The following is a 53293-nucleotide window of genomic DNA, read 5'->3' as shown; positions in this document are numbered from 1 at the left end:
GGCGCGGGCGTCGGCAAGCGGGCCGGCGCCTGCGCCGAGTTGCGCTTCTGCGCGCGGCGTTCGGCTGCCAAGAAGATGCGTTCCATCTCGTCCAGGCTTTCGCGGGCGGCGGGGCTCAAGGGTTCGGCCGCTTCCAGCACGCGCTTCATCGTCTCCAGCGCGTCGCGGATCGCCGGCGCCGGCGAGTTTTCCAGCAGATGCGGCATCGCCAGCAGCGCGGCGTCCGAATCCAGCGTCAGGATCAGGGCTTGATCGCGGGTCAGGTCCTTGAATTCCTGCAAGGTCAACGCGTTGTCGGATTCGGCGCGCATCTTGCGTATCAGCGCAAAGCTGCGTTCGTCCAGGCCGCCTTCGGCGCCGGACACATACAGCAGCATGCGGATGGCGGCGACGCGCAGGCCGCCTTCCTGCACCATCGAACGCAGTTCGGCGGCGCGGTCTTCCATGAAGCGGCGGTGTTCGGGCGAGACGCCCGGGTGCTTGCGCGGCGGGCCGGATTTTGCGCCCAGGCCGGCCAGGTCTTGCACCAGCGGCGAACCATAGACGCCCATGAAGGTGCGTTCGTCGGCCGAATCGCGCAGTTCCTGCCAGATGTTCAGGCTGGTCTCGACCCAGTTCGAGAACATTTCCTGCGCCATCAGGAAAGGATTGGAGGCCGGGGCCACCTGGCGCTGTTCGCGCACCTGCTCGGCGATCTTGGCGATGGGCGCGATGGCCGGGTTGCGATCCGAAATCAGTTCATAAGGCAGGCGCAGCGGGTGCAGGCGCTGGCTCCATTCCGCGAATTGCGGCGTGACCACCGCGCGCAGCCAAGGCTGCATGAAGCTGCGGTACATACCGAGGTTGATGTCGGAGATGCGCGCGACGGCGGCGAAGCGGCGGTCGTCCTCTTCCTTGCGGTCGACGATGGCGCGCACGTCGTCCAGCTTGCGCTGTTCAAACGACAGCACGTAGTTGCCGGACGCCAGATCCGCGTTTGGGGTGTCGGGCGTCTTGTCCGCGATCTCGGCCTGGTAGATGCCTGGGGGCAGCACGTCGATCATGTCGATGTTCGACGTGAACTCCTGGTGCTCTTTGCGCGCCACGCTGCCGGACACAAAGATGCCCAGGTGGCCGATGCTCTCGTGCACTGCGTAGACGATCGTCTGGCCGTGGGCCAGCACTTCGGCTTCGTTCTGGTACAGGTCGGGGATCCAGCCCAGCGCCTGCGGCGGGGGCGTGATGTTGTCGCCCTTGGAGCAGAACACCACGATCGGCGACCGGATGTTGCGCAGGTCGATACGGATGCCGTCGGACGTCACCAGACCGGCCGTGGCCAGGCGGTTGCCCACGAACAGGTTATCCACGATGTACTGGATTTCGGGGCCGTTCAGGAAAACGTGGCCACCCCACCATTTCTCGAAGCTCAGGTACCGATCCGCTTCGGTGTCCACCTTGGAGTACAGGTTGTACTGCTTGGACCACAGGGTATTGGCGGGATTCAGGTTTTCGAAGTTCTGCACCAGCCAGGCGCCGTCGAACTTGCCGTGGCCCAGGTCGCTGGTCATCGCCGTGAGCCAGCTGCCGCCCAGCAGGCCGCCGGAATAGCGCATCGGATTCATGCCGCGCCAGCCCGCCCAATACGACAGCGGGGCGCCGGCCACGATGATGGGGCCGAACAATTCAGGGCGGATGGCCGCGGTCATCATGATCTGCCAGCCCGCCTGGCAATTGGCCACCACGACCGGCTTGCCTTCCGCGTCGGGGTGCAGGGCGATGATCTCTTCCAGGAACCGCGCTTCCGCCATCATCACGTCTTCGACGGTCTGCTCGGGCATGGGCTGGGGCAGGAAGGTCGCGAAGTAGCAGGGATGGCCTGCGCGCACCGCCACGCCGATCTCGCTTTCCGGCTTGAAGCCGCCGATCCCGGGGCCATGGCCCGCGCGCGGGTCCACCACCAGGAAGGGGCGCTTGATCGGATCGGTTTCCACGTCGGCCGGCGGCTTGATGCGCAACAGCCCGTAGTTGACGGGGCGCGGGAGTTCGCGGCCGTCCAGCACCAGCTCGAACTCCATGCTCAGCACGTTGGGCGCGCGCTTGGCCATGTGTTCGTGGTACTGGTTGCCGCGCTGGCGCAGCACGTCTGCGTAGAGCACGCCTCGCTGCCAGGCATCCACGGCATATTCGTAGGCGGCCGTCCAGGGGTTGAAGGACGGGGTGGGGACGCGATCGTTGCCGGATCCGGCCATGGCGATCTCCTGTTAGTTGCTCCCGACGGCGGAAGGCCGCCGGGCCGATCCCGAGTGGAACCGGCCGAGTTGACCTCCCCATTACACCGCATCGAATGCTGCGCCGCAACATGGAAGGGCTTGATGTCGGTCAAATTCGGGACTCCCCGTCCCTTCTTTCGGCTTTATTGCAGATATTGCAGGAAACGTTGCGTGCCGGGCGGCATGCCTGTCATGGCGCGTAGGCCATCGGGCCCGTCATGCACCGTGCATCACGGCCCCGGCTGGTTGTCAGGCCCGCGCGGCGGCGTTGTGTTCCAGCCATTTCTGGACGGAAGGCCGTTGCCATTGGGCATCGGCATAGGCGCGCAACGGATCGGGCAGGTCGTCCAGGGCCAGCCGCTTGAGCATGACCGCCAAGTCCAGGTCCGCAATGCACCATTCGTCAAGCACGGACGTCTGATCGACACCGATGAGGTAGCTGGCCACCTGAATCAGCTTGGCCGAGGCCGCGTGGGCGGCGTCGGACAGGGGTTGGCCGGCGGCGCCGTAGAACACCGTTTCGGTGGGCCGTTCCTGGCGCAGCGCGGCCAGATCGCTGCGCAGCCAGGCCTGCAATTGGCGGGCGCGTGCGCGTGCGCGGGGGGCCTGCGGATACAGCGCGGTGTGTCCGGGCGGGGGGAACACGTCTTCCAGGTATTCGGCAATGACGCTGGATTCGGTCAGGTTGAAGCCGTCGTGCGTCAGCGCGGGCACGCGCGCCGTCAGCGCACGGCACTGGTACGGCTGCATGCGCTGCTCGCCCGCTTCCAGGTCGATCGGGCGAACCTCGAAAGCCAGGTTTTTTTCAGTCAGCGCCACATAGGCCGACATGGCGTAAGGGCTGAGAAACAGGGAATCGACATATAGCGTAATCGGGGCGCCCAAAGCTAGTCTCCGGTCAGGCGGGGTCGTGGTTGTCGGTGCGGAACCGGCGGATGGCGCGGCGCCGCATGAATTGCAAAGCGTAACGCAATTGCAATTTCGCGTGTCGCGCCGGCGCGTCAGTCGACGATGAAGAGCTTGGCGCCCGTGGTCGTGGACGAGCGGTGGGGCTCGGCCTGGTCGGCCACCTGATAGCTCATGCCCGGGGTCAGGACGAACTGCCGGCCGTCTTCCAGCTCGGTGTGCAGTTCGCCCTCGAGACAGAACAGGATGTGGCCCTTGCTGCACCAGTGGTCGGCCAGGTAGCCGGCGGTGTATTCCACCATGCGGACCCGCAGGTCGCCGAACTGGCGGGTGCGCCAATAGGCCATGCCGGTGTCGCCGGCGTGTTCGGTGCGTTCCACCTCGGACCAGTCCGTGGTGCCGAAGGGGATGTTGCTCATCTTCATCATGAATCCTGCGGTGGAGGCCGGCGGCGGGTTCAGAGAGGGCCGCTCGGCAAAAATCAGATACTACGCCAGTCAGGCTACCAGTTTCTTTTGCCAGAACATCGCGCGGCCGGTGGTGTCGTCCAGCGCGTAGCCTTCAAAGCCCGATTTGCGATACAGCCCCTGGGCCACGGCGTTGCCTTCCAGCACTTCCAGCGTGATCTTGCAGCAGCCCATCTGGCGGGCGCGCTCTTCCAGCGCGTTCAGCAACTGCTTTCCGACCCCCTGGCCCTGGAAACGGGGCGACACGCCAAGGTCATGCAAGTTGATCAGCGGCCGGCATGCAAAGGTGGAGAACCCTTCCAGGTAGATCGCCACGCCAGCGGGCTGCCCGTCGACGCGGGCCAGCAGGGCATGGGCGGTCGGGCGGCGGGCCAGTTCAGCGATCAGGTTCTGCTGCGCGTAGGCAGGCAGGGGCGAATTGCCGCCCATGGGGCCGCTGGCGTATTCGTTCAGCATGGCCAGCGTCTGGCGGCCGTGTTCCGGGTTGGAGAAGTCGACGTCAATGATTTCCAGCACGATCGGTTTCCTGTGGATGGGTCTCGGCCGGCGCGGCGTCCAGCCACGCCGCCGGATGGGGCAACCAATCATTATGCACGCTTGCCGGCGCCTGATTTTGCGCATTGAAAAATCGGTCCGCAACCCCTATCTTCTTCATATTCAAGGCCGAATGCGGCACCGCCCGACGCGGCCAAAACCTTTAAGGTGAGCTGGAATATGGAGTTCAAGGACTACTACAGCACGCTTGGCGTGGCGCGCGGCGCCTCTGAAGACGAGATCCGGCGCGCTTACCGCAAACTTGCCCGCAAATACCATCCCGACGTCAGCAAGGAAAGTGACGCCGAGGCCCGCATGCGCGACGTCAACGAGGCCTATGACGTGCTGCGCGACCAGGAAAAACGCCAGGCCTATGACAACCTTGCGGCGGGCGTGTCGTCCGACGGAGGCTTCCAGCCGCCACCCGGATGGGACGAGGGCTTCGAATTCCACCGCGGCGCGGCCCCTGGCGACGAAGCGCAGTTCAGCGAGTTCTTTTCGTCGCTGTTCGGCGGCCGGGGCCAGCGTAGCGGCGCGCGCCAGCAGGATTTCCGCGCGCGCGGCGACGACCACCACGCCGCCATCGAGGTGGACCTGGAAGACGCGCTCAAGGGCGCGACGCGCGACATCAGCCTGAGGGCCATGGAGATGGACGGCCAGGGCCATCCCCACATGAAGACCCGCACGCTCAGCGTGCGTATTCCGGCGGGCGTGCGTGAAGGCCAATTCATCCGTCTGGCGGGGCAGGGCATGCCCGGCTACGGCGGGGGCGAAAACGGCGATCTGTACCTGGAAGTGCGCTTCAAGCCGCACCCGCGCTACCGGGCGGAAGGCCGCGACCTCTACATGACGCTGCCGGTCGCCCCCTGGGAGGCCGCGCTGGGGGCGCAGGTGGATGCGCCCACCCCTGGCGGCACGGTCGAGGTATCGATTCCGGCGGGCTCGGGCAACGGACGCAAGCTACGGCTGCGCGGCCGGGGCATCCCAGGCGATCCCCCGGGAGATCTTTACCTGGTGCTGGACCTGGTGCTGCCGCCGGCCGATAGCGAGGCCGCGCGCGCCGCCTACCGCAAGCTGCAGCAAGACGTGCCTTTCAACCCGCGGCGCCACTTGGGGGTCTGACCATGAAGAAGCTTGTCATCACCAGCGCCACCGTCGTGGGCAAAGCGCAGCCGCTTAGCGCGGACGACCTGGCCCGCGCCTGCGGGGCGGAAGTGGAGTGGGTCGCCCAACTGGTCGAAGTCGGCATCGTCAACGCCCGCGGCGGACAGCCCGACGACTGGTGCTTCTACAGCGCTGATCTGCAGCGCGCGCTGCACGCGCGGCGGCTGGAGCACGATTTCGGCGCCAGCCTGGACGCCGCGGCGCTGATCCTGGACCTGAGCCAGGAAGTGCGGCGCCTGAAAGCGCACCTGCGGACGCTGGGCGTGCCGGAGCCTTGAAAGCGAAAAGCACCTTGGAGACGTCTTCCACCCCTGTGCACGCCCCGGCGGGCAGTGCACGCATCGATGGCCTGAAATCCTGCCTGCCGGTCATGATCGGCTACTTCCCGGTGGCGGTGACGTTCGGGATCGCGGGCATCGCGGCCGGCTTGACGCCGCTGCAGGTCATCCTGATCTCCGTATTCGTCTATGCCGGCGCCAGCCAGTTCCTGCTGCTGGCCTCGATCAAGGCCGGCACGCCATGGCTGTGGGTGGTGGCGCTGTGTTCGCTATTGAACGCCCGCCACCTGCTGTACGGCCCCTTGCTGTCCCGCTTCCTGCCGACGGCCCTGCGTGACCGCTTGAAGGTCGCCTTTCTGTTGACCGATGAGGTCTTCGCCACTGCCTTCAACCGGCTGCAAACGGTGCCGCCCGCACACCGCCGGGGCTGGATGATCGCGTTGGGGCTGGGCGCGTGGCTGACCTGGATCGCCGGAACCGCCGTGGGCGTCTATGCCGGCGACGGGCTGGAGCGCCATTACCCGATGCTGTCCCAGGTGATGCGGTTTGCGTTGCCGGCGCTGTTCATGGCGCTGGTGTGCCAGAGCGCCAAGCGCGGCATGGGCCTGCCGGTCATCGCCGCGGTGGCGGGCGCGGGCGTGGCGGCCGCGATGGGGCATGTCACCATGGCCATCCTGATCGGCGCCGTCATCGGCTGCGCCGCCTATCGCCTGAAGAGGTCCGCATGAACGCCGAAGGCCTGGGTTTCTGGGGCGCGGTGATCGCGATGGCCGTAATCACCTATCTGACGCGCGCGCTGCCCTTCATGCTGTCCGAACGCAGCCGTCTGTTGCGGCGGCTGTCGCGCGAGGGCTCGGCGCTGGCGGCGCTGGGCCCCAGCTTGCTGGCGGGTATCGCGGCCGCGGTCATCGTGCCGGACGTGCTGGACGCCGGCGCCCAGGCCGCCCGCATCGCCCCCTATGTGGGCGGGCTGGTCGTCACGGGCGTCGCCGCGCGGATGGTCAGCAATACCGGCGTGGCCGTGCTGCTGGGGATGGCAGGATACGGCGTGTTGCTGGCCTTGGCGGGTTGAGCCGCCGCAGGCAAAATAATCGGACTCCAAGGAGGCCGACCATGCTTACGCTCTATCATGCGCCGCGCTCGCGGTCGTTCAGGATCCTGTGGTTGCTTGAGGAACTGGGCGTGCCGTACGACACCGAAATGGTGTCCATCCGCGGCAACGACAGCGCGGGCCACATGCCCGCGGACTACATCGATATCCATCCGCACCGCAAGGTGCCGGCGCTGGTGCACGACGGCGTGCCGGTGTTTGAAACCCCGGCCATCGCGCTGTATCTCACGGACCTGTTCCCCGACAAGGGGCTGGGCCCGCAGGTAGGCGACGCCGACCGCGGGCCCTATCTGACGTGGCTATCGTATTCCACGGGCGTGTTCGAACCCGCCATGGTCGAACGCGCGTTCAAGCGTCCGCACCAGGAAGGCGCGCCCGGCTGGGGATCGGCCGACGAGGTCGAGCAGGTGCTGACCCGGGTACTGCAGGCACGGCCCTTTTTCCTGGGCAGCCGTTTTTCGGCGGTGGACATCGTGCTGGGCGGAACGCTGCAGTACATGATGCAGGTGAAGGTGGTGCCGGAGTCGCCGGTGTTCAGCGCCTATGTCGAGCGGCTGGGCAACCGCCCGGCAATGCACCGGGCATTGCAGCGGGACGGAGACATCGAAGAGGGCTGATGCCTCCGCGGGCGCCTAGCCCTGGATGCGTTCGCTCAGGCTCGCCTGCCATTGGGCCGGGCGGCCCAGATAGCGGCTGGGCTCCAGCAGCGTATGCACGCCGTTGTGCTCCAGCGCCAGCGTCGGAAAGCCCGTGCCCCCGACCTGGGCCAGCAACTGGCGGCTGGCGGCGATGTGCGCGGCCGTATCGGCGCCCGTGGCTGCCGCGTAGGCGGCGTCGAAGCCGTCACCGTCCAGGCCGATCTCTCGGGCCAGCGTCTTCAGCACGTCCGGGTTGGCGATACGAAGGCCCTGCACATAGTGCGCGTGCTGCAGGCGTTTAAGCAGGTCCAGCCCCCGGCCGGCCAAGGCGTCGGCCGCCACGATGGCGGTGGTGGGCGGTTCGGAATCGAACACCGCGCCTGCGTCGCGGAGCAGGCCGTCGAAATAGTCCTTGCCGAAGACCTGGCCCGTCATGCCGGCGATCCGTTCGTCGTGCGGCATGACGTAGCGGCGCAGCGCGTCGGTGACGGGTTGGCGGTTGCTGCCGGTCATCATGCCGCCGCCATGGGCGACCACCGTCAGGCCGGCGACGGCGCGGGCCGCGTCAACCAGCGGCGCGGCGCCATAGCACCAGCCGCAAAGCGGGTCGAAAATGTAATGCAGGGTAGGGGTTTGAGTAGCCATGGCGTCATCGTAGACGCGGGCCGCGGCGGAAAACAGCCTGGCGCGGTAGCCAGAGTGTTGCGCGGGCCGGGCAGATTGCCTGCACGGCCCGCAAGGCGGATACGGATCAGCCGGTGATCTGCACGCCGATCCAGAACAGGCCGGCCGCCAGCGCCATCGAGGCGGGCAGGGTCAGCACCCAGGCCAGCAAAATGTTGCGCACCGTGTTGCCCTGCAAGCCGGTCTTGTTGGCGATCATCGTGCCGGCCACGCCGGAGGACAACACGTGGGTGGTGGATACCGGCAGGCTGAACACATTGGCCAGGCCGATGGCGGCCACCGCCGTCACCTGCGCCGACATGCCCTGGGCATACGTCATGCCCTGTTTGCCGATCTTTTCGCCCACGGTCAGCACCACGCGGCGCCAGCCCACCATGGTGCCCGCGCCCAGCGCCAGCGCCACGGCCACAATGACCCAGAACGGCGCATATTCGGTGGTGGCGGTCAGGTCTGCGCGCAGGCGTTGCAAGTCGGCGCGTTCGCGCGCGGGCAGCCCCTCGATACGCGACACCTTCTTGGCCGTATCGTCCAGGCACAACAGGTAGCGGCGCACGTTGATGCGCTTGTCGGCGGACAGGTCGGCGTAGTTGTTGACACCGGCCAGGTCGGCTTGCAGCGCCGCGATGGTCGGCATGGTCAGTTCCGGATCGCAGCGGAAATTGCGCGGCAGTTCGGTGGTCGCGTCCGTGTGCTTGAGGGCCAGGAAATCGCCCAGCATGGCTTCGTTGCGCTGGTAGAACACGCTCAGGTGGTTCGCTGCGTCGCGGGTGCGTTCGATCTGGTAGGTGGTGCTGGTCGTGTCCAGCACGAAATTGGCGGGCACGATGCCGATCAGCACCAGCATGATCAGGCCGATGCCTTTTTGCCCGTCATTGGAGCCGTGCACGAAGCTCACGCCCATGGCCGACAGCACCAGCACCAGGCGGTTCCAGAACGGCGGATGCTTTTTGTTGTCGATCGCGCGGCGCTGGTCCGGCGTCTTGTGCATCTTGGACAGCGGCAACCAGCGTTTGAGCAGCAGCAGCAAGCCGCCGGCCACCAGGAATCCCGCCACGGGCGAGGCCACGAGCGACAGGCCGATATCGATGGCCTTGCCCCAGTTGACGCCATCGGCCAGGGGCAGGTCGGTGATCAGCGCATTGGCCAGGCCCACGCCCAGGATCGAGCCGATCAGGGTGTGCGAGCTGGAAGCCGGGATGCCGAAGTACCAGGTGCCCAGGTTCCATGCGATGGCGGCCGCCAGCATGGCGAACACCATGGCCAGCCCGCGGCCGGTGTCCACGTTGATCAGCAGTTCCACCGGCAGCAGGTGGACGATCGCGTAGGCCACGCCCACGCCGCCCAGCAGCACCCCGAGGAAGTTGAAGATGCCCGACAGCACCACCGCCAGATGCGGCGGCATGGCTTTGGTGTAGATGACTGTCGCCACGGCGTTTGCCGTGTCGTGAAAGCCGTTGATGAATTCGAAGGCCAGGACGAATGTCAGGGCCAGCACAAGACTGAGGCCAACCCAGAGATCTAGGCCGTGGAATAGGTCGAACATGGAGGCGGGGGCGAGGTTCCGGCGAGAGGAGCCGATTATTGCAGATTTGTGACCTGACCCTGGTTGCGTCGAAAAACCACTGCCGCCTTTTCCCGTAACGCCGGGGGCGTCAGAATTTCGAGTACTGGAATTCAATTTCCATCGGTTTGCCCAGATTGGCCGCGGTATCGGCCTGGATCAGCATCACCGCCACGACGCCCAGGTACAGCAGGCAGAGCCAAAGGGTTCTTTTCATTTCGGGATGCCTCTCAGGGTCTGAAGACTTCGGCAATTTTCTGGTTGACGCGCAGCCACCCGAGTTCCCCCAGGTGCTGCACATCGCGCAGCATGCCGACTTCGAAGGGCGCGCCGTACATGTCCATGCAGGTCATGGCGTAGCGCTGGCACAGGCGGGCGACGTCCTGCTGGATGGGCTCGAAGCGGGCCAGGTCCTTGAATACCATCGGATGCAGGGGCTGCATCACGAACAGCGCGTTCACCCCGCGTTGGTGCAGCAAGGCCATCAGGGCGGTCAGTTCCCGCAGTTCATCGCGGCCGGTCAGCGGCTGTGGCTGGTAGGCGGTTTTGCCGCCTTCGGGAATCGTGCGCAGGTACTTATTGAAGAATTCGTCCCGCACCGCATAGCGGTTGCCGCCCATCTGGCTCTGCTCGGCGTCCTGCGCCTGACTGGCCAGCGCATCCCAGTCCACCACGCGCGCGGCGGCGGCCGGACCTTCGCGTTCCCGTTCAGGAGCCGGCGCGGCATAGGCAGGGGCCCACAGGTCGACCAGGCGCTGGCGGAACACGTAGGCCTGTTCGGCCGCCATGGACCAGACCACGCCGGCATCGCCCTTGTCGCGCAGCCAGCGCGCCAGCTCTGCCCGGCCCTCGGGTTGCTTCAGCAGGCGGGGCAGCAGCGGGTTGGCGTGTTCCTTGAATTCGTCCACGCCCAATCCGCCGTCTCCGTCGAACCATCCGGGCGACAGCATCACCACCACCCGCGAGGCGGGCGACAGATCGTCGGCCAGCGCGGCCAGCACCAATTGCATTCCCAACGACTGGAATCCCGAATGGCCGTAGGCCAGCACCGGCATCTGCAACTCGTCGGCCAGATAGCGGTAGGGCACGAAACGCAGGTCGTTGCTGGTGAGCTCGGACGATCCCAGGATCACCAGGCGGTCGCCCGTGCGCAGCGCCTGGCTCATCGTCGACAGGTTGCGCGTCTGTTCCTGCAGGGTGTTGCCCAGGTTCGGGATGTAGAGGCCGGGGGCCGCGATGGGCGCGGGCCCGGTCTTCAGCGCCAGCGAATGCCAGGCCCACGCGCCGCAAGCGGCGGCGGCGGACAAGGCCAGCGCCGCGGCCAGCGCGTGCTGCCGTAGAGTGCGTGTGAACATGGATGGGGCGGACGGGCGTCGCGGCGGAATACCGAAATTGATTTTGTTAGCGGATGTTATCCAGCGCGTATGACGGGAACAAGCGCGGGAAACGGGGGCCAGGGCCGATTCGCTTTTTTGCCACAGCGCTCGGCGGCGCCGGCGCGGCGGCTGGCGCGCTTCCTCCTGGGAAAGAATGCGATAGCATCGACATCGCGCGGTTCTTCTGGATTTCCATGATTGACCGCGCCGGGCGCCGCTTTTCGGCGCCGATTCCGCTTTTTTCCACTTTCCACGACGCTGCCGCCCATGACCGCCACGACCCGAATCGCCCGCCGCCATCCCGACGATCTGATCATCGGCCTGGTGTCCGTTTCCGACCGCGCCTCTTCCGGCACGTACCAGGACCAGGGCCTGCCCGCGCTGCGGGAATGGCTGGGATCCGCGCTGGCTTCGCCCTGGCAGGCGGTGGACCGGCTGATTCCGGACGAAACCGCCCGCATTTCCGAAACGCTGATCGAGCTGGTGGACATCTGCGGATGCGATCTGGTGCTGACCACCGGCGGCACCGGCCCCGCCCGGCGCGATGTCACCCCCGAGGCCACGCAGGCCGTCGCCACCAAGGAAATGCCCGGCTTCGGCGAACAGATGCGCCAGATCAGCCTGCGCTTCGTTCCCACCGCGATCCTGTCGCGCCAGGTCGCCGTCATCCGCGAAACCCCGTCCCACGCGGCCTTGATCGTGAACCTTCCCGGTCAGCCGAAGTCCATACGCGAGACGCTGGAAGGTTTGAGGGGCGAAGACGGCGCCGTGCTGGTGCCGGGCATCTTCGCCGCCATTCCTTATTGCATCGACCTGATCGGCGGCCCGTACGCGCAAACGCGGGTGGACGTCATCGACGCGTTCCGCCCCAAGTCGGCGCGCCGCGCGGTGCCGTCCTGAGCCTCGGCCGCGCCATGGCGCGGCTGATCGCTGCGTTATAGTTTCTGCCGCCCCTTTCCACCCCTCCTGCTTGAGAGTCTTACCGTCATGAAGGTTCGTTTTGCCCTGTCCCTTACCGTCCTGGCCGCGTTGACGGCCTGCGCCAATGTCAAAGACGTGCGTCAGCGCGATCCGGTCTTCTATGGCGCGACCCAGCGCACGGCAGAGGACTACACCCGGTGCGTGGCCGACGCCTGGAAGAACCAGGGCGTCAACTTCAAGCAAAACACCGTGCGCAACGGCTTTGAGCTGGTGCAGGAAGACAGCCTGGGCGTTGAAGCCGTGCTGACCACTACGACCTGGAAGGGCAAGACCGAAACCCGCCTGTCGACGCGCATCGCCCGCCGCGACCAAAGCATCATCGAACCCGCGAACCTGTGCCTGTAAGCGCCATGTTCAATCGCCGCGAGGTACTGCGCGCGGGGCTGGCCGCGGCCGCCATCGGTTTCGGGCTGCCGACGCGCGCGCAAGCGCAGCAGGGGTTCATTTCGCGCAAACTCAACGCGCCGGTGCCCGGCGGCGTGGCCGTGTTGGCGCTGGGCGATGCCGACCGCGCGCCCGAGGTGAGCTTCCTGGACCGGCGTGTGCTGGTCGTGCGCGAAGAGGGCAAGCAGTGGATCGCCGTGGTCGGCATTCCGCTCAGCGTGAAGCCCGGCGAGCAGCAGGTGGTGGTCAGCGATGCGCGCGGCCAGCGCAAGCTGCCATTCAAGGTGGGCGCCAAGGAATACGTCGCGCAGCACATCACCCTGAAGAATCCGCGGCAGGTGGATCCCAATCCGGACGACATGAAACGCATCGAGCGCGAGATGGCCGAGCAAAGCGCGGCCAACCGGACGTATCGCGCCGGGGTCACGCCCAGCAACCTGCTGCTAGACCGCCCGGTGAACGGCGGTCGCCTGTCCAGCCCGTTCGGCCTGCGGCGCTTTTTCAACGGCAAGGAACGCAACCCGCATTCGGGGCTGGACTTCGCCGTGCCCGCCGGAACGCCGATCAAGTCGCCCGCCGCAGGCGTGGTCGTGCTGGTGGGGGATTATTTCTTCAACGGCAAGACGGTCTTCGTCGACCACGGGCAGGGCTTTGTCAGCATGTTCTGCCACATGTCGGCCATCGATGTGAAGATCGGCGACGAGGTGCCGCGCGGCGGCGTGGTGGGCAAGGTAGGCGCGACGGGCCGGGCGACGGGGCCGCATTTGCACTGGAACGTCAGTCTGAACGATGCGCGGGTCGACCCCGCGATCTTCATCGGGGCGTTCAAGCCCTGATTTTTCAGGCCGTGGCGGTCTGCTGCGCGATCTTGTTCAGGACGAACTGGTGCATGCGCTCGGCATATTCCATCTGCTGGCGCACATGGCGTTGCTGGGCTTCCTGCTCGTCCAGGCAGTTGTCGTACTTGATCTTGGCTTCGGCGTAGGTCAGGCCGGTGTTGCGCAGGCTGTTGATGAATGCCTCGCGCGACTGGTTAAGCAGGCGCAGGCCTTCCTCCCCTTTCACGAATTTTCTTCGCGCCAGGGAAAGCTGGTCGGCGGCGGCTTGCAACTCTTCTTTAAGTTCCATCTTGCTTCATGCGTATCCCGCCAGACATTGCGCCTGGCAAGCGCGCCATTCTTTCACGAATGGACGTCCCACGCATTACGGCATGTCGCGGTTCGGGCTTAAGCCCGCGCGAATAGGGGCAGCAGGGAGCCGGCCTGGGGCCGGCCCTGGAGCCCTGGCTTAACGGCGGTACTGCTGGGGACGATGCGGAGCGGGAGCGCGCTCGTCCTTGTGACGGAAGTTGATGCGGCCCTTGGTCAGGTCGTAGGGCGACATTTCCAGGGTGACGCGATCGCCTGCCAGGATGCGGATACGGTGCTTGCGGATGCGGCCGGAGGCATAGGCGCCAACTTCGATGCCGTTGTCCAGTTTGACGCGGTAGCGGCTATCGGGCAGCACTTCGTCAACGATGCCATCCAATTCGATGAGTTCTTCTTTAGCCATTCTCTACTCCTTGATCAATACGCGCAGCCAGGCCGGCGGCATGACGCGCCGCGCGAGGCGGCAAGCGCGTTGGACTCAAATAACCAGGTCCAGCGGTTTGAACGTGAAACGTTCGGGCAAGCGCGGGTAAGAGTCATGGCATCCCTGGTGGATGTCTGAAATGACGAATACTCGCGCAGCGTGGGCAATATGCGCGCAGTGCGCGGCTTGGTCGCGACACCGTGCAAGCGCACAGCGCCGGAAGAAGCGGGGTGGGGCGGTTGTTGCAACGCCGGTCGGCAAAACAATGTTGCGGCGTCGTTCGCGGTCTTGGCGTGCGTGCGTTTCGTGTCTTGCGTGCGTTTCGTGTCGTGCGTGTCTTTCGCAACTATCCGTTCGAGATAAATCTCAACCAAACCGGGGGCAGCCTGGGTATCTTGGGGGTCGCCCGAAGGGATACAGGTTGGCACGCAGAGTGACCGAAGCCCGGTTTTTTGCGGAAAAATCACGGACTTATGTTACTGCAAAGCGCAGCGATTAGCCAGTATTTATCTGCCGCTGCGCCGTGATAGTTGCTACTGAACGACTCTAGGCCCCGGGGATGCGCGTCTTGTAGTCGGCTTCCCAGCGGTGGTGCGCGGACCAGAACGGGCCGGGCTCGCGCCCTTCCAGCCTGGCCGACAGCACGCCCAGGTGGGTGTGCCAGCCGCCCGCCACATCGACCATGTCGCCGCGCGAGTTCAGCTTGCGGTGCGTCAGCACCAGCAGCGTGCCTTCGCCTTCGGGCGACAGTTCGAACATCACTTCGGAAGGTTCGCCCTTGGACCCGCCCCAGGTGAAGGCCAGCAGCCGGGGCGGCTCGCAGCGGGTGATGACGCCGTGGGTGGTGACCCCGTTTTCGTACGCCTGATAGGGCGCCGGCGTGGGTTCGGCCACGGAGGACAGATCGGCGTGCACGAAACGCAGGGTCACGCCGCCGCCTTCGCGCAATTCCATGTCGCCGGTGGCCAGCCAGCGGCCACGTTTTTCGGATTCGGTCAGGAACGCCCATACGGTTTCCACGCTGGCGGGAAGCTGGCGGGTAAAGCGCAGGGTCGTGGGATCCAGGACGACGCCGTGATCACTCATGTTGCTCTCCTAGGGACGGGGGCGGGGGGGAATGAGCGGTCAGCGCCGAAGTCAGCGCATCCAGCTTGCCCGCCCAGAACTGTTCATAGAAACGCAGCCATTCCATGGCTTCGGCCATGGGTTCCGGATTCAGGCTGCACACATGGGTGCGGCCGTGGACGGTGCGCCGGATCAGACCGGCGCGTTCCAGGGCCTGCACATGTTTGGACGCGCCGGCGAAACTCATGCGCAGGGGCGCGGCCAGCTCTCCGATGGTTCTATCCCCCTGCGTCAGGCTGCGCAGCATGTCGCGGCGCGTGGGGTCGGCCAGCGCGCGAAAGACGGCATCCAGGGCGGGGGCGGGAATAAGTTCAACCATAAGGTTGAATATAAATCGATGCGTTCCAACATTCAACCAACAGGTTGAATTTTTATGTAACGGTCTGGGCCCGCGATTCGTCCACGCCGTGGAATTCGCCCGGGTATTGCGGCAGGCCATCCGTGATGTCGAACCATGGCGCCTTGGCCGCTACGTGGCAATGCGCCGCGGGCCGCACGCCGGGATCGTCGTCCAGGGCGCCCAACGGCAAGCCGTAGGTATCGGGCGTCTGATCGAAGCGGCTAAGCAGCGGCGTGCCGCAGGCCTCGCAAAAGCCCCGGTAGTTGCCCGGCGACGAGGCATACCAGGTCACGTGATTCTCGCCCTTCGTCCACTGGAAGTCCGTGGCCTGGACCGATGCGCGGCTGCGAAAGGCCGCGCCGTGCGACTTGCGGCACATGACGCAATGGCAGTTCAGGGCGTTGGTTAGGGGGCCGTTGATTTCGTAAGCAATGCGGCCGCACAGGCAGGAACCTTTGATCATGATGAGCGCCAGGCAAGTGAGGGAACCATTCAAATATACCCGCGCCGCAAGGCGACGCAACCCGCGCGCCGGGCCGTTTATGACGGAGGTCTTTCAGCGGGTTGCTGACCCCTTATTTTCCGCGAAATGAATCGATCCCCGGGTCATCGCGCTGTCATGCGGCGAAAACAGAATGCCGCAATGACCACACAAAAGGGGATCAGGCGATGACGTACGCCATCGAAGTGCAGAACTTGAGCAAGACCTTCCATGCCGGTGCCAAGGCGTTGGACGACGTCAGCCTCCAGGTGGCGGACGGCGAAATGGTGGCGTTGCTGGGCGCGTCGGGATCCGGCAAGTCCACGCTGCTGCGCCATCTTGCGGGCTTTGTCGCCGGTGATGCGGGGCAAGGCAGCGTCAAGGTCAATGGCCAGCAGATTCAGCGGAATGGCCGCCTGAGCCGCAATGTGCGTGCGGCGCGCGCCGGCATCGGCTTTGTGTTCCAGCAATTCAATCTGGTCGGCCGCCTGCCGGTCATCACCAATGTCCTGACCGGCATGCTGCCGCGGGTGCCGCTGTGGCGCAGCCTGACCCGCTGCTTCCTGCGGGATGAAGTGCGCCAGGGGCTGGAAGCGCTTGCCCAGGTTGGTATAGACGACTATGCATTTCAGCGCGCCTCCACCCTGTCCGGCGGCCAGCAGCAACGCGCCGCGATCGCGCGCACGCTGGTGCAAAACGCGCGCGTCATCCTGGCCGACGAACCCATCGCGTCGCTGGATCCCGAGTCGTCGCGCCGCGTGATGGACACGCTGGCCCAGATCAACCGCAGCCGCAAAGTGGCCGTGGTGGTGTCGCTGCACCAGGTCGACGTGGCGTTGCGCTATTGCCCCCGCGTGGTCGCGCTGCGTCACGGCAAGGTGGTCTACGACGGCCGCGCGGCCGACCTGACGCCGGAAATGCTGCGTGACCTGTACGGCTCCGAGCTGAGCGAGCTGCTTCCCGAATATTCGTCCCGCGCGCCGGCCATGCCCGGTCTGGCGCCGTTGTCCCAACTGGCGCAAGCGGCCTGAAGCCCGCGTCGCCGCGCTTTTGCCCTCTCTGCCCTTACATACCCCGGAGTCACCCATGCTACGCAGAACCTTCGTCACCCTGATCGCCGCCGCCGCGCTGTCCACGCAGGCCTACGCGCAAGACGCCAAGACGTTGAATTTCGGCATCATCTCGACCGAGTCGTCGACCAACCTGAAGTCCGTGTGGCAACCCGTCATCGACGATCTCAGCCGCGCCGTCGGCGTGCCGGTCAAACCCTTCTTCGCGTCGGACTACGCCGGCATTATCGAGGGCATGCGTTTTAACAAGGTGCAGTTGGGCTGGTTCGGCAACAAGTCGGCCATCGAAGCCGTGGACCGCGCCAAGGGCGAAGTGTTCGCCTCGGTCATCGACAAGGACGGCAACCCCGGCTACTGGTCGCTGCTGATCGTCAACAAGGACAGCAACCTGAAGACGCTGGACGACGTATTGAAGAACGGCGCCAAGCTGAGCTACGGCGCGGGCGACCCCAACTCCACGTCCGGCACCGCCGTGCCCGGTTACTACTTGTGGGCGGCCAACAAGATCGAGCCCAAGACCTTCTTCAAGACGGTACGCGCCAGCAACCATGAAACCAATCTGCTGTCGGTCATCAACAAGCAGGTGGACGTGGCGGTCAACAATACCGAAGCGCTGGAGCGCTATCGCCTGAGCACCGGTAAGGACGCCAACGACAGCGTGCGCGTGCTGTGGAAGTCGCCGTTGATCCCGGCCGACCCGCTCGTCATGCGCTCGGACCTGCCCGCGGATCTCAAGGCCCGCGTTCGCGACTTCTTCGTCAACTACGGCAAGGGCAAGGACGCCGAACGTGAATTGGCGAACCTGAAGGCGCTGACCTACCAGGGCTTCCGCCCGTCCGACAACCAGCAGCTGGTGCCGATCCGCCAGATCGAACTGGCCCGCGAAAAGGCCAAGATCGAAGCCGACACCACGCTGGGCCAAGCCGAAAAGCAGAAGCAGCTGACCGAGCTGGACGGCAAGCTGGCCAGCCTGGGCCAGCCCGCCTCCGCCAAGCAATAAGCCTTGCCGCAAGTCGCCGGCGCGCAGTGACGCGCGTCGGCGACTCTCTTTCCGAATGCTCCAAGCGGACCGTCTTTCTCCATGAACCTCGCTACCCATCCCTCTCGCCTGCCTGCCGCGCCGCGTTCGTCGCTGCCGGTCCTTATTGTCTGGGCCGTCGTGCTGGCGCTGCTTGTCATGTCGTGGCGCGGCGCGGACATGCGGCCGCTGGACCTGCTGCGCGACTCTGGCAATATGGCCCAGTTCGCCGCCGATTTCTTTCCGCCCAATTTCCGCGATTGGCGCATGTACCTGGACGAGATGATCGTGACGGTGCAGATCGCCGTGTGGGGCACCTTTCTTGCCATCGTGGTGGCCGTGCCGCTGGGGTTGCTGTGTTCGTCGAACATGGTGCCGGCGTGGGTCTACCAGCCGATGCGCCGCTTGATGGACGCGTGCCGCGCCATCAATGAAATGGTGTTCGCGATGCTGTTCATCGTGGCCGTGGGGCTGGGGCCCTTCGCGGGGGTGCTGGCCCTGTGGGTGCACACGACCGGCGTGCTGGCCAAACTGTTTTCGGAAGCCGTCGAAGCCATCGACCCGCGTCCGGTCGAAGGCGTGCGGGCCACCGGCGCGAACGCGTTGGAAGAGATCGTCTACGGCGTGATCCCGCAGGTGCTGCCGCTGTGGATCTCTTATTCGCTGTACCGCTTCGAGTCGAACGTGCGTTCGGCGTCGGTGGTCGGCATCGTGGGCGCCGGCGGCATCGGCACGGTGCTGTGGGAAATCATCCGCAGCTTCCGTTACGCCGAAACCTGCGCGGTGATGATCATTATCGTGGCCTTCGTGATCGTGATCGACATGTTGTCGTCGAGAATCCGGCGGGCGTTGATCTAAGCGGCAAGTGGCCCGCCAGGCGCGGGCCACTTGCCAAGGCGTTGTCAGCCCGCGGCGCGTAGCGCCAGGAACGCCGGCAACGCCAGCAAGCCGGCCAGCCGGGCGTGGTCGACATCCGCTTCCGACACCTTCGCGCGCGGCATCAGGAAGTTCACGGTGCCCAGGCATGCGCCGGCGTAGACCACCGGAATGTTGATCACCGATTGCAGGCCCAGGTCGCGGATCGCGTCGTGGTCGTTGAAGAACTCGCGGATCGCGGCTTCGCCTTCGCCCACGAACACCCGTTGCTCAAGCAGGACGTGGCGGCCCCAGGACGTGCCGCGCTTGTCCTTGCTGCCGCCCGGGGGATAGGCCTGCGGGTTGGAGCTGTACAGGCGCACGACGCGCATGGCGTCGGCGTCGTAGCGGTTGACGGTGCACAGGGCGTGTCCCAGCGCGGCGCGGGCGTAGGCATCGACGGCTTGCAGCGCGGCGGCCGCGTCCGAGGAGGCGTAAGCCAGGACAACGGCCTGCACGCTGCCCGGCACGGGATGATGCGCGATAGCGTGTCCGGTCATTCCGCGGTGATCCCCAATTCCTTGATCAGCTTGCCGTACTTGTCGGCGTCGCGCACGAGGATCTGGCCGAATTGCTCTGGCGTCGTCTCGGTCAGCAGCACGCCCATGTCGCCCATTTTCTTGATGACGTCGGGGCGCTTCAGGATCAGGTTGATCTCGCGGTTCAGGCGTGCGGTCAGTTCGGGCGGCATGCCCGCCGGGCCGAAGGCGCCGTACCAGACCGACAGCTCGTAGCCGGGCAGGGTTTCGGCGACGGTAGGCACCTCGGGCAAGAGCGGCGAGCGCTGTTCCTCGGTAACGGCCAGCAGTTTCAGCTTGCCGGTCTGCACGTGGGGCAGTGTCTGCGTGCCCGCGCTGAACAGCACCTGGGTGCGGCCGGCCACCGTGTCCAGCACGGCGGGGGCGCCGCCGCGGTAGGGGATGTGCATCATCTTCACACCGGCGGCTTTCTCGAACAGCGCCGCGCTCAGGTGGTTGGTCGAGCCTTGGCCGGCCGACGCGTAGGCGACGGTGTCGGGGCGCGCTTTCACGTAGGCGATGAACTCCTTCAGGTTCGTCGCGGGCACGGACGGATGGACCACCATCGTGTTCGTCACCAGCGCCAGTTCGGCGATGGGCGTGAAGTCCTTCACGCCATCGAACGGCATGTTGGAATACAGCGCCTGGTTCATGGTGTGGGTGCTCATCGAACCGACCAGCAGGGTGTAGCCGTCAGGCTTGGCGCGGGCCACGAAGGTGGTGCCGATATTGCCGGACGCGCCGGAGCGGTTCTCGACGATGACGGACTGGCCCAGTGATTTCGTCAACCCTTCCGACAGCACGCGCGCCAGGATGTCGGTGGAGCCGCCCGCCGCCCAGGGCACGATCAGCGTGATGGGTTTTTCCGGCCAGGCGGCCTGGGACAGCGCGGGCGCGGTCAGCGCCAGTCCGAACGCGCAGGCGCGCAACAATCGTTTGAATCGCAACGTCATGGTGATTACCCCTTGTGCAAGTGCCGGTCTGGACGCCGGCTGGAATGGAAATGGTTGATCAGGATCATCGGCCGACCGCATAGCCCTGCATGCCGCGCGGGTTGGCGCCGGCGCGTAGCAGCAAGCCGCCACCCGCCGCGGGTTCGCGCGTGCAGGCGCTGATCCGGCCTTCGGACCAGGCGGGGCCCACCTTGACCTCGTGGCCGGCATCGCGCAGCGCCTGGACGGTGGCCTCGGGCAGGCGCGACTCCACCGTCAGGCGGTTCAGTGTCTGGCTGCGTGGCCAGAACGAGCCCGGGAAATGGTCAATGTGCCAGGACGGCGCGTCGATGGCTTCCTGCAGGTTCAGGCCCATCGCGTGGCGCAGGAAGAACGCCACGGTCCATTGGTCCTGTTGGTCGCCGCCCGGCGTGCCGAACGCCATATAGGGTTGCCCGTCGCGCAGCACCAGGCCGGGCGACAAGGTGGTGCAAGGGCGCTTGCCCGGCTGCAACTGGCCCGCCACGCCCTCGTCCAGCCACGTCATCTGCAGCCGGGTCGTCAACGGGAAACCCAGGCCCGGCACCACCGGGCTGGACGACAGCCAGCCGCCCGAAGGCGTGGCGGCCACCATGTTGCCGTGGCGGTCGATCACGTCGATCTGGCAGGTGTCGCCCACGAAGATCTCGCGCGCGGCCCATTCGGCCACGGGCGGCAGCGCCGCGAACGTGGGCTCGCCCACGCCGAACCGGATGTCGGAGGCGGCCAGCGTGCGGCCTGCGGCAGCCAGGTCGGGCAGGCGGGGGGCCATGCCGTCGGGGCTGCCGGGTTGCAAAACGGTGGACGCTTGTGTGCCGATGCCCGCGGCTCGCTGCCGCGCATACGCGTCGCTCAGCAGCGCGGCCAGCGGCACTTGCACGAAGTCGGGGTCGCCATACCAGGCGGCACGGTCGGCGAACGCCAGTTTGGCGGCTTCCGCGATGCGATGCACGAATTGCGGCGAGGTCGGGTCCAGGCCATCCAGCCCCAAGTGCCGCAGCATCGCCAACTGCTGCAAATGCACGGGGCCTTGCGACCAGACGCCGCATTTGGCCACGGTGTAGCGGCCGTATTGCGTGGTGGCCGGTTCATCGTAGGTGGCGCGCCAGTCGGCCATGTCCGCTTTGCGCAGCAGCCCGCGGTTGCGTTGCCCGGTGGTGTCGCGCACGGCCTCATGGGTGTAGTAGGCGTCGATCGCATCGGCAACGAAACCGCGGTACCAGCTCTCCAGCGCGGCGTCGATCCGGCCGCGCCGGTCGCCGCTGGCGGCATGCGCGTCGTTCAGGATGCGCGTGTAGGTCGCGGCGATGGCGGGCGTGCGGAACAGGGCGTCGGGCGCCGGTACGCGGCCGTCCGGCATCCAGACATCGCGCGAAGTCGTCCATTCATCGCGGAACAGCGCTTGCACGGCCAGGATGGCCTGCGACACGCGGGGCACCAGCGGAAAGCCGTTGCGCGCATAGTCGATAGCCGGTTGCAGCACGTCGGCCAGCTCCCAGGTTCCGTAGTCGCGCAGCAAGGTCAGCCAGGCGCCGAATGCGCCGGGCACGGTAGCTGGCAGCAGGCCGATGCCGGGCACCAGTTCCACCCCCAGTTCCCGGAAATACGCAGGCGTGGCCAAGGCGGGCGCGGGCCCCTGGCCGCAGAGCGCGCGCATGCGCTGTTCGCTTTCGCTCCAGAGCAGGATGGGCACTTCGCCGCCCGGCCCGTTCAGGTGGGGTTCGACGATCTGCAAGGTGAAGCCGCCTGCGACGGCGGCGTCATAGGCGTTGCCGCCGCGTTCCAGCACGCCCATCGCCACCTGCGTGGCGAGCCAATGCGTGGATGACACAACGCCGAAGGTGCCGCGTATTTCGGGACGGGTGGTGAAGGAATCGCGCATGGTGACGGAAAGGGCAGCGGGGAAAGTGAACGGAAGTATAGGAGTGTGAAATAACTCGATTCAGCTTTGTTGGCATAATTGAATAACCATTTGGTTATAGAGAAACCCATGAGCTGGGATGCCGCCCGTCTGGCCAACCGCCTGAAGCACCGCCATCTGGCGCTGCTGACCAACATCGCCAAGCATGGCTCCTTGACCCGGGTGGCGGCGGCCACCGGCATCAGCCAGCCCGCCGTCACCAAGGCCCTGGCCGAACTCGAGGACATTTTCGGCGCGCCGCTGTTCCTGCGCAGCGGTCGCGGCCTGCAGGCCACGCCACTGGGCGAACTGGCCTTGCTGCGCGCGCGCCACATGCAGAGCGATCTGGATCTGTGGGCGCGCGAGGTCGAGGCCCTGCATGCCGGCCGTTCCGCGCACCTGAACGTCGGTGTGGTGCCGTATGTGTCCAGCGCCTTGCTGACGGCGGCCATCAGCCGGCTGCATCAGCGCCACGGGGTGACGCTGACGCTGCATCGGGCCACCACGGACCATCTGGTGCCGATGTTGCGTCGGCACGAGCTGGACTGCATCGTCAGCCGCGCAACGTCGACCGTGGCGCTGGACGACCTGATGCACCGGGTGCTGTACCGGCAGCGTCCACGCCTGATCGCGCACAGCCGGCTGGCGCAGCGCCTGGCCCGGCGGGCGCCGGACTGGCCAGCCGTGGCCGCCATGGACTGGGTCTTGCCGGCGGCCAATACGCCTACGCGGCAACTGATCATGGAGCACTTCATCCGAGCCGGGCTGCGCCCGCCGTCGCCGGTGCTGGAAGCCTATTCCACCGACGTGATCGAAGGCATGCTGACAATGAACGAGGCGCTGATCTCGGTCGTGCCCGAGGACATCGCGCGCGAACTCTGCCAGCGGGGCAAGCTGGGCATGGTGCCTTGGGATTTCGGTTGGGAGCTGCCGCCCATCAACCTGATCCGCCGCAGGCGAGAGCAGCCGCTGGCGGCGGAAGAGCGCTTTTCGGACATATTGTTGGACCTGTGCGCCGACCCGCCCGCCGCCTGACACCTCCCCCGCCAGCACCCATTACCGGGCGAGTTGTTCCCGGGCAATCGTCAGCAGGGCCGCGGCCGCCGATTCGGGCGCGCCGTCATTATTGACCTGCGCAAGGCGGCACGCCTGCGGCACGGCAAAGGCCTGCGTGGCGCGCGATAGCCGTTGCGCGATCTGTTCGGTGCTTTCCCGCCCGCGGCCGGCCAGGCGATGCGCGAGCCGGGCGGGGTCAACGGTGATTTCCACCGCCGTCAGCGCGGGATAGCGGGCGTGGGCCGCCGGCAGGTGCGCGCGCGACCCGTTGACGATGACGGCCGCGCCGCAGGCCAGCCAGGTGTCGATTTCGATACCGATGCCGTAGTGCAACCCGTGGCTGGCCCAACGCAGCGCGAAGCAACCCAGCGCCGCGCGGCGCACGAACTCTTCCGTCGATAGAGGTAGCGCGTCTTCGGTGCCGCCGCTGTCGCGGGTGATGTAGCGGTGCGCGACCAGAACGGGTTCATCGTGTTGCAGGTGGGCGCGCAGCAGCCGCAGCAGCGTGTCCTTGCCGCTGCCCGAGGCGCCCATCAGGTAGATCAGCCGCCTGCCATCGGCGGGCGGCGAGGCCGTGGCTGCCTGGATCATGGCGCGGGCGGCCCTTGCAGGTAGTCGGCGCCGATGGCGTCGGTATGCGTGCCATCGAAGCCATAGTGGCGCGCTGCGATGAAGTCGGCGCCGGGCTGGGGCTGCACGAAGATGCTGATGGCGGGCACCGCCATGGTCTGGCCGCGTAACGGATCGGCGAAAGCCGCGATGCCGCGTTGCGCCTGTTCCAGCGCGTCGCCCATCAGTTTTCCGGTCAGCGTGATGTGGAACGTATAGGTATCGAAGACATAGGGATAGCCCCAGTGCGCCAGCATGGCCTGCTGTTCGGGGGACAGCGATTGCGGCTGGCGGCGCGCGATTTCTTCCGGGGTGGGCGGGGCGCGCAAGTCGTCCAGCCCGCGCACGGCGGCGTTGGCCAGGGCCTGGATGCGGGCCCGGCCCTGCGTATCGGATTCAGCGATGCGCCACGCCAGAAAACCGCGCAGCATTTCGCATTCCAGTTCCACCTCGAAAGGAAAGATGGCGCGCGCCACCGCCTGGGCCGCCGCGTCCACCGCTTGTGGCGTGGCGCCGGCGCGCAGCCGGAAGGGAGGCTTCAAGGTGGCGTGCAAGCCGTAATGGCGGGGCGCTTCCGTCCAGGCGCGGCAAGGTTCCGGCATGCCGGGCGGGGGGGGCAGCGCCACGCCGGTGTCGGCGCAGCGGCCCAACCAGCGGCTGCCGTAGTCGCGCCACGGGCCGGTGGGCGCCAGGTACAGGGCATAGCGATAGGCAAGCGGCATGGTCAGGCCGCCATGCGCAGGCTGTTGTCGTGACCGAATACGCGTGTCGCGTAGCGCAGTTCGCCACCCACGATCGCGGCGACCACGCGCGGCAATCCGGCCACGTGGTCGTCCACCACGATGGCGTCGGCGATCAGCCCCGGCGCCAGCGCGCCGCGGTCTTTCAGCCCGGCGGCGCGCGCCGGGTTCAGCGACACCAGATTCCAGGCCTGCTCAAGGGGCAACACGCCGTCTTGCGCCAACCGCATGACGGCGGCCAGCGGGGCAGGGTAGTAGTAGTCAGACGTCAGAATGTCGCACAACCCTTCGCGCACCATCTCGGTGGCGCTGGGCGCGCCGGTGTGGCTGCCGCCGCGCACGACGTTGGGCGCGCCGAAGACGACCGAGTTGCCCAGGTCGCGGGCGACGCCGGCGGCTTCCCGGGTCAACGGAAACTCCGCCACGCCGCAGCCCAGCTGGTGGTAATAGCGGCGCGTGGCGGCATCGGGATCGTCGTGTGAGGCGACTTTCAAGCCGGCCGCCTGCGCGCACGCTGTGAGCTCTCGCATGGCGTCGGCAACCGAATCGGCAGCGGACATCGCGGCGCGGATGCGCGCCTGGAACGTGTCCAGGTCGCACTCGGCGCGGTTGGCGTATTGCATCAGCTTGCGGTCGTCGCCCAGGCGGCGCGCCATGCTGGGCAGGTGGTCATTCAGGGCCAGGAAACGCACGCGGCCGTCGCGGATCCACTGTTGGGCCAGGTCGACACCGCCCACGTGATGGGTTTCGAATCGCAGATGCACGTAATGCCGGGCGCCCATCATGTGCTGCATGCGCGCTAGCGCGTCGAACATGCGCTCGGCATAGGCCTCGCCGCGCAACCCTCCCTCCCAGGACAAGGTCACGCCGTGAAATTCGGTGGTGATGCCGTTGGCCAGCAATTGGCGGTCTACGTCGAACAGCGCGCTGTCATAGGGAAAGGTGACACTGGGCCGGGGCATGACGGCGCGTTCGAAGGCGTCGCCGTGCAGGTCGACGATGCCGGGCAGCACCAGCAGATCGCCGGCGTCGAACCAGGGCGCGCCGCGGGCGGGCGTGGCGCCGCAGTCGTCGATCAACCCCCCATGAAAGCGCAGGCTGATCGGTTCGACGCCACGCGGCGTCAGGATGCGTTGGCCTGTGACACCGGCCAGGGGCGAGGGGGCATTTGAGTTCATGGCATGACGTTATCGATATTGCATGACAACCAGATGTCTAGATGTGTGTTGTTGCTTTCCGGGTGTTTTGCGCCGTTGCCGCGGGCGTGCCCGGCGGCAACGGCGCCGTGTTCTAGCTGTCGTCTGACACCATCAGCTGCACCAGGTCGCCCACGAAGCGGGTGACGCTGTATTGCAGCGGTGCGCCGTCCTGGTCCACGTTCAGCGCTTCCACCTGAAGGATCGGCCGCGTCTTGGGCTGGCCCAGCATGCGGGCGACTTCCGGCGTGGGCAGCGCGGCGGTGATGCGCGACCATTTGCGCGTGTAGTCATCAATGCCGTAATGCGCATAGACCTTCGACACCGACCGCAAGGCGGTCAGCCGGTCGGCGAATTCCGGAAAGCGCTTTTCGTCGAAGAAGTGTTCAGACGCGCTGATGGGCCGGTTTTCGGCTTTGCCGACGATCTGCACCCGCAACAGCGGCGCGGTGCGCGGCAGCCCCAGGTGCTTGGCGATATCGGCCGCGCGCAAGGTCTGGCTGCCCACGGCTTCCACGTGGCCCAGCACGCCCTGGCTGCGCAGGTTTTCGGAAAAGCGCGTGCGCTTGCCGATGGCGTAATCGATGGCGTGTTCTTGCACGAAGGTGCCGCGCCCTTGTTCGATCCGGACCAGCCCGCTTTGCTCCAATTCGCCCATGGCGCGCCGGATGGTATGGCGGTTGACCGAGAATTTGGCGGCCAGCTCCGGCTCGGACGGCAGTTGTTCGCCCGCCATATAGAGCTTGTTGCGGATGTCGTCCGCCAGGGACTCGCCGATTTGCCGCCAGACGGCGATGCCGGAACCTCTTTCGACCATAGGGTGTGCTCGTGCTGTCACATCAGCTTCATGAAGAATGGCTGTGATTGTGCCTGATGCGGCGGCGGCCGGATAGGCGGTGCACACTCGTCGCGACTGTCATCAAAAATTCACGCCAGACTGTTGAACTTGGAATTCAGAGCGATCATACTTCATCCAGTCGTCTAGACGTGTAGAGGAAATAATGGATCACTCATTAGCAGGACAGGACGCCGCCAATGCCCTGCGCGCCGCCTGGATGCGCGTCCTGTCATTGGCCAGTCCGGCCGCGCTGGAAGGGGCGTTCACCGCCTTGGGCAACTTGCCCGCGCACCAGATGCTGCGGCCCGCCCAAACGGGCATGACCATGGTGCGGGCACGCAGTGGCGGCACCGGGGCGCGCTTCAACCTGGGCGAAATGACCGTGACACGTTGCGCCGTCACGCTGGGCGATGGCGTGGTTGGCGTGGCCTATGTGCAGGGCCGTTCGCTGCGGCACGCCGAACAGGCGGCCGTGGCCGACGCGCTGCTGCAATTGCCGGATTGGCACGACACCGTGCAAGTCCAGTTGATCCAGCCGCTGGCACGCGCGCATGCCGACCGGGCCCAGCGCCAGGCACAGGTGGCGGCGCAGACCAAGGTGGAGTTCTTCACGATGGTGCGAGGCGAAGACTGACATGCAACCACAGACACTGAATGCCCCGGTGGCCAGCCGCGGCTTGCTGCCGGGCTTTACCGATCCGGTCAACGACGCGCAAACGACCTTCCGCGTGGCCTTGCAGGCCCTGGCGCACCCCGGCCGTGTCCACCAGATTGTCGCGGAAAGCGGCGTGCCGGCCGGGCTGTCGCCCGCGATGGCGGCGATGCTGCTGACCCTGGTGGACGTGGATACGCCGCTGTGGCTGCCCCGCGAGGTGGGCGCCGACGTGCTGGCATTCCTGCGTTTCCATTGCGCCTGCCCCATCGTGCCGTCGCCCGCGCTGGCGCGCTTTGCCGCGGTGCCGGCGGGCTTCGAGGCGCCGGCGTTGTCCGTCTGCCATCAGGGCGACCCCGCCTATCCCGATTTGTCCACCACGCTGCTGATGGACGTTGCCTCGCTGACCGAGGGCGCCACCGTCCATTTGTCCGGCCCGGGCATCCAGACGCGCCAGGACTTGTCGGTAGAGGGCTTGCCAGACGGCTTCTGGCGCGAATGGCGGCTGAATCATCAACGGTTTCCGCTGGGCGTCGACGTGTTCCTGACGCATGGCCGGCGGATGTGTGGATTGCCGCGCACGACGCGCGTGGAGAACTGACATGTATGTCGCCGTGAAAGGGGGCGAACGCGCCATCCTGAATTCCTACCGCATGCTGGACGGCTACCGGCGGGGCGACCGCGAGGTGCCCGAGCTGAGCCTGGACCAGATCCGCGAACAGATGCCGCTGGCAGTGTCGCGGGTGATGGCCGAAGGGTCGCTCTACGATCCGCAACTGGCGTCGCTGGCGCTCAAGCAGGCCGCGGGCGATGTGATCGAGGCCGTGTTCCTGTTGCGGGCGTATCGCACCACGCTCTCGCGCTTTGGTTATACGCAGCCCATCGACACGGGCGCCATGCGCTTGCAGCGCCGCATATCGTCCACGTTCAAGGACGTGCCTGGCGGACAGATCCTGGGTCCTACCTACGACTACACGCAGCGCCTGCTGGACTTTTCGCTGGAGGCGCAGCGCGAAGCCGACGCGCTGCCGCCCGGCGAGCAGGCGCTGGACAGCGACATGCCGCGCGTGACGGACCTGCTGGCGCACGATGACCTGATCGACGCCGAGCCGGTGCCGGAAGGCGACCCCGAGCCCTTCGACCTGACGCGCCAGCCGCTGGACTTCCCGGCATCGCGCGCCGCCCGGTTGCAAAACCTGGCGCGCGCCGACGAAGGCTTCTTGCTGTCCATGGGCTATTCCACGCAGCGCGGCTACGGCAACACGCACCCGTTCGCGGCCGAGATCCGCTACGGCACGCTGGAAGTAGAGATGCATATCGAAGAACTGGGCTTCGCCGTGACGGTCGGCGAAATCGAGATCACCGAATGCCAGATGGTCAGCCAGTTCGCCGGCAACGCGCAAGACGGGCCGAAGTTCACTCGGGGCTACGGGCTGACGTTCGGCTACGGCGAACGCAAGGCCATGTCGATGGCGCTGGTGGACCGCGCGCTGAAGGCGAAGGACTTGGGCGAACGCGCCGATTCCCCGGCCAACGACCACGAGTTCGTGCTGTACCACAGCGACAACGTCGAGGCATCGGGCTTCGTGCAGCACTTGAAGCTGCCGCACTACGTGGACTTTCAGGCCAACCTGGAGCTGTTGCGCCGCATGCGCGCCGACCGCGCCGCGCCCCAGCCGGCCCCCCATGATCTGATGGACGAGGCGGTTTCCCCATGAACGCACAACACGCAACGGTCGAACGCGACGACCACTACAACTTCGCCTACCTGGACGAATCCACCAAGCGCATGCTGCGCCGCGCCTTGCTCAAGGCCGTGGCGATTCCCGGCTATCAGGTGCCGTTCGGCAGCCGCGAAATGCCGCTGCCTTACGGCTGGGGCACGGGGGGCATCCAGGTCACGGCGTCGATCATCGGCAAGGACGATGTGCTGAAAGTCATCGACCAGGGCTCGGACGACACGACCAATGCCATCAGCATCCGCCGCTTCTTCGGCCGGGTCACGGGCGTGCCGACGACGGAATCCACGCCAGACGCGACCATCGTGCAGACGCGCCATCGCATCCCTGAAACGCCGCTGGCCGAAGGGCAGGTGATGGTGTTCCAGGTGCCGATCCCGGAACCGCTGCGTTGGCTGGAACCCAGCGAAACCGAGACGCGCACGATGCACGCGCTGGCCGAGTATGGCGGCATGCACGTCAAGCTGTACGAAGACATCGCGCAGCACGGCCACATCGCCACCACCTACGACTATCCGGTCATCGTGAACGACCGCTACATGATGCGGCCGTCGCCGATTCCCAAATTCGACAACCCCAAGCTGGACGGCAATCCCGCGCTGATGTTGTTCGGCGCGGGCCGCGAAAAGCGCGTGTACGCGGTGCCGCCGTACACCCGTGTCAAGAGCCTGGACTTTGACGACCATCCGTTCACGGTGGAAAAGTGGAGCGAGTGCTGCGACCTGTGCGGATCGCGCGACAGCTTTCTGGACGAGATCATCCTGGACGATGCGGGCACGCGCCGCTTCGTGTGCTCGGATACCGAATACTGCAACCACCGCCAGACGCAGCAACGCGACAACGAGGCCGCCGCATGATTCCCCAACCTTTGCTTTCCGTGCGCAACATGACGCGCACCTGGGACGGCGTGCATGGCTGCCGCGACGTCAGCTTCGACCTGTATCCGGGCGAAGTGTTGTGCGTGGTGGGCGAGTCCGGCTCGGGCAAGAGCACGCTGCTGTCGGCCGTGTCGTACCAAACCCAACCCGATGCCGGCAGTGTCTGGTATGACACGCGCGACCAGGGCTTCATCGATCTGGCGGCGCTGCAAGGCGCGCGGCTGCGGCTGTTGTCGCGCACCGATTGGGGATTCGTGCGGCAAAACGCGCGTGACGGCCTGCGCATGCAAGTGAGCGCGGGCGCCAATATCGCCGAACGGTTGATGGCGGTTGGCGACCGCCACTACGGCGACCTGCGCGACGTGGCCGGCAACTGGCTGCAGAAGATGGAGATCGACGCGGGCCGGCTGGACGACACGCCGGTGTCTTTTTCAGGCGGCATGCAGCAGCGCCTGCAGATCGCGCGCAACCTGGTGACGCATCCGCGCCTGGTGTTCATGGACGAACCCACGGCGTCGCTGGACGTGTCGGTGCAGGCGCGGCTTCTGGACCTGTTGCGCCAGCTGGTGGCGGACCTGGGGCTGGCGGCGATCGTCGTCACGCACGACCTCGCGGTGGCGCGTCTGCTGGCGCACCGCACGCTGGTCATGCGCGGGGGCGTCGTGGTCGAAAGCGGGCTGACCGACCAGATTCTCGACGATCCCCAACACCCCTACACCCAGTTGCTGGTGTCTTCCATTCTGCAGAGCTGAACATGCGCCAAACCACTTCCATGATCGAGGTGCGGGGCCTCGGAAAAAACTTCACCCTGCACAACCAGGGCGGCATCCGGCTACCGGTGCTGGATGCCGTGGATTTCGACGCTGACGCCGGCGATTGCCTGGTGTTGGCTGGCCCCTCGGGCACCGGAAAAAGCACGTTGCTGCGCTGCCTGTACGGCAACTACCTGGCGACCGAGGGCAGCATTCGCGTGCGGGCCCATGGCGTATGGGTGGAACTGGCGGGGGCGCCCGAGCAGCGCATCCTGGCGCTGCGCCGTGACGTGATCGGTTACGTCAGCCAATTCCTGCGGGTGATCCCGCGTGTCTCGGCGCTGGATGTCGTGGCCGAGCCGCTACGCGTGGCCGGCGTAGAGACGGAAGACGCCCGCAGCCAGGCGGGCGCCTTGCTGCAGCGCCTGAACGTGCCGCCGCGGCTGTGGGGTCTGGCGCCGGCCACGTTTTCGGGCGGTGAACAGCAGCGGGTGAACATCGCGCGCGGTTTCATCGCGCGCCACCCCATTCTGCTGCTGGATGAGCCCACCGCGTCGCTGGACGCCGACAACCGTCGCGTGGTCATCGAACTGATCCACGAAGCCCTGGCCGCCGGCCGTTGCCTGTTGGGCATCTTCCATGACGAGGAAGTGCGCGACGCCGTCGCCACGAAAACCCTGGCCTTGCGTCCCGCTCAGCCCGTCACCGCGGACCTGGAGTAATCATGCAGAGCGTTTATCTGACCCATGCCCGCGTCGTGATGCCCGATCGCGTCCTGGAAAACAGCGCCGTGCTGATCGACGATGGCCGCATCGTGGCCATCGAACCCGATGGCGCGCGAGCCGACCGCCAGATCGACCTGCAAGGCCAGACCCTGATGCCTGGCTTGATCGACCTGCATTGCGACGCCATCGAAAAGGAAGCCGAGCCGCGCTCGCGGGTGCTGTTCCCGCTGGATTTCGCGGTGGCGCAGGTCGACCGCCGCAACGCCGCGGCGGGCATCACCACGCCCTATCACGCGCTGTCGTTCGCGAACAATGAATGGGGCGTGCGCAACAATAAGACGGCGGCGGAAGTGGTGCGCACCGTGCGTGCCTTTCGCCAGCACAGCCTGGTGGACAACCGCGTGCACTGCCGCTACGAAGTGACCGACGAAACCTCGGTGGACGTGCTGCGCGGGTTGATGGACGAGGGCGCCGTGGACCTGCTTTCAGTGATGGACCATTCGCCCGGCCAAGGGCAGTTCAAGACGCTGGAATCCTATCTGCAATACATGATGGGCAACCACGCGATGAGCCGCGAGCAGGCGGAAGCGGCCGCCCACGCCAAGACGCGGGCCAAGGACGGTGCGGTGACCCGGGTCGAGACGCTGTTGTCGCACGCGCACTCGCTGGGCATCCCCACGGCCAGCCACGATGACGATTCCATCCAGCGCATCGCCACCATGCGCAACCTGGGCGTGGCGATGAGCGAATTCCCGATCACGCTGGACACGGCGCGCGCGGCGGTGTCTTGCGGGCTGCCGACGATTCTGGGCGCGCCCAACGTGCTGCGCGGCCAGAGCCAGAGCGGATCGATGCGCGCCATCGACGCCATCCGGGCGGGCGTGGCCAGTTGCCTGTGTTCCGACTACCAGCCGTCCACGCTGATCGCCGCGGCGTTCGCGGTGGCGGCGCAGACCGACCTGACATGGCCGCAGGCCATCGCGCTGGTCACCGCCAACCCCGCGGATGCCTGCGGGCTGTCGGATCGCGGCCGCATCGCGGTGGGCCAGCGCGCCGATCTGGTGGCGGTGGCGCAGGTAGGGGGCATGCCCTTGATCAGTCATACCTGGTCGGCCGGCCGGCTGGTATTCTCGACCCATTATTTGCCAGCGCGCGCGCCGGCGGCAGCGATGCGCGACGCGCAACGCGTGGCGGCCTGACGGCCATTGCGGAGATTCCCGATGAACCCGATGGTGACTGCGGTGGCGCTAAGCGCCGTGCACGCGTTCAGCAAACCTGTCGTGCCCCGGATCGTGCTGTTGAAGGGGCTGGGCGTCGAGGGCGACGCCCATCTTGGGGTTACCGTCAAACACCGGTCGCGGGTCAAGGCCGACCCGACGCAGCCCAACCTGCGGCAGGTCCACCTGATCCAGGCCGAACTGCACGACGAGCTGCAACTGGCAGGTTTCAACGTGGCCGAAGGGACGATGGGCGAGAACATCACCACCCGTGGCATCGACTTGCTGGCCCTGCCGCGCGGGACCCGCCTGCGCATCGGCGCCGACGCGGTCATCGAGGTTACCGGTCTGCGCAACCCGTGCTTGCAACTGGATAATTACCAGAAAGGGCTGACCGCCGCCGTGCTGGGGCGCAACCCGGACGGCAGCCTGCTGCGCCGGGCCGGCGTGATGGGGATTGTGCTGGAGGGCGGGGCGGTCGGCGCGGGCGACCTCATCCGGACGGAATTGCCGCCGTTGCCGCATTCGCCGCTGGAACGCGTATAGGCGCAAAAACATCGCATCCGGCCACAGACGGGTGGCCCCGCATCTGGTTAAATGGCGAAAGGGCGTAACGGCCTAAGGCGGAGCCGCGTTCTTGCGGCTGGCCAAGGCGAAGCCGTTTTTTACGGTTCGTCATCCAATTTTCCGGAGCGCGCGATGGCACGATTCAATTTCACCCAAGACCCCGAAGAACCCGATCTGTGGGCGGCCGAGAACGTGCCCGCCGGCAACGGCCGTCCGCCTATCCACGTCATGATCCAGACGGACGGCGAAGAACCCGACGGTGGCGCGTCCAAGGTGGTCAAGGCCATCATCGACAATCTGGATGATCACATCCTGGCAGCGTCCGAGTTCCTGCTGGACAACTATTCGTACGAACACTGCAAGAAACTGGGCATCGAAGACGACCAGCTGCTGAAGGAAGAAACGCCGGAAGCCATGGCCGAAAAGGCCGTGCTGCGCGCGCTGTGGCTGTTCGACGAAGACGGTGACGGCTACGAACTGTGGTTCACGCTGCCCTGGGATCCCGTCCACACCTACGACGTTGAATTCGAAGACGGGACGCCGGTGTCCTGCTCGGTCAACGACTAAGCCTGAACGCCCCTCTGCCCGCTGCGCGAGGGGCTAGCGGACCCGTTCGAATTTCGTCGCCAGGCTCTGGCCCAGCGATTCGTCGTAACGGTAGCGCAATGTGATCGGCTGGCCCTTGCGGATCTGACCCGGGGGCGTGTTTGCAAGCGTGACGTCGATGTCGCGGTCCACGAATTCCGTGCAATCCGTATCGGCGCGCGCCCCGTCGGGGATGTCGGCCGATTTGACCTTCAGCCGGAATGTCGTCTGCGCCAACTCCGTGCCATCGGTACGGTACTGGCGGATTTGCACGGCAGGCGTGGACGCGATGCCGGACAAGTCGCACGAAATGCGGGTCCAGGCGTGTGCGGCAGGCACGACGGCCGTCAAGACGATGGCCGCCAGGACGCCGCGCAGGGGTAGGGGTGTCATGGCATGCAGGGTGCGCGTGGCGCCAAGGCGCCGCGCCGGAAGTCAGGCAGGGAGCCCTATGTTGCTCCCGCCCGCGCCGGCAGGTCAAGCTGACAGGTGTTAAGAAAAAAGCCCCCTTGGGGGGCAGCACGCACACGTTAGTGTGCGCGGCGTGGGGGCCTACCTTTTTAGGCTTCTTGGTTGGCGGGGCGGGCCTCGCCTTCGCCTTCCGAAGCGGCCGCGGCCTCGGGGGCTTCGCCCCGGTCGTCTTCCAGCTTGGCGATCACTGCGGTGGCCAGGCTGTTGCCCACCACGTTGGTCGCGGTGCGGCCCATGTCGAAGAACTGGTCGATGCCCATGATCAGCAGCAGGCCGGCCTCGGGCAGGTGGAACATCGGCAGCGTGGCGGCCACGACGACGAGCGATGCGCGGGCCACGCCCGCCATGCCCTTGCTGGTCACCATCAGCACCAAGAGCAGCGTCAGTTGCTGGGCGAAGCTCATTTCGATGTTGTAGGCCTGAGCGATGAACAGCACGGCGAAGGACTGGTACATCATCGAACCGTCCAGGTTGAACGAATAACCCAGCGGCAGCACAAAACCCGAAATGCGCTTGGACACGCCGAAACGCTCCAGCGCCTCGATGGTCTTGGGATAGGCGGATTCACTGCTGGCGGTGGAGAAGGCCAGCAGCGTGGGCTCTTTGATCAGGCCGCCCAGGCGGCGCGTGGACTTGCCCAGGAACAGATAGCCGACGCCGAACAGGATGGCCCACAACAGCGCCAGGCCCAGGTAGAACTCGCCGATCAGCTTGCCGTAGCTGACCAGCACGCCCAGGCCTTCGGTGGTGATGGCGGCGGCCATCGCGGCGAACACACCCAGCGGCGCGAAGCGCATCACGTAGTCGGTCACGCGGAACATGATCTTGGCCAGCTCGTCGATCATGTTGTAGATCGTGTTGTAGCCCTTGCCGCGGATAAAGGACAGCGCGGCGCCGAAGAACAGCGAGAACACCAGGATCTGCAGGATCTCGTTGTTCGCCATGGCTTCCGCGATGCTCTTGGGAAACACGTGGGCGATGAAGGTCTTGAGCGTGAAATCGCCGGTCTTCAGGCCCGAGCTGATGCCGGCGTCCGGGATCGCCAGATTCATGTGCGCGCCCGGCTGGAAGATATTGACCAGCATCAGGCCCAGCAGCAGCGAAATCGCGGATGCGGCGATGAACCAGATCATGGCGCGCAAGCCGATGCGGCCCACCGCGTTGGCGTCGCTCATGCTGGCCAGCCCCGACACCAGCGTGGCGAACACAAGGGGGGCGATGATCATCTTGATCATGCGCAGGAAGATGTCCGTGATCAGGCTGAAGTACGACGCAATCTGCGCCGCTTCTTTCGCGTCCTGCGCCGTCTTATTGCAGAGGTAACCTACCGCGACGCCCAATACCATCGCAATGCCGATGTAACGCGTCAGCTTCTTTGTATTCATGATCAAAACGGAAACGAGGGAACTGCCGCGCAGCCCCGAAAAAAAGGGCTGGGCCCGCCGGCATAGGGCGGGCACGGCGGTCCGATGACGGATATGCCAGGGTGGGCCGAAGAATTCGGGTTTTCCCTTGGGGCGCGATGTTAACGCCGCGAAGCTGACAGTTAGTTGTCAGGTCGGGGACGGATCAACCATGCCAGAATGGGCCGGCCCGGCCGCCTCAGGAAGCGCGTGCCGGGCGTCAAAAAGAACCGGCCCCAATAGCGGGGCGATAGACAGGAGACAAGGCAATGCCGAAACGCGAATTGTCCGTGCTGGCTTCCGGATACACCTACCTGGAAGGGTTGCGGTGGCACGAGGACCGCCTGTGGGCGTCGGACTTCTACACCGAGCAGGTGATCGCGGTGGACCTCCAGGGCAAGGTGGAGCAGATATGTCGCGTGCCGCAGCAGCCGTCGGGGTTGGGGTGGCTGCCCGATGGCCGCTTGCTGATCTCGTCCATGAAAGACCGCAAGGTGCTGCGCCGCGAGCCGGACGGCACGCTGGCGGTGCATGCCGACCTGTCCGCGCTGACGGGCGGCCCGATCAACGACATGGTGGTGGACGCGCAGGGCCGGGCCTACGTGGGCAATTTCGGCTTCGACCTGATGGCTGGGGCTCCGGTGGCCACGACCACCCTGGTGCGCGTGGACACGGACGGCGTGGCCCAGGTGGTGGCCGACGGGCTGTGTTTTCCCAATGGCTCCTTCATCACGCCGGACGGCAAGACATTGATCGTCAACGAAACCTTCGGCAACCGGATCTCGGAATTCGACATTCAACCCAACGGCGCGCTGGGCGCGCGGCGTGACTGGGCGGACTTCGGCGCGCTGCCCGATAGCGACGACCTGTCGGTGCTGATCGCCGCCTCGGCCATCGGCCCGGACGGCGGCGCGCTGGATGCGGACGGGGCGCTCTGGGTGGCGGACGCCATCGGCAAGCGGATCGTGCGGGTCGAACGCGGCGGCAAGATCCTGGAGCAGATCGATACCGGTGAATTCGGTATTTTCGCCGCGGCGTTGGGCGGGCCGGACGGCCGCACGCTATTCATGGCGGCGGCGCCCGACTTCATCGAGGCCAACCGCCGCGCCAAGCCCGAAGCCCGGATCCTGACGACGCGGGTAGACGTGCCGCACGCCGGCCGGCCCTGACCGGAACGCGACGGCCGGGCGTGGCGCCCGGCCGCCCGCGCCCGGCTACTTTGCCGCCAGCCAGGCGTCGGCGTAGGTGTCCACGGCGCCCAGGCCGGTCGTGATGGCGCCATGCACGCGCTTGTCCAGGAAGGTGGAGTAATTGGTGTCGTCGATCCAGGCCAACGGCACGTCTTCCGCCAGGATTTTCTGCACTTCGGTGTACAGACGCTGGCGTTCCTCGTCCGTGGCCGCGGTGGCCGCCTGGTCGAACAGCTCGTCTACCTTGGGGTTGCGGTACTGCGAGGTATTGGTGAACGCCAGGCCCTTCTTGATGTTGCTGCTGACGTAGGTGCGCGACACGCCGATGGCCGGGTCGCCGTACTGGAATACCCCGTTGTAGGCCATGTCGAAATCCCAGTTGCCCATGCGCGTGGTCCAGCCGCCGACGTCGGTGCTTTCGATATCGATCGCGATGCCGACCTTGCCCAGGCTCTGCTTGGTGTATTCGGCGATGCGGCGCTGCATTTCGCCATAGGGATTGGGGATCAGCCCCAGTTTCACGCGTACGCCCTTGGCGTCCGGCTTCAGGCCCATTTCGTCGAGCAGGGCGATGGCCTTTTTCGGGTCGTACGGATATTGCTTGATGTTGGGGTCATGGAAGCGCGTGTTGCGGTGGAAGGGCCCGGTGGACACCGTGCCCATGCCGAACATGATGCGCTTGGCGATGAATTCGCGGTCGATGGCGTACATGACGGCTTGCCGGAAGCGCTTGTCATCCATGGGCTTGCGCGCCTCGTTCATTTCTATCCAGTGCAGCGTGGACCAGTACTCATAGCCCTTCTGCGTGGCATTGATGTGCGCCAGCTTGGCCACGCGCGGCATGTCGAAGGGTCGACCTGTCCGTGCTGTTCATCACCCATGACCTGCGCGTCGCGGCCCAGATCTGCGACCGCATCGCCGTGATGCGGCAAGGGCAATTGGTGGAACTGGACCGCGCGGCCACGATTTTCTATCACCCCCAACATGAATACACGCGCCGCCTGATCGATTCGGTGCCGGGCAAGGCCTGGAACAAGCCCGGTCCGGAGGCGCTGTCGGACCCCTCAACCTGGAGTAAGCAGTATGCGTGACACCGAGTATCAGGCGCTGGACGGGCTGGCGCTGGCCACCCTGGCCGACCGCTTCGAAGCCGCCGGCCTGGTTCCGTTCGCGCGCACCACCGTGCCTGAATTCTGCATGGCGCCCAACACCGAGGCCGCGCGCAATGGCGGTCCCACCCGCAACCCCTGGGATCCCACGCGTTCATCGGGCGGATCCAGCGGGGGCGCCGCCGCGGCCTATCTGGAACTGCTGGCCAAGCCGCCGCGCAAGATGCGCATCATCGTGTGGCGCAGCGCGTTCAACGGCGTGCCCGTGGCGCCGGAGTGCGTCGCCGCCGTCGAGCGTGCCGCGGCGTTGTGCCGCGAACTGGGCCACGAGGTCGTGGACGGCACGCCGCCGGACATCGAGTACGACGCGTTCGTCCTGGCCCACGCCAATGTGCTGGCCGGCAATATCGTGCTGTCGGTGGACACGCGGTTGGGCCTGACCGGCCAGGCCTTGGGCGACGACGACCTGGAGCCGGTGCTGCGCCAAGGCTACGACTATGGCAAGACGCTGCCTGCGGCGCAGTACATCGGCAGCGTGAACCGTTTCCATGCCACGCCCGGCCCGGCGCGGCAGCGGAGCGGGGCGGCCGGGTCGCCCCGCTTGCCCCTCATTCTTCCGGGGGATCCCGCCACGCCGCGCGCCGGTCTGCCATCCCCTGAATGGACCGGATACGGCCGGTTGCAAGACCTTTCCGCGATTCCCCCGTAAAATCACTCCATTCAGCAGGACTTCAACCATCTTTCAATAGACAGTCTTAGGAGGACCACTCATGGCCCTAGTCTCCATGCGCCAGTTGCTCGACCATGCCGCCGAGCACGGCTACGGCATTCCGGCGTTCAACGTCAATAACCTGGAACAGGTCCAGGCCATCATGGAAGCCGCTGCGGAGACCGACAGCCCGGTGATCATGCAAGCCTCGGCCGGCGCGCGCAAATATGCGGGCGAAGGTTTCCTGAAGCATCTGATCCAGGCCGCGGTGGAATCCTATCCGCACATCCCCGTCGTGATGCACCAGGACCACGGCCAGTCGCCGAAGGTCTGCCAAGGCGCCATCGACCTGGGCTTCTCCAGCGTGATGATGGACGGCTCGCTGAAAGAAGACGGCAAGACCATCGCTGACTACGACTACAACGTCGACGTCACCAAGAAGGTCGTGGACATCGCCCACAAGCTGGGCGTGACGGTTGAAGGCGAGCTCGGCTGCCTGGGTTCGCTGGAAACCATGGAAGGCGACAAGGAAGACGGCCACGGCGCCGACGGCAAGCTGACCATGGATCAGTTGCTGACCGACCCGGAACAAGCCGCCGACTTCGTGCGCCGCACGCAACTGGACGCGCTGGCCATCGCCATCGGCACCAGCCACGGCGCCTACAAGTTCACGCGCAAGCCCACCGGCGACATCCTGTCGATTGCCCGCATCAAGGAAATCCACGCCCGCCTGCCGAACACCCACCTGGTGATGCACGGCAGCTCCAGCGTGCCGCAGGAACTGCTGGCCGAGATCCGTGAATTCGGCGGCAACATGAAGGAAACCTACGGCGTGCCGGTCGAGGAAATCCAGGAAGCCATCAAGTACGGCGTGCGCAAGATCAATATCGACACCGATATCCGTCTGGCCATGACCGGCGCGATCCGCCGCTTCTTTGCCGAGAATCCGGAAAAGTTCGACCCGCGCGAATACCTGAAGCCCGCCCGCGCCGCCGCCAAGGCAATCTGTGTGGCCCGCTACACGGAATTCGGCACGGCCGGCAACGCCAGCAAGATCCGCGCGCTGCCCTTGAGCGACATCGCCGCGCAATACGCGTCGGGCAAGCTCTCGCAAGTGGTGCAGTAAATCTTCCGCGCCGCCGCTTTCGGGCGGCGGTCCGGCAGTGCAAAGGGGCGGGTCCGAATGGACCCGCCCCTTTCTTTTTTCGCGGTTTTTACCCCGCGATGGCGAATGCCTAGGCGGCGGGGCCGTTTTGGGGAAAGTGCGGGATGCCGCGGTCCACGTGGTGCCAGGACGGGGCCGAGCTGGTCCACAGGCTGGCCTTGGCGTGGAAGGCCTCCGGATCGTCCAGCGATCCCGCCCGCACCACTTCATAGCCCATCCCCTCGGAGCCGCCGAACAGCGGCGTGCCACAGGCGGCGCAGAAGCTGCGCATGACGGTGTGGCCCGAATCGCCCTTGTAGCGGTGTTCCTTGGCCTGGCCGCGCAGCATCGTGACGGAGCCAGCTGGGAAGATCAGCGCATGGGCCGGAGCGCCGCCGCTGGAATACTGGCAGTCGCGGCAATGACAGGTGGCGGCGGTGATGGGCTCGTCGGTGACGGCGTAACGGACGGCGCCGCATTGGCAACCGCCAGTCAGGTGCACCTGCGCGTCGGCGGCGGGCGGGCGTTTGAGGGAAGCATCCTGCATACGACTTTGTCTCCGAACGTAAGGTCTGCGCCGTGACGCCCAGGGGCGGCCGGTGCGAATAGTGTGTTGGGAATCAGAGCCTAACCCGGCCCCCGCCGCCCGGCAAGGCGGACATATTTGCAGTAATCTATGCGCTTTCCCGGGCTCGCGCGTCATGCGGCGTGCCCGCGCAGTTTCCGATTTCGTTCTACTTCCCGCCCTGGCGCTTGCCCGAGGCGGGAATCTTCATTTTTGCCATAGGCCATTCCCGTGACTTCTGCTTTGCATCAATCCAGCATCAAGTCCTTGCCGCTGCTGGGCCGCGGTAAGGTGCGCGATATGTACGCGGTGGGCGACGACAAGTTGCTGATCGTCGCGTCGGATCGTATCTCCGCCTTCGACGTGATTCTTGACGATCCCATTCCCGGCAAGGGACAGGTGCTGACCGAGCTGACCGAATTCTGGTTGCAGAAGCTGGCTCACATCCTGCCGAACCACTCCACGGGCGTGAAGCCCGAAGACGTGGTGGCCCCGGACGAAGTGGATCAGGTGCGCGGCCGCGCCGTCGTGGTCAAGCGCCTGAAGCCGATTCTCGTGGAAGCGGTCGCCCGCGGCTACCTGATCGGATCCGGCTGGAAAGACTACCAGTCCACCGGCGCCATTTGCGGCATCAAGCTGCCCGCCGGCCTGCAGCAGGCCAGCCAATTGCCCGAACCCATCTTCACGCCCGCCGCCAAGGCCGAATTCGGCATGCACGACGAAAACGTGGACTTTGCACACGTGGTCAAGGAAGTGGGCCAGGAATTGGCGGAGCGCATCCGCGACGTCACGCTCAAGCTGTATGCCGAAGCCGCCAAGTTCGCCGCGACCAAGGGCATCATCATCGCCGACACCAAATTCGAATTTGGCTTGGACGACAACGGCACGCTGCACCTGATGGACGAAGTGCTGACGCCGGATTCGTCGCGCTTCTGGCCGGCCGACGGCTACCGTGTCGGTATCAGCCCGCCGTCGTTCGACAAGCAGTTCGTGCGCGATTGGCTGGAAACCCAGACCTGGGACAAGACCCCGCCCGCCCCGCGCCTGCCGCAGGACGTGCTGGAAAAGACGGCCGCCAAGTACCGCGAAGCGCTGGACCGGTTGATCGCCTGATCGATCGCCTGATCTTCCCCGCGCCGAAGAACCCGCTCACCGAGCGGGTTTTTTTACGCCCGGCTCAAGGTATCGATAACAATTATTTCGTATTGTTACGTTATACTCGTCGACTGCCTTAGCAGGACGGCCGTCGACAGGAGTCTTCCGCATGATCATGATGTTGCCCTTTCTGACCGGATCGGTCGCCGTGTGGTTCGGGGTGCTGGGAAAGCGCCGGCCGTGTGTGACGTTCTGGCTGCTCACGCTGGCGATCTTCGCTGCCTGGTGCCACTACCACATGACCAGTCCGCTGGCGCTGTCTTGGTAAGGGCGGGGCGATGATCTTCTCCCGCAACCCGGCGCGCGGCTCACGCGTGCTGAATGGCCTGGCGCTGCTGGGCATCACCGGCGTGCTGGGCATGGCGTTCGCCTGGCAGTTCATTTATGACGAGCTGCCGTGCCCCCTGTGCCTGCTGCAGCGCGTGGCGTTCATCCTGGCCGGCGTGGGGTTCCTGCTGAACATGCGGGTGGGGCCGTCGCCCATGCACTACGGCATGAGCATCGCGGCGTCGCTGGGCGGCATGGTGGCCTCCGGCCGGCAGGTGCTGCTGCACATCGCCCCGGACGATCCCGGCTACGGCACGCCGTTCATGGGGCTGCACTTCTACACCTGGGCGTTCATCGCTTTTGTCGCCATCATCGTCTTCTGCGTCGTGATGCAGTCCGCCGACCGCAAATGGGGCGACAGCATGCTGAAGAAACCGGTTTCGGCATTGGGCATCGTCGTCATGGCCCTGTTTTTCATCATGACGCTGGCCAACGTCGGCAGCACCACCCTGGAATGCGGTTTCGGGCCTTGCCCGGACAATCCCGACAGCTATCTGTGGCTGCCATCCAGGGCCGCGCCATAGGCTGTCGCGCGCGCCGGGTAAAATACCGGGTTTCGCGGACCGAATCCGCGGCCCTTTGACATTCCGCGGCAGGTTCCGCGGTCTTACCTCTTTGACACCGGTTATGACAGCCAAGACTTCCGCAGCGGCAGAGGCCACCCCCGTGGTGGGCGTGATTATGGGTTCTTCCAGTGATTGGGAGGTCATGAAGCACGCGGTCACCATGTTGGAGGACTTCGGCGTGGCCTACGAGGCGCGCGTGATTTCCGCGCACCGCATGCCGCAGGACATGGCCGAATACGGCGCGGCCGCGCATGGTCGCGGCTTGCGCGGCATCATCGCCGGCGCTGGCGGCGCGGCCCACTTGCCGGGCATGATGGCGGCGTTGACCGAAGTGCCGGTGTTCGGCGTGCCGGTTCCGTCCAAGTACCTGCGTGGCGAAGACTCGCTGCTGTCCATCGTGCAGATGCCCAAGGGCGTGCCGGTGGCCACCTTCGCCATCGGCGAGGCGGGCGCGGCCAATGCGGCGCTGCATGTAATTGCCACGCTGGCGGGCACCGATGCCGGCCTGCACAAGAAGCTGGTGGCGTTCCGCGCGCGGCAGACGCAAGCCGCCCGCGACATGAAGGTTCCGCCCGAGGCCTGATCCGTATGACTCAATCGACTCCTTTCCTGATTGCCCCCGGCGGCTGGCTGGGCCTCTTGGGCGGCGGCCAACTGGGCCGCATGTTCTGCCACGCGGCGCAAAGCCTGGGCTACAAGGTCGCGGTGCTGGATCCGGCCGACGAATGCCCTGCCGGCATGGTGGCCGACCTGCATATCCAGGCCGCCTACGATGACGAAGCCGGCCTGGCCCGGCTGGCCCAGACTTGTCAGGCCGTCACCACCGAATTCGAGAACGTCCCCGCCGAAAGCCTGCGCACGTTGGCCACGCGCTGCCGCGTGAGCCCGGCGGCCGACGCCGTGGCGATCGTGCAGGACCGCATCACCGAAAAGACGTTCATCGCGTCGCAGGGCATTCCCGTTGCCCCGCACGCCGCGATCCGCGCGGAAGCCGACCTGCGCGCGGCGCCGGATGCCTTGTTCCCCGGCATCCTGAAGGTCGCCCGCCTGGGCTACGACGGCAAGGGCCAGGCCCGCATCAACACGCGCGAAGAAGCGCTGGCCGCCTTCGCCGAATTCGGCGGCGTGGCTTGCGTGCTGGAAGCGCTGATGCCGCTGGATTACGAGATCTCCGTCGTGATCGCACGCGGTTTCGACGGCGCCGCCGTGGTGTTCCCGGTGGCGCGCAACGTGCACCGCGACGGCATCCTGGCGGTGTCCACCGCGGCGCCGGTGCAGCTGGACGCGGCCCACGCCGAACGGCAGGCCCGCGCCACCGAGGCGGCGCAGTCGATCGCACAAGGCCTGGGTTACCACGGCGTGCTGTGCGTGGAGTTCTTCGTCTTGAAGGACGGCAGCCTGATCGTCAACGAGATCGCGCCGCGCCCGCACAACAGCGGTCATTACACGATGAACGCCTGCATCACGAGCCAATTCGAACAGCAGGCGCGCGCCATGGCCGGCTTGCCGCTGGGCAGCGCCGCGCTGCTGGCGCCCGCCGTCATGTTGAATATCCTGGGCGACATCTGGTATGCGTCTTCGACCGCGACGACGCAGCGCGAACCCGATTGGGCCGCCGCGTTGTCGGTGCCCACCGCCAAGCTGCACCTGTACGGCAAGCGGGAAGCCCGCCGTGGCCGCAAGATGGGCCACATCACCATCGTGGCGCCCACCCTGGACCAGGCTCGCGCCGACGCCGCCCGCGTGGCTGCCGCGCTGGGCATGGACGCCCCCGAGTAAGCCGCGACGATCCAATGCCTTCCTTGCCCCCGCATGATTCCGCCAGCGCCGCGGAGATCGCCCACGCCGCGCAACGCTTGCTGGATGGCGAGCTGGCCGCTTTCCCCACCGAGACCGTCTACGGCCTGGGCGCGGATGCGGAAAGCCCGCAAGCGGTAGCGAAGATCTATGCAGCCAAGGGGCGGCCGTCGAACCATCCCGTCATCGTGCACATCGCGCCGCAAGGCGACGTGTCGTACTGGGCGGCGCAGGTGCCGCCCGAGGCGCGCCTGCTGATCGACGCGTTCTGGCCCGGGCCGCTGACCTTGATCCTGAAGCGCGCGCCCCACATCGTCGATACGGTCAGCGGCGGACAAGACAGCATTGGCATCCGCTGCCCCTCGCATCCGGTGGCGCAGGCGCTGTTGGCGGCGTTCGCCGCGGGCAAGCCGAACGGGCAGGGCGGCGTGGCTGCGCCGTCGGCCAACAAGTTCGGTCAGGTATCGCCCACGCGTGCCGAACACGTGCGCCATGAATTCCCCGAGGAAGTCGCGGCCGGCATGCCCGTGCTGGAAGGCGGCGCATCGGAAGTCGGCATCGAATCCACCATCCTGGACCTGTCGCGCCTGGACCGCGGCGCCGGCCCCGTGCTGCTGCGGCCCGGCCATATCAGCGCCGCGCAGATCGAAGCGGTGCTGGGCGTGCAGGTGTTCGCACCGGATGCCGCCGCGCCGCGCGCCTCGGGCACGTTGAAAGCGCACTACGCGCCGCGAACGCCGCTGGAGCTGGCGTCGGACGCGCGCTTGCAGGACGTGGCGCTGGGCCGCAACTTGCCGGAAGGCAAGGTCGTGGTGGTGGCGTATGGCGAGGCGCCCAAGGCGCTGGACGCGCGCTTGCAGTGGCATCCCGTGCCCGCGGATCCGGCGCGTTATGCGCAGGCGCTGTATGGCCTGCTGCGCGATCTGGACAAGCAGGGTTACGCGCGCATCATCGTGCAGGCGCCACCCGCCACGGAGGCATGGCACGCGGTCAACGACCGCATCGGCCGAGCCGCCGCGGCGTTCACGCTGGACACGACGGACCTGTAGCCGCCGCAAGGGGCCGGGGAATGACGCACGCCCCGTCCCGGATGCGGATCATGTCCGGCCGGGCCGCACGAAAATCCATCGCGCATCCGATTCACGCGACCAGGAATTCCCCGATTCTCTCCACAGCTTGCCGCAAGGGCGGCAGGAACTCGTCCGTCAGCCGGTTCAGGGGCACCCGCGCCGCCTTGACGCTGACGTTCACGGCGCCGCATGCCTTGCCACTGGCCGACCGCACGGGCACCGAAATCGCGCGCACGTTCAATTCCAGTTCCTGGTCCACCACCGCGTAGCCTTGCTCGCGGATGCGCACCAGCTCGGCGCGCAGCTTCGCTTCGGTGATCAGCGTGAATTCCGTATAGGGTTGCAAGTCGACCGTGGCGAAATAGCGCGCCAGCGCGGGCTCGGGCAATTGCGCCAGCAGTACGCGGCCAATCGACGTGCAATACGCGGGCAAGCGGCTGCCCAGCCCCATCGACGTCGCAAGCAGGCGATTCACTTCGGAACGCGCCAGGTACAGCATCTCGTGGCCTTCCATGATGGCCAGTGCACAGGTTTCGTTGACGGTGGCGCTTAGTTCTTCCAGCACCGGTTGCGCCAGCGAGACAAACGGCGTGGACGAAAAGTAGGCGTAGCCCAGGCCCAGGATGCGAGGCGTCAGCACATACAGCCGGCCATGCTGTTCGGCGATGCCCAGCAAGATCAGCGTGTGCAGGCAGCGCTGCACGACGGCGCGCGGCAGCGCGGCGCGGCGGCTGAGTTCTGCCGCGGTCTGCGGATGCCGGCGCGTGCCGAACGCGCGGATCACGTGTAGCCCGCGCGCAAGCGTCAGCATGTAGTCCGGATCGCCGCGCAACTGGTCGGGATGGTCTTCCGCCGCAAGCGGGGCGGCGTAGCCGGGCGGGGGAAGATTGGGCGTCATCAGCCTGCGCGCAGCGGCGCGCCCGTGCGCGCTTGCAGTTCGTTCAAAGTCATGCCGTCGATCATATCCCGAACCACCAGGCCGTCCGGGGTGACGTCAATGACGGCCAGGTCCGTGTAGATGCGGTCGACCACGCCGGCGCCCGTCAGCGGATACGTGCAGCGTTCGACGATCTTGGGATCGCCGTTCTTGCTGTTGTGCTCCATCATGATGAACACGCTGCGCGCGCCAACCGCCAGGTCCATCGCGCCGCCGACGGCCGGCGCTTCGCCGGGCTTGGCCAGCGACCAGTTGGCCAGATCGCCGTTGGCGGCGACCTGCATGCCGCCCATGACGCAGATGTCCAGATGGCCGCCGCGCATCATCGCGAACGAATCCGCGTGGTGGAAATACGAGCCGCCGGTGAGCAGCGTCACGGGCTGCTTGCCGGCGTTGATCAAGTCCAGGTTGACGGCGTCTTCCGCGGGCGGCGGGCCCATGCCCAGGATGCCGTTTTCGCTGTGCAGCACGATCTCGCGGCCGGGCGGAAGATGGGCGGCCACCAGCACCGGCATGCCGATGCCCAGATTGACGTAGCTGCCGTCGGGGATGTCCAGGGCCAGGCGGCGCGCCATGGCCTCGCGGGTCAGGGGACGATGCATGTGGGTTCCTTCAGCTGGAAAAGGCGGCGTTGGCCACTTCGGTGACGCGCGCGACGAAGATGCCCGGCGTCACGATGGCTTCGGGCGGCAGGTCGCCCAGTTCGGCCTTGGCGCGCACCTGCACGATCGTGGTCTTGGCCGCCATGCACATGATGGGCCCGAAATTGCGCGCGCTCTTGTGATAGGTCAGATTGCCCCAGCGGTCGCCCTGGTCGGCCTTGACCAGCGCGAAGTCGCCATGCAGCGGCGTCTCGAACACGTGGCCGCGGCCGTCGATGATGCGGGTTTCCTTGCCCGCGGCCAGTTCGGTGCCGTAGGCGGTGGGGGTGAAAAAGCCGCCCAGGCCGGCGCCTGCCGCGCGCAGCCGTTCCGCGATGGTGCCTTGCGGCACGCATTCCAGTTCGATGCCGCCGCGGCGGTACAGGTCGTCGAAGACCCAGGAATGCGACGCCTTGGGAAACGAGCAGATCACTTTGCGCACGCGGCCGGCCTTGATCAGGGCGGCCAGGCCGGTTTCGTGGTTGCCGGCATTATTGCTGACGACCGTGAGCTCGCGCGCGCCCTGGTCGATCAGGGCATGGATCAGTTCGGTGGGCATGCCCGCGCCGCCAAAGCCGCTGATCAGCACCGTGGCGCCGTCGTGGATGTCCGAGACCGCGGCCTCGGGGGTGTCGATGAACTTGTTGATCATGGGGGACTCCGATCGGGCCGGGCGCGTTGCCGCGCCCGGGTCCGCGTTCAATTCACGGTGATGCCTGCCTGCTTGATGATTTCGGCATAGCGCGCCGAATCGGTCTTCATCAGTTCCGCGAACTGCGCCGTGGTGCCGCTGACGGGCAGGAACCCCGCGTCCACGAATTTCTGCTTCACGTCGGGTTCCTTGACGATCTCGGCGATCTCGCGCGCCATGCGTTCGATGATCGGCTTGGGCGTGCCGGCCGGCGCCATCAGGCCTGCCCAGGAACCGGTCACGAAGCCGGGCATGCCGGCTTCTTCCATGGTGGGAATGCCGGGCTCGGTGGGCCAGCGTTCCTTGCCCGTGAAGGCCAGCGCTTTCAGCCGGTTCTGCTTCACGTACTGCATCGGCACCAGGATCGGGTCGAACACCATGGAAACGCGGCCGCCCAGCAGGTCGGTCAGGATGGGGGCGCTGCCCTTGTACGCCACGTGCGTCATCGTGAGCTTGTTCTGCAACGCGAAGTCGGCGCCCGTCAGGTGCGCGCTGGAGCCGTTGCCGCTGGAGGCGTAGGTCAGCTTGTCGGGGTTCTTGCGGCCATAGGCGACCAGGTCGGCCACAGTCTTGACCGGAAGATCTTCCGCCACGAACAGGAACAGCGGCAGGTCGGCCATCTGCACGACCGGCGTCAGGTCCGCGGGCGTGTAGGTCAGCTTGTACAGGTGGAAGTTGATGATGTAGGCCGGCAGCATGGACAAGAACGTGTAGCCGTCCGGATCCGACTTGGCCGCGATGGCCGAGCCCACGCTGCTGTTGGCCCCCGGCCGGTTCTCGACGATGATCGTCTGCTTCAGGCGCGGCCCCAGCTTTTCCATGACGATGCGGGTCACGATGTCGGTGGACCCGCCCGGCGTGTACGGCACGATGATCTTGATGGGCTTGCTGGGCCAGTCGTCCGCCGCCTGGGCCAGGCCGGTGCTCAGGCCGGCTGCGGCTAGCGCGGACAACAACAGGGTTTTCAGGGCGGTACGACGAGGCGTTGCCGCGTGGCGATGCGTCGCGGCGTGACGAGGCTGCGATTGTCTTGCTTGTGCCATGGATTGGTCTCCTCCATGAATCGGCCGTGTATCGATGCGCGCCCGGGATTTTTGTTGTGGCGCGATCGGCTTTTCTGTTGCGGCGCCGATGCCGCTGAGCGGACGCCGGCGCAAAAAAAGTATGGCATGCAAGCCTGCGGCAAGCGGCAGGGGGTGGCGCTATAAAGTTCGATCACCGGACAAATCTGATAGGTGGCCCGGTGGGCAGTCCCCCGGGTTTCCTCTAGGCCCGATCGCGTTGTTCACGCAGTGGACATGTCGTAATCTGGCGGCCGGCCCGACAACGCTGGGCTCGGTTTCAGCCGGGACGGCTTACAAGGCTGCCCGGGCATCTATCTCAGGAGAGGCAACCATGAAGCGGTCCATCTTGTTTGCAACCGGCGCGCTGGCGCTGGCTTGCGTGTCCCAGGCGGCGCTCGCCGGCCCCACGCTGGATGCGGTGAAGAAAAAAGGGTTCGTGCAATGCGGCCTCACCGACGGCGTCTCAGGCTTTTCCGCCACCAACAGCAAGGGGGAATGGGAAGGCATGGACGTGGATATCTGCCGCGCGGTCGCCGCAGCCGTATTCGGCGATGCGACGAAATTCAAGGGCACGGCGCTGTCGACCCAGCAACGCTTCACCGCGCTGCAATCGGGCGAAGTCGACGTGCTGCTGCGCACCGTCACGCTGACCCAGACGCGCGACACGTCGCTGGGCCTGTCCGCCGTCGCGGCCAGCTTCTATGACGGCCAGGGCATCCTGGTGAACAAGAAGTTGGGCGTCAAGAGCGCCAAGGAACTGAACGGCGCGACCGTCTGCGTGCAGCCGGGCACCACCACCGAACTGAATCTGGCCGACTGGTTCCGCGCGAACAAGATCGAATTCAAGCCGGTCGTGATCGACAAGGTGACCGAAGTCGTGCGCGCCTTTGAATCCGGCCGTTGCGACGCCTTCACCGACGATGCCTCGCAATTGGCGGCCGTGCGCGCCACGCAAGTCGCCAATCCGAACGACTACGAAATCCTGCCCGAACGCTTCTCGAAGGAACCGCTGGGGCCGATGGTGCGCCAGGGCGACGAGAACTGGCTGGGTATCGTGCGCTGGACTTTGTTCGCGCTGCTGGAAGCCGAGGAATACGGCATCACGCAGAAGAACGTGGACGAGATGTTGAAGAGCAACAACCCCAATGTGTTGCGCATCCTGGGCGTGACGCCCGGCGCCGGCAAGAACATGGGGGTGGACGAAAAGTGGGCCTACAACGCCATCAAGGCCGTGGGCAACTACAGCGAAGTGTTCGAGCGCAACGTCGGCAAGGACAGCAAGCTGGGCCTGCAGCGCGGCACGAATGCGTTGTGGAGCAATGGCGGCGCCATGTATCCGTGGCCGATCCGCTGATGCGTGGGCAATAACCCCGGGCAATAACCCGGGCAATAACCCCGGGGCAATAACGAAAGGCGGCCCGCCGCGCGGGGCGCCTTTTTTTCGTCCCATGCATTCTCAATCGCTCTGCGATATAAGGAAACCGTTATGCGGTACGCTATGCGCTTTCCTTCTGCACGCCGCGTGCCATGACCCTGAATCGAAGCCCCGAGGATTCCCCGCTGTTCGTTGCCGCGCTGGCGCGTGGCATTTCGCTGCTGCGGGCATTCAGCGAAGGGCAGCCGGCCATGACGCTGCCCGAACTGGCCGATGCCACGGGCTTGAGCAAAAGCGCGGTGCAACGCTTCACCCATACGCTGTGGACGCTCGGGTATCTGCGCAAGGACCCCATCAGCAAGAAATTCTCGCTGGCGCCCTGGTCGCTGGAGCTGGGAATGAACTATGTGCAGACCAGTCCGCTGGTGCTGGGCGGCAATCCGTTCCTGCATACGCTGAACCGCAACTGCCAGGAAACCTGCAGCCTGGCGGAGCCGGACGGGCTGGACATGGTGTATGTGGCGCGTTTCGCCACCCACAAGGAAATGTTCGTGAACATGCCGGTGGGCATGCGCTTGCCGCTGTATTGCACGGCGGCCGGCCGCGCGGTATTGGCCAAGCTGGACCCGGCCGTTGCAAGAAGCCTGCTGGAACGCGGTGACCGCAAGCCCTATACGGGAAACACGATCACCACCATGGACGCCCTGCTGGCCGAACTGGATTTCGCCCGGCGCCACGGCTATGCGCGCTCCAACGGCGAGTTCTACCCGGGCGACATCACCGTCAGCGCCGCGGTGCTGGACGCCGGCGGCACGCCATTGGGCGCCGTGAATGTGTCCGTCCCGTCAAGCCGTTGGTCTTTTGAACAGGCGCAAGCCGTCTTCGGCCCGCAGGTGGTGGAAACCGCGCATGCGATCAGCGCATCGCGCACGTTGGGCCGTTCGCATCCGTTCTATCAAATGGAGCCGCCCGGCGGCGCCTTGCGCGGCGCGATGCCGCTGGCCGACGACGACGCCTGAGCCGCGCTCTGCGCCGCATTCCAGTGCGGCGGCCGTTGCCCGGCGCAGCGCCAGTTCGCCCGGCGCCCGCGCGCCTATTGCCTACTAAATTAGTCGACTAATTTTTTGCCTCTAGGGGGAACTCCCTAATTGGCCGCCTGGGTTCTTACTTGCTAATCTATTTACGACACGACCGTATCGCCTAGCGATTCGACTAAATCTAAATAGAGTTTGGCTGGCCATTCGCCGGCCGTGCATGCCAGGAGCCGCGCTGTGCCGCAGTCATCTGAAGTCAGTTTCAATCCCGTTGCCGGATTCATGGGCCTGCCGGCCGCGCGGGAGGCGGGGGCCGGCAAGGCGCGCGCCTGCGTGGTCGGCATTCCGTTCGACTGCGGCACCCACCCGTTTCGCGTCGGGTCGCGGCAGGGGCCGGACGCCATCCGCGAGCAGTCCAGGCTGCTGCGTCCCGTCGACATCTTCCGGCGCAACGGCATCGACAACCCGCCCGAATTCCTGCGCGCCATCGATGTGGGCAACGTTGCCTGCCATCCCGGCGACCCCGACGCGTCCTACCCGCTGATCGAAGCCGGCATTGGCGCCATCCTGGACGCAGGCGCGATCCCGATTTCTATGGGGGGCGATGGCGCGGTGACGCTGCCGCAATTGCGCGCCGTGGCGCGCCGCCATCCCGATTTCGTCGTGCTGCATTTCGATTCGCATACCGACACCTATCCCATCCCCGGCTACAACACGGCCACCACCTTTACGCGGGCCGCGGAAGAGGGGTTGCTGGACGTGGCCTCGAGCTTTCACGTCGGCACGCGCGGCAGTTCCTTCATGCCCGGGGTGCTGGAGTTCGGGCGCGAGGTCGGCTACACGATCGTGCCCTACGATGACTTCGACCAGGACCAGAAGGCGACGCTGGCGGACATCAAGCAGCGCATCGGCCAGCGCCCCGTCTACCTGTGCTTCGACATGGACATCTTCGACCCCTCTTGCGCGCCGGGCGTCTGCACGCCGGAGTGGGGAGGGTTGTCGGCCAAGGAAGGGCTGGCGCTGCTGCGCCAGCTGGCCGGCCTGAATTTCGTGGCGTTCGACGTCAACACCGTGTCGCCGCCGCAAGACGTGCAGGGGGCCACGGCCTTCCTGGCCGCCACCGTGATGCAGGAATTCTGCGCATTGGCGGCGGTAGCGGTGCAGCAGTACCCAGACGGGCGCCCGGCCTGAGCCGGCCACGTCCGCGGCATTCAATCATCCAAGGGGAAAACGATGAAATTCAAATCCATTCTGCTGGGCGCAGCCGTGGCCAGCCTGCTGATCCAGTCCGGCGCAGGGGCGCGCACGCTTGACGAAGTGCGCGCCGAGAAAAGCCTGGCGGTCGTCACCACCGCTTCGGCGCCGCCGCATGGCTTCAAGAACCCGAAATCGAACCAGCTGGAAGGCATCATGGTCGACGTGGCAGCTGGGGTGGCCAAGCATTTGCAGGTGTCGGATAAGCTGTCCGACGTGCCGTTCTCGGGCTTGATCCCCACGCTGACGTCGGGCCGCGCGGACGTCATGTCCGCGCCGCTTTTCATTACCGAGGAGCGCGCCCGCGCCATCGATTTTTCGGTGCCGGTCTATGAGTGGGGCGAGGGCGTCGTGGTCAGCGACAAGGCAGCCAAGCAGTACGCCCGGTTCGAAGACATGCAGGGGCAGCGCGTGGGCGTGCTGGTGGACTCCGTCCAGTTCAACATGATCAAGGACATGCCGGGCACCAAGGTCACCACCTATCAGGACTATTCGACCTTGCTGGCCGACGTGCGCGCCGGACGCATTGACCTGGGCATCGTGGATCCGCCCAGCATCCTCTACCAGATCCAGACCAAGAACATCCCGGGCGTGAAGCTGGACACCGGCTATCAGCCGCAACGCAAGTGGCAGGTCGGCATGGCCGTGCAGAAGGGCAACACCGCGCTGCTTGAGGCGGTCAACGCCGCATTGGCCGAGATGCGGAAAAACGGCGAAATGGCGGCGATCGGGAAGAAGTGGGGCGTGTCCGACCTGATCAGCAAGTAAGCGCCGCAACGGCACGGATAAGGAGCACGACTTGGATCTCGCTACGCTGCGCATGTACCTGACCCCTTTGGCCGAGGGCACGGTCTGGACTTTGGCGCTGTTTTTCTGTTCGGCTTTCCTGGCGGTGGCGTTGGGCCTGGTCGTCTGCTTGTGCCGCCTGTCGCCCTCGCGGCTGTTGAGCCGCGGCGCGCGCTTCTACATCGAAGTGATACGGGGCACGCCGCTG

At 66.1% G+C, this 53293-nt stretch carries 64 protein-coding genes and 1 pseudogene (2 of these 65 cut by a window edge); 36 read left to right on the top strand and 29 right to left on the bottom strand.

The window, feature by feature from the left end:
* From CQ050_RS23040 to CQ050_RS30900, 5 genes are all read right to left on the bottom strand, one after another.
* A protein-coding gene (locus tag CQ050_RS23040) for a DUF3141 domain-containing protein (protein ID WP_105559138.1) crosses the window boundary here: on the bottom strand, positions 1-2228 show its 5' portion. It extends 259 nt beyond the left edge of the window; 2228 of the gene's 2487 nt are visible here — the first part of the coding sequence; its start codon is at positions 2226-2228; its stop codon lies beyond the left edge, outside the window.
* 270 nt (positions 2229-2498) lie between these two features.
* Positions 2499-3134, bottom strand: a complete 636-nt coding sequence (gene yfcF, locus CQ050_RS23035; protein ID WP_105559137.1) for a glutathione transferase — start codon at positions 3132-3134, stop codon at positions 2499-2501.
* Positions 3135-3250: 116 nt separating this feature from the next.
* A complete protein-coding gene (locus CQ050_RS23030) occupies positions 3251-3580 on the bottom strand; it encodes a DHCW motif cupin fold protein (protein WP_105559136.1) in 330 nt (109 codons plus the stop codon).
* Positions 3581-3652: 72 nt separating this feature from the next.
* A complete protein-coding gene (locus CQ050_RS23025; RefSeq protein ID WP_105559135.1) occupies positions 3653-4138 on the bottom strand; it encodes a GNAT family N-acetyltransferase in 486 nt (161 codons plus the stop codon).
* Complete coding sequence (locus CQ050_RS30900; protein ID WP_158266078.1) at positions 4122-4283, bottom strand: hypothetical protein; 162 nt, start codon at positions 4281-4283, stop codon at positions 4122-4124. Before CQ050_RS30900 ends, CQ050_RS23025 begins: the two co-directional genes overlap by 17 nt.
* A 53-nt stretch (positions 4284-4336) precedes the next feature.
* On the opposite strand from CQ050_RS30900, the gene CQ050_RS23020 reads away from it, so the two are divergent.
* The 5 genes from CQ050_RS23020 to CQ050_RS23000 are packed head-to-tail and all read left to right on the top strand — an operon-like array spanning position 4337 to position 7326.
* Positions 4337-5278 carry a DnaJ C-terminal domain-containing protein gene (locus tag CQ050_RS23020; RefSeq protein ID WP_105559134.1) on the top strand — a complete coding sequence of 314 codons (942 nt, stop codon included), beginning with the start codon at positions 4337-4339 and terminating at the stop codon, positions 5276-5278.
* Between the two features lie 2 nt (positions 5279-5280).
* Complete coding sequence (locus CQ050_RS23015) at positions 5281-5598, top strand: chaperone modulator CbpM (RefSeq protein ID WP_105559133.1); 318 nt, start codon at positions 5281-5283, stop codon at positions 5596-5598.
* A gap of 14 nt (positions 5599-5612) precedes the next feature.
* Positions 5613-6326, top strand: a complete 714-nt coding sequence (locus CQ050_RS23010; protein ID WP_105559154.1) for an AzlC family ABC transporter permease — start codon at positions 5613-5615, stop codon at positions 6324-6326.
* The gene (locus tag CQ050_RS23005) at positions 6323-6670 is read left to right on the top strand and encodes an AzlD domain-containing protein (protein WP_105559132.1); all 348 of its coding nucleotides are present in this window, start codon (positions 6323-6325) and stop codon (positions 6668-6670) included. The genes CQ050_RS23010 and CQ050_RS23005 overlap by 4 nt, the downstream gene beginning before the upstream one ends.
* Before the next feature lie 41 nt (positions 6671-6711).
* Positions 6712-7326, top strand: a complete 615-nt coding sequence (locus tag CQ050_RS23000) for a glutathione S-transferase family protein (protein WP_105559131.1) — start codon at positions 6712-6714, stop codon at positions 7324-7326.
* Positions 7327-7341: 15 nt separating this feature from the next.
* Here CQ050_RS23000 and CQ050_RS22995 read toward each other — a convergent pair whose 3' ends face one another.
* The 4 genes from CQ050_RS22995 to CQ050_RS22985 all read right to left on the bottom strand — a co-directional run bounded on the left by CQ050_RS22995 (position 7342) and on the right by CQ050_RS22985 (position 10947).
* On the bottom strand, positions 7342-7992 hold the full coding sequence (locus CQ050_RS22995) for a DsbA family protein (RefSeq protein WP_105559130.1): 651 nt from the start codon (positions 7990-7992) through the stop codon (positions 7342-7344).
* Between the two features lie 106 nt (positions 7993-8098).
* On the bottom strand, positions 8099-9574 hold the full coding sequence (locus CQ050_RS22990) for an inorganic phosphate transporter (RefSeq protein ID WP_105559129.1): 1476 nt from the start codon (positions 9572-9574) through the stop codon (positions 8099-8101).
* A gap of 109 nt (positions 9575-9683) precedes the next feature.
* Positions 9684-9809, bottom strand: coding sequence for a hypothetical protein (locus tag CQ050_RS31255; RefSeq protein WP_255410200.1), 126 nt, complete (start codon positions 9807-9809; stop codon positions 9684-9686).
* Positions 9810-9822: 13 nt separating this feature from the next.
* Positions 9823-10947, bottom strand: a complete 1125-nt coding sequence (locus CQ050_RS22985) for a D-alanyl-lipoteichoic acid biosynthesis protein DltD (protein WP_105559128.1) — start codon at positions 10945-10947, stop codon at positions 9823-9825.
* A gap of 288 nt (positions 10948-11235) precedes the next feature.
* On the opposite strand from CQ050_RS22985, the gene mog reads away from it, so the two are divergent.
* The 3 genes from mog to CQ050_RS22970 all read left to right on the top strand — a co-directional run bounded on the left by mog (position 11236) and on the right by CQ050_RS22970 (position 13169).
* Entirely contained in the window at positions 11236-11868 is a 633-nt protein-coding gene (gene mog, locus CQ050_RS22980; protein ID WP_105559153.1) for a molybdopterin adenylyltransferase, read from the top strand.
* Positions 11869-11955: 87 nt separating this feature from the next.
* The gene (locus CQ050_RS22975) at positions 11956-12294 is read left to right on the top strand and encodes a hypothetical protein (protein ID WP_105559127.1); all 339 of its coding nucleotides are present in this window, start codon (positions 11956-11958) and stop codon (positions 12292-12294) included.
* A gap of 5 nt (positions 12295-12299) precedes the next feature.
* Positions 12300-13169, top strand: a complete 870-nt coding sequence (locus CQ050_RS22970; protein WP_105559126.1) for a M23 family metallopeptidase — start codon at positions 12300-12302, stop codon at positions 13167-13169.
* Positions 13170-13173: 4 nt separating this feature from the next.
* Here the strand turns inward: CQ050_RS22970 and CQ050_RS22965 are convergent, their stop codons facing one another.
* From CQ050_RS22965 to CQ050_RS22945, 5 genes are all read right to left on the bottom strand, one after another.
* Positions 13174-13461 carry a hypothetical protein gene (locus tag CQ050_RS22965; RefSeq protein WP_105559125.1) on the bottom strand — a complete coding sequence of 96 codons (288 nt, stop codon included), beginning with the start codon at positions 13459-13461 and terminating at the stop codon, positions 13174-13176.
* Between the two features lie 159 nt (positions 13462-13620).
* Positions 13621-13884: a translation initiation factor IF-1 gene (gene infA / locus CQ050_RS22960; protein WP_006221179.1), complete on the bottom strand. Its 264-nt coding sequence runs from the start codon at positions 13882-13884 to the stop codon at positions 13621-13623.
* A 567-nt stretch (positions 13885-14451) separates the two neighbouring features.
* The gene (locus CQ050_RS22955) at positions 14452-14991 is read right to left on the bottom strand and encodes an SRPBCC family protein (RefSeq protein WP_105559124.1); all 540 of its coding nucleotides are present in this window, start codon (positions 14989-14991) and stop codon (positions 14452-14454) included.
* Positions 14984-15349 (bottom strand): helix-turn-helix transcriptional regulator, encoded by a 366-nt coding sequence (locus CQ050_RS22950; protein ID WP_105559123.1) that lies wholly within the window; start codon positions 15347-15349, stop codon positions 14984-14986. The genes CQ050_RS22955 and CQ050_RS22950 overlap by 8 nt, the downstream gene beginning before the upstream one ends.
* Positions 15350-15401: 52 nt before the next feature.
* Positions 15402-15833, bottom strand: a complete 432-nt coding sequence (locus CQ050_RS22945) for a GFA family protein (protein ID WP_105559122.1) — start codon at positions 15831-15833, stop codon at positions 15402-15404.
* 206 nt (positions 15834-16039) lie between these two features.
* On the opposite strand from CQ050_RS22945, the gene phnC reads away from it, so the two are divergent.
* The 3 genes from phnC to phnE all read left to right on the top strand — a co-directional run bounded on the left by phnC (position 16040) and on the right by phnE (position 18797).
* Complete coding sequence (phnC, locus tag CQ050_RS22940; protein WP_105559121.1) at positions 16040-16882, top strand: phosphonate ABC transporter ATP-binding protein; 843 nt, start codon at positions 16040-16042, stop codon at positions 16880-16882.
* Between the two features lie 55 nt (positions 16883-16937).
* A complete protein-coding gene (gene phnD / locus CQ050_RS22935) occupies positions 16938-17921 on the top strand; it encodes a phosphonate ABC transporter substrate-binding protein (RefSeq protein WP_105559120.1) in 984 nt (327 codons plus the stop codon).
* Positions 17922-18002: 81 nt separating this feature from the next.
* Positions 18003-18797, top strand: a complete 795-nt coding sequence (phnE, locus tag CQ050_RS22930) for a phosphonate ABC transporter, permease protein PhnE (protein ID WP_105559119.1) — start codon at positions 18003-18005, stop codon at positions 18795-18797.
* Positions 18798-18841: 44 nt separating this feature from the next.
* Here phnE and CQ050_RS22925 read toward each other — a convergent pair whose 3' ends face one another.
* The 3 genes from CQ050_RS22925 to CQ050_RS22915 form a co-directional block, all read right to left on the bottom strand.
* On the bottom strand, positions 18842-19354 hold the full coding sequence (locus tag CQ050_RS22925; protein ID WP_105559118.1) for a GAF domain-containing protein: 513 nt from the start codon (positions 19352-19354) through the stop codon (positions 18842-18844).
* Positions 19351-20325 (bottom strand): tripartite tricarboxylate transporter substrate binding protein, encoded by a 975-nt coding sequence (locus CQ050_RS22920; protein WP_105559117.1) that lies wholly within the window; start codon positions 20323-20325, stop codon positions 19351-19353. The genes CQ050_RS22925 and CQ050_RS22920 overlap by 4 nt, the downstream gene beginning before the upstream one ends.
* A 64-nt stretch (positions 20326-20389) precedes the next feature.
* The gene (locus tag CQ050_RS22915) at positions 20390-22225 is read right to left on the bottom strand and encodes a gamma-glutamyltransferase family protein (protein WP_105559116.1); all 1836 of its coding nucleotides are present in this window, start codon (positions 22223-22225) and stop codon (positions 20390-20392) included.
* A gap of 108 nt (positions 22226-22333) precedes the next feature.
* Here CQ050_RS22915 and CQ050_RS22910 point away from each other — a divergent pair, with 108 nt between their 5' ends.
* The gene (locus CQ050_RS22910; protein ID WP_105559115.1) at positions 22334-23278 is read left to right on the top strand and encodes a LysR family transcriptional regulator; all 945 of its coding nucleotides are present in this window, start codon (positions 22334-22336) and stop codon (positions 23276-23278) included.
* A 21-nt stretch (positions 23279-23299) separates the two neighbouring features.
* Here CQ050_RS22910 and phnN read toward each other — a convergent pair whose 3' ends face one another.
* The 4 genes from phnN to phnF all read right to left on the bottom strand — a co-directional run bounded on the left by phnN (position 23300) and on the right by phnF (position 26661).
* Positions 23300-23890: a phosphonate metabolism protein/1,5-bisphosphokinase (PRPP-forming) PhnN gene (gene phnN, locus CQ050_RS22905; protein ID WP_105559114.1), complete on the bottom strand. Its 591-nt coding sequence runs from the start codon at positions 23888-23890 to the stop codon at positions 23300-23302.
* Complete coding sequence (locus CQ050_RS22900; RefSeq protein WP_105559113.1) at positions 23887-24630, bottom strand: DUF1045 domain-containing protein; 744 nt, start codon at positions 24628-24630, stop codon at positions 23887-23889. Before CQ050_RS22900 ends, phnN begins: the two co-directional genes overlap by 4 nt.
* Positions 24631-24632: 2 nt before the next feature.
* Complete coding sequence (locus tag CQ050_RS22895; protein WP_105559112.1) at positions 24633-25826, bottom strand: alpha-D-ribose 1-methylphosphonate 5-triphosphate diphosphatase; 1194 nt, start codon at positions 25824-25826, stop codon at positions 24633-24635.
* Positions 25827-25938: 112 nt separating this feature from the next.
* On the bottom strand, positions 25939-26661 hold the full coding sequence (gene phnF, locus CQ050_RS22890; RefSeq protein WP_105559111.1) for a phosphonate metabolism transcriptional regulator PhnF: 723 nt from the start codon (positions 26659-26661) through the stop codon (positions 25939-25941).
* A gap of 184 nt (positions 26662-26845) precedes the next feature.
* Here phnF and phnG point away from each other — a divergent pair, with 184 nt between their 5' ends.
* The 9 genes from phnG (at position 26846) to CQ050_RS22845 (ending at position 33779) form a co-directional block, all read left to right on the top strand.
* On the top strand, positions 26846-27316 hold the full coding sequence (gene phnG / locus CQ050_RS22885) for a phosphonate C-P lyase system protein PhnG (RefSeq protein WP_105559110.1): 471 nt from the start codon (positions 26846-26848) through the stop codon (positions 27314-27316).
* A gap of 1 nt (position 27317) precedes the next feature.
* Positions 27318-27935: a phosphonate C-P lyase system protein PhnH gene (gene phnH / locus CQ050_RS22880; protein ID WP_105559109.1), complete on the top strand. Its 618-nt coding sequence runs from the start codon at positions 27318-27320 to the stop codon at positions 27933-27935.
* A gap of 1 nt (position 27936) precedes the next feature.
* Positions 27937-29052 carry a carbon-phosphorus lyase complex subunit PhnI gene (locus CQ050_RS22875; RefSeq protein ID WP_105559108.1) on the top strand — a complete coding sequence of 372 codons (1116 nt, stop codon included), beginning with the start codon at positions 27937-27939 and terminating at the stop codon, positions 29050-29052.
* Entirely contained in the window at positions 29049-29930 is an 882-nt protein-coding gene (locus tag CQ050_RS22870; protein WP_105559107.1) for an alpha-D-ribose 1-methylphosphonate 5-phosphate C-P-lyase PhnJ, read from the top strand. Before CQ050_RS22875 ends, CQ050_RS22870 begins: the two co-directional genes overlap by 4 nt.
* Positions 29927-30703 (top strand): phosphonate C-P lyase system protein PhnK, encoded by a 777-nt coding sequence (phnK, locus tag CQ050_RS22865; protein WP_105559106.1) that lies wholly within the window; start codon positions 29927-29929, stop codon positions 30701-30703. The genes CQ050_RS22870 and phnK overlap by 4 nt, the downstream gene beginning before the upstream one ends.
* Positions 30704-30705: 2 nt before the next feature.
* The gene (phnL, locus tag CQ050_RS22860) at positions 30706-31425 is read left to right on the top strand and encodes a phosphonate C-P lyase system protein PhnL (protein WP_105559105.1); all 720 of its coding nucleotides are present in this window, start codon (positions 30706-30708) and stop codon (positions 31423-31425) included.
* Between the two features lie 2 nt (positions 31426-31427).
* A complete protein-coding gene (locus tag CQ050_RS22855; protein ID WP_105559104.1) occupies positions 31428-32627 on the top strand; it encodes an alpha-D-ribose 1-methylphosphonate 5-triphosphate diphosphatase in 1200 nt (399 codons plus the stop codon).
* A gap of 21 nt (positions 32628-32648) precedes the next feature.
* Complete coding sequence (locus CQ050_RS22850) at positions 32649-33191, top strand: MOSC domain-containing protein (RefSeq protein ID WP_105559103.1); 543 nt, start codon at positions 32649-32651, stop codon at positions 33189-33191.
* A 153-nt stretch (positions 33192-33344) separates the two neighbouring features.
* Complete coding sequence (locus tag CQ050_RS22845) at positions 33345-33779, top strand: hypothetical protein (protein ID WP_105559102.1); 435 nt, start codon at positions 33345-33347, stop codon at positions 33777-33779.
* 33 nt (positions 33780-33812) lie between these two features.
* Here the strand turns inward: CQ050_RS22845 and CQ050_RS22840 are convergent, their stop codons facing one another.
* Both CQ050_RS22840 and CQ050_RS22835 read right to left on the bottom strand, forming a co-directional pair.
* Positions 33813-34190 carry a hypothetical protein gene (locus tag CQ050_RS22840; RefSeq protein WP_105559101.1) on the bottom strand — a complete coding sequence of 126 codons (378 nt, stop codon included), beginning with the start codon at positions 34188-34190 and terminating at the stop codon, positions 33813-33815.
* A gap of 167 nt (positions 34191-34357) precedes the next feature.
* Entirely contained in the window at positions 34358-35653 is a 1296-nt protein-coding gene (locus CQ050_RS22835) for a dicarboxylate/amino acid:cation symporter (RefSeq protein ID WP_105559152.1), read from the bottom strand.
* Positions 35654-35940: 287 nt separating this feature from the next.
* Between CQ050_RS22835 and CQ050_RS22830 the strand changes: the two genes are divergently transcribed.
* Positions 35941-36840, top strand: a complete 900-nt coding sequence (locus CQ050_RS22830) for an SMP-30/gluconolactonase/LRE family protein (protein WP_105559100.1) — start codon at positions 35941-35943, stop codon at positions 36838-36840.
* Between the two features lie 45 nt (positions 36841-36885).
* Here CQ050_RS22830 and CQ050_RS22825 read toward each other — a convergent pair whose 3' ends face one another.
* A complete protein-coding gene (locus CQ050_RS22825) occupies positions 36886-37704 on the bottom strand; it encodes an ABC transporter substrate-binding protein (protein ID WP_233214243.1) in 819 nt (272 codons plus the stop codon).
* Positions 37705-37715: 11 nt separating this feature from the next.
* On the opposite strand from CQ050_RS22825, the pseudogene CQ050_RS22820 reads away from it, so the two are divergent.
* From CQ050_RS22820 to fba, 3 genes and pseudogenes are all read left to right on the top strand, one after another.
* A pseudogene (locus tag CQ050_RS22820) lies at positions 37716-37952 on the top strand (microcin ABC transporter ATP-binding protein); the annotation flags it as partial.
* Positions 37945-38679 carry an amidase family protein gene (locus CQ050_RS22815; RefSeq protein ID WP_233214242.1) on the top strand — a complete coding sequence of 245 codons (735 nt, stop codon included), beginning with the start codon at positions 37945-37947 and terminating at the stop codon, positions 38677-38679. The pseudogene CQ050_RS22820 and the gene CQ050_RS22815, both read left to right, overlap by 8 nt.
* Before the next feature lie 61 nt (positions 38680-38740).
* Positions 38741-39805 carry a class II fructose-bisphosphate aldolase gene (fba, locus tag CQ050_RS22810; protein ID WP_105559099.1) on the top strand — a complete coding sequence of 355 codons (1065 nt, stop codon included), beginning with the start codon at positions 38741-38743 and terminating at the stop codon, positions 39803-39805.
* Positions 39806-39914: 109 nt separating this feature from the next.
* Here fba and CQ050_RS22805 read toward each other — a convergent pair whose 3' ends face one another.
* A complete protein-coding gene (locus CQ050_RS22805) occupies positions 39915-40370 on the bottom strand; it encodes a GFA family protein (protein WP_105559098.1) in 456 nt (151 codons plus the stop codon).
* 249 nt (positions 40371-40619) lie between these two features.
* On the opposite strand from CQ050_RS22805, the gene CQ050_RS22800 reads away from it, so the two are divergent.
* The 6 genes from CQ050_RS22800 to CQ050_RS22780 all read left to right on the top strand — a co-directional run bounded on the left by CQ050_RS22800 (position 40620) and on the right by CQ050_RS22780 (position 45282).
* The gene (locus CQ050_RS22800; RefSeq protein WP_006222795.1) at positions 40620-41501 is read left to right on the top strand and encodes a phosphoribosylaminoimidazolesuccinocarboxamide synthase; all 882 of its coding nucleotides are present in this window, start codon (positions 40620-40622) and stop codon (positions 41499-41501) included.
* A gap of 151 nt (positions 41502-41652) precedes the next feature.
* Positions 41653-41811 (top strand): DUF5993 family protein, encoded by a 159-nt coding sequence (locus CQ050_RS31025; protein ID WP_169272715.1) that lies wholly within the window; start codon positions 41653-41655, stop codon positions 41809-41811.
* A 10-nt stretch (positions 41812-41821) separates the two neighbouring features.
* Positions 41822-42394 carry a disulfide bond formation protein B gene (locus CQ050_RS22795; protein WP_105559097.1) on the top strand — a complete coding sequence of 191 codons (573 nt, stop codon included), beginning with the start codon at positions 41822-41824 and terminating at the stop codon, positions 42392-42394.
* Between the two features lie 103 nt (positions 42395-42497).
* Positions 42498-43019, top strand: coding sequence for a 5-(carboxyamino)imidazole ribonucleotide mutase (purE, locus tag CQ050_RS22790; RefSeq protein WP_199196903.1), 522 nt, complete (start codon positions 42498-42500; stop codon positions 43017-43019).
* Between the two features lie 5 nt (positions 43020-43024).
* Positions 43025-44215, top strand: a complete 1191-nt coding sequence (locus CQ050_RS22785; protein WP_105559096.1) for a 5-(carboxyamino)imidazole ribonucleotide synthase — start codon at positions 43025-43027, stop codon at positions 44213-44215.
* Between the two features lie 14 nt (positions 44216-44229).
* Positions 44230-45282: an L-threonylcarbamoyladenylate synthase gene (locus CQ050_RS22780; protein ID WP_105559095.1), complete on the top strand. Its 1053-nt coding sequence runs from the start codon at positions 44230-44232 to the stop codon at positions 45280-45282.
* A 91-nt stretch (positions 45283-45373) separates the two neighbouring features.
* Here CQ050_RS22780 and CQ050_RS22775 read toward each other — a convergent pair whose 3' ends face one another.
* Genes CQ050_RS22775 through CQ050_RS22760 form a run of 4 tightly spaced genes read right to left on the bottom strand, consistent with a single transcriptional unit; the run spans position 45374 to position 48615 of the window.
* Positions 45374-46201, bottom strand: coding sequence for an IclR family transcriptional regulator C-terminal domain-containing protein (locus tag CQ050_RS22775; protein WP_105559094.1), 828 nt, complete (start codon positions 46199-46201; stop codon positions 45374-45376).
* Complete coding sequence (locus CQ050_RS22770; RefSeq protein ID WP_105559093.1) at positions 46201-46842, bottom strand: 3-oxoacid CoA-transferase subunit B; 642 nt, start codon at positions 46840-46842, stop codon at positions 46201-46203. The genes CQ050_RS22775 and CQ050_RS22770 overlap by 1 nt, the downstream gene beginning before the upstream one ends.
* Positions 46843-46852: 10 nt before the next feature.
* Positions 46853-47533, bottom strand: a complete 681-nt coding sequence (locus tag CQ050_RS22765; RefSeq protein ID WP_105559092.1) for a 3-oxoacid CoA-transferase subunit A — start codon at positions 47531-47533, stop codon at positions 46853-46855.
* 47 nt (positions 47534-47580) lie between these two features.
* The gene (locus CQ050_RS22760; protein ID WP_105559091.1) at positions 47581-48615 is read right to left on the bottom strand and encodes a tripartite tricarboxylate transporter substrate binding protein; all 1035 of its coding nucleotides are present in this window, start codon (positions 48613-48615) and stop codon (positions 47581-47583) included.
* Positions 48616-48967: 352 nt separating this feature from the next.
* On the opposite strand from CQ050_RS22760, the gene CQ050_RS22755 reads away from it, so the two are divergent.
* From CQ050_RS22755 to CQ050_RS22735, 5 genes are all read left to right on the top strand, one after another.
* Complete coding sequence (locus CQ050_RS22755; protein WP_105559090.1) at positions 48968-49990, top strand: amino acid ABC transporter substrate-binding protein; 1023 nt, start codon at positions 48968-48970, stop codon at positions 49988-49990.
* Between the two features lie 173 nt (positions 49991-50163).
* The gene (locus CQ050_RS22750) at positions 50164-51030 is read left to right on the top strand and encodes an IclR family transcriptional regulator (RefSeq protein WP_105559089.1); all 867 of its coding nucleotides are present in this window, start codon (positions 50164-50166) and stop codon (positions 51028-51030) included.
* Between the two features lie 297 nt (positions 51031-51327).
* A complete protein-coding gene (locus CQ050_RS22745; RefSeq protein WP_105559150.1) occupies positions 51328-52236 on the top strand; it encodes an arginase family protein in 909 nt (302 codons plus the stop codon).
* A gap of 42 nt (positions 52237-52278) precedes the next feature.
* On the top strand, positions 52279-53067 hold the full coding sequence (locus tag CQ050_RS22740; RefSeq protein WP_105559088.1) for an ABC transporter substrate-binding protein: 789 nt from the start codon (positions 52279-52281) through the stop codon (positions 53065-53067).
* A gap of 31 nt (positions 53068-53098) precedes the next feature.
* Positions 53099-53293, top strand: partial view of an amino acid ABC transporter permease gene (locus CQ050_RS22735; protein WP_006222809.1) — the beginning only. It continues 498 nt past the right edge of the window; the window shows 195 of its 693 coding nt (coding positions 1-195); its start codon is at positions 53099-53101; its stop codon lies off the right edge, out of view.

Origin of the sequence: Achromobacter sp. MYb9, assembly GCF_002975275.1 — a bacterium.
In the GTDB taxonomy this organism is placed as follows: domain Bacteria; phylum Pseudomonadota; class Gammaproteobacteria; order Burkholderiales; family Burkholderiaceae_B; genus Achromobacter.
The sequence above is the reverse complement of the archived record's forward strand: the minus strand, read 5'-3'. Positions and strand labels throughout refer to the sequence as shown.

Coding starts and splice junctions, on each gene's coding strand:
- CQ050_RS23030 (WP_105559136.1), bottom strand. CDS start 3,580: ATGAAGATGAGCAACATCCCCTTCGGCACCACGGACTGGTCCGAGGTG.
- CQ050_RS23020 (WP_105559134.1), top strand. CDS start 4,337: ATGGAGTTCAAGGACTACTACAGCACGCTTGGCGTGGCGCGCGGCGCC.
- CQ050_RS23015 (WP_105559133.1), top strand. CDS start 5,281: ATGAAGAAGCTTGTCATCACCAGCGCCACCGTCGTGGGCAAAGCGCAG.
- CQ050_RS23005 (WP_105559132.1), top strand. CDS start 6,323: ATGAACGCCGAAGGCCTGGGTTTCTGGGGCGCGGTGATCGCGATGGCC.
- CQ050_RS23000 (WP_105559131.1), top strand. CDS start 6,712: ATGCTTACGCTCTATCATGCGCCGCGCTCGCGGTCGTTCAGGATCCTG.
- CQ050_RS22995 (WP_105559130.1), bottom strand. CDS start 7,992: ATGGCTACTCAAACCCCTACCCTGCATTACATTTTCGACCCGCTTTGC.
- CQ050_RS22990 (WP_105559129.1), bottom strand. CDS start 9,574: ATGTTCGACCTATTCCACGGCCTAGATCTCTGGGTTGGCCTCAGTCTT.
- CQ050_RS31255 (WP_255410200.1), bottom strand. CDS start 9,809: ATGAAAAGAACCCTTTGGCTCTGCCTGCTGTACCTGGGCGTCGTGGCG.
- CQ050_RS22985 (WP_105559128.1), bottom strand. CDS start 10,947: ATGTTCACACGCACTCTACGGCAGCACGCGCTGGCCGCGGCGCTGGCC.
- mog (WP_105559153.1), top strand. CDS start 11,236: ATGACCGCCACGACCCGAATCGCCCGCCGCCATCCCGACGATCTGATC.
- CQ050_RS22975 (WP_105559127.1), top strand. CDS start 11,956: ATGAAGGTTCGTTTTGCCCTGTCCCTTACCGTCCTGGCCGCGTTGACG.
- CQ050_RS22970 (WP_105559126.1), top strand. CDS start 12,300: ATGTTCAATCGCCGCGAGGTACTGCGCGCGGGGCTGGCCGCGGCCGCC.
- CQ050_RS22965 (WP_105559125.1), bottom strand. CDS start 13,461: ATGGAACTTAAAGAAGAGTTGCAAGCCGCCGCCGACCAGCTTTCCCTG.
- infA (WP_006221179.1), bottom strand. CDS start 13,884: ATGGCTAAAGAAGAACTCATCGAATTGGATGGCATCGTTGACGAAGTG.
- CQ050_RS22955 (WP_105559124.1), bottom strand. CDS start 14,991: ATGAGTGATCACGGCGTCGTCCTGGATCCCACGACCCTGCGCTTTACC.
- CQ050_RS22950 (WP_105559123.1), bottom strand. CDS start 15,349: ATGGTTGAACTTATTCCCGCCCCCGCCCTGGATGCCGTCTTTCGCGCG.
- CQ050_RS22945 (WP_105559122.1), bottom strand. CDS start 15,833: ATGATCAAAGGTTCCTGCCTGTGCGGCCGCATTGCTTACGAAATCAAC.
- phnC (WP_105559121.1), top strand. CDS start 16,040: ATGACGTACGCCATCGAAGTGCAGAACTTGAGCAAGACCTTCCATGCC.
- phnD (WP_105559120.1), top strand. CDS start 16,938: ATGCTACGCAGAACCTTCGTCACCCTGATCGCCGCCGCCGCGCTGTCC.
- phnE (WP_105559119.1), top strand. CDS start 18,003: ATGAACCTCGCTACCCATCCCTCTCGCCTGCCTGCCGCGCCGCGTTCG.
- CQ050_RS22925 (WP_105559118.1), bottom strand. CDS start 19,354: ATGACCGGACACGCTATCGCGCATCATCCCGTGCCGGGCAGCGTGCAG.
- CQ050_RS22920 (WP_105559117.1), bottom strand. CDS start 20,325: ATGACGTTGCGATTCAAACGATTGTTGCGCGCCTGCGCGTTCGGACTG.
- CQ050_RS22915 (WP_105559116.1), bottom strand. CDS start 22,225: ATGCGCGATTCCTTCACCACCCGTCCCGAAATACGCGGCACCTTCGGC.
- CQ050_RS22910 (WP_105559115.1), top strand. CDS start 22,334: ATGAGCTGGGATGCCGCCCGTCTGGCCAACCGCCTGAAGCACCGCCAT.
- phnN (WP_105559114.1), bottom strand. CDS start 23,890: ATGATCCAGGCAGCCACGGCCTCGCCGCCCGCCGATGGCAGGCGGCTG.
- CQ050_RS22900 (WP_105559113.1), bottom strand. CDS start 24,630: ATGCCGCTTGCCTATCGCTATGCCCTGTACCTGGCGCCCACCGGCCCG.
- CQ050_RS22895 (WP_105559112.1), bottom strand. CDS start 25,826: ATGAACTCAAATGCCCCCTCGCCCCTGGCCGGTGTCACAGGCCAACGC.
- phnF (WP_105559111.1), bottom strand. CDS start 26,661: ATGGTCGAAAGAGGTTCCGGCATCGCCGTCTGGCGGCAAATCGGCGAG.
- phnG (WP_105559110.1), top strand. CDS start 26,846: ATGGATCACTCATTAGCAGGACAGGACGCCGCCAATGCCCTGCGCGCC.
- phnH (WP_105559109.1), top strand. CDS start 27,318: ATGCAACCACAGACACTGAATGCCCCGGTGGCCAGCCGCGGCTTGCTG.
- CQ050_RS22875 (WP_105559108.1), top strand. CDS start 27,937: ATGTATGTCGCCGTGAAAGGGGGCGAACGCGCCATCCTGAATTCCTAC.
- CQ050_RS22870 (WP_105559107.1), top strand. CDS start 29,049: ATGAACGCACAACACGCAACGGTCGAACGCGACGACCACTACAACTTC.
- phnK (WP_105559106.1), top strand. CDS start 29,927: ATGATTCCCCAACCTTTGCTTTCCGTGCGCAACATGACGCGCACCTGG.
- phnL (WP_105559105.1), top strand. CDS start 30,706: ATGCGCCAAACCACTTCCATGATCGAGGTGCGGGGCCTCGGAAAAAAC.
- CQ050_RS22855 (WP_105559104.1), top strand. CDS start 31,428: ATGCAGAGCGTTTATCTGACCCATGCCCGCGTCGTGATGCCCGATCGC.
- CQ050_RS22850 (WP_105559103.1), top strand. CDS start 32,649: ATGAACCCGATGGTGACTGCGGTGGCGCTAAGCGCCGTGCACGCGTTC.
- CQ050_RS22845 (WP_105559102.1), top strand. CDS start 33,345: ATGGCACGATTCAATTTCACCCAAGACCCCGAAGAACCCGATCTGTGG.
- CQ050_RS22840 (WP_105559101.1), bottom strand. CDS start 34,190: ATGACACCCCTACCCCTGCGCGGCGTCCTGGCGGCCATCGTCTTGACG.
- CQ050_RS22835 (WP_105559152.1), bottom strand. CDS start 35,653: ATGAATACAAAGAAGCTGACGCGTTACATCGGCATTGCGATGGTATTG.
- CQ050_RS22830 (WP_105559100.1), top strand. CDS start 35,941: ATGCCGAAACGCGAATTGTCCGTGCTGGCTTCCGGATACACCTACCTG.
- CQ050_RS22825 (WP_233214243.1), bottom strand. CDS start 37,704: ATGCCGCGCGTGGCCAAGCTGGCGCACATCAATGCCACGCAGAAGGGC.
- CQ050_RS22815 (WP_233214242.1), top strand. CDS start 37,945: ATGCGTGACACCGAGTATCAGGCGCTGGACGGGCTGGCGCTGGCCACC.
- fba (WP_105559099.1), top strand. CDS start 38,741: ATGGCCCTAGTCTCCATGCGCCAGTTGCTCGACCATGCCGCCGAGCAC.
- CQ050_RS22805 (WP_105559098.1), bottom strand. CDS start 40,370: ATGCAGGATGCTTCCCTCAAACGCCCGCCCGCCGCCGACGCGCAGGTG.
- CQ050_RS31025 (WP_169272715.1), top strand. CDS start 41,653: ATGATCATGATGTTGCCCTTTCTGACCGGATCGGTCGCCGTGTGGTTC.
- CQ050_RS22795 (WP_105559097.1), top strand. CDS start 41,822: ATGATCTTCTCCCGCAACCCGGCGCGCGGCTCACGCGTGCTGAATGGC.
- purE (WP_199196903.1), top strand. CDS start 42,498: ATGACAGCCAAGACTTCCGCAGCGGCAGAGGCCACCCCCGTGGTGGGC.
- CQ050_RS22785 (WP_105559096.1), top strand. CDS start 43,025: ATGACTCAATCGACTCCTTTCCTGATTGCCCCCGGCGGCTGGCTGGGC.
- CQ050_RS22780 (WP_105559095.1), top strand. CDS start 44,230: ATGCCTTCCTTGCCCCCGCATGATTCCGCCAGCGCCGCGGAGATCGCC.
- CQ050_RS22775 (WP_105559094.1), bottom strand. CDS start 46,201: ATGACGCCCAATCTTCCCCCGCCCGGCTACGCCGCCCCGCTTGCGGCG.
- CQ050_RS22770 (WP_105559093.1), bottom strand. CDS start 46,842: ATGCATCGTCCCCTGACCCGCGAGGCCATGGCGCGCCGCCTGGCCCTG.
- CQ050_RS22765 (WP_105559092.1), bottom strand. CDS start 47,533: ATGATCAACAAGTTCATCGACACCCCCGAGGCCGCGGTCTCGGACATC.
- CQ050_RS22760 (WP_105559091.1), bottom strand. CDS start 48,615: ATGGCACAAGCAAGACAATCGCAGCCTCGTCACGCCGCGACGCATCGC.
- CQ050_RS22755 (WP_105559090.1), top strand. CDS start 48,968: ATGAAGCGGTCCATCTTGTTTGCAACCGGCGCGCTGGCGCTGGCTTGC.
- CQ050_RS22750 (WP_105559089.1), top strand. CDS start 50,164: ATGACCCTGAATCGAAGCCCCGAGGATTCCCCGCTGTTCGTTGCCGCG.
- CQ050_RS22745 (WP_105559150.1), top strand. CDS start 51,328: ATGGGCCTGCCGGCCGCGCGGGAGGCGGGGGCCGGCAAGGCGCGCGCC.
- CQ050_RS22740 (WP_105559088.1), top strand. CDS start 52,279: ATGAAATTCAAATCCATTCTGCTGGGCGCAGCCGTGGCCAGCCTGCTG.